Source organism: Puniceicoccus vermicola (genome assembly GCF_014230055.1).
GTDB lineage: Bacteria > Verrucomicrobiota > Verrucomicrobiia > Opitutales > Puniceicoccaceae > Puniceicoccus > Puniceicoccus vermicola.
In genome coordinates this window covers 1-41647 of sequence record NZ_JACHVA010000038.1, presented here as the reverse complement: position 1 = coordinate 41647, position 41647 = coordinate 1, and the positions used below count along the sequence as shown (strand labels likewise).

The 41647-nt window shown below is 55.2% G+C and carries 37 protein-coding genes, 1 tRNA gene and 2 pseudogenes; 17 read left to right on the top strand and 23 right to left on the bottom strand.

Translation table 11 applies throughout. The annotated features are described in order from the left end of the window. A partial coding sequence (locus H5P30_RS03535) for a transposase (protein WP_185691582.1) occupies nucleotides 1-472 on the top strand: 472 nt, incomplete at its 5' end. A 101-nt stretch (nucleotides 473-573) separates the two neighbouring features. Here H5P30_RS03535 and H5P30_RS03530 read toward each other — a convergent pair. From H5P30_RS03530 to lptC, 7 genes are all read right to left on the bottom strand, one after another. Then, nucleotides 574-647, bottom strand: a tRNA-Gly gene (locus tag H5P30_RS03530). Between the two features lie 67 nt (nucleotides 648-714). After that, on the bottom strand, nucleotides 715-1203 hold the full coding sequence (locus H5P30_RS03525) for a hypothetical protein (RefSeq protein WP_185691581.1): 489 nt from the start codon (nucleotides 1201-1203) through the stop codon (nucleotides 715-717). 2 nt (nucleotides 1204-1205) lie between these two features. Next, entirely contained in the window at nucleotides 1206-2606 is a 1401-nt protein-coding gene (dnaA, locus tag H5P30_RS03520) for a chromosomal replication initiator protein DnaA (RefSeq protein WP_185691580.1), read from the bottom strand. Between the two features lie 539 nt (nucleotides 2607-3145). Continuing rightward, complete coding sequence (gene hprK / locus H5P30_RS03515; RefSeq protein WP_185691579.1) at nucleotides 3146-4105, bottom strand: HPr(Ser) kinase/phosphatase; 960 nt, start codon at nucleotides 4103-4105, stop codon at nucleotides 3146-3148. Between the two features lie 707 nt (nucleotides 4106-4812). Continuing rightward, complete coding sequence (gene lptB / locus H5P30_RS03510; RefSeq protein WP_185691578.1) at nucleotides 4813-5553, bottom strand: LPS export ABC transporter ATP-binding protein; 741 nt, start codon at nucleotides 5551-5553, stop codon at nucleotides 4813-4815. Next, nucleotides 5546-6115 (bottom strand): LptA/OstA family protein, encoded by a 570-nt coding sequence (locus H5P30_RS03505; protein WP_185691577.1) that lies wholly within the window; start codon nucleotides 6113-6115, stop codon nucleotides 5546-5548. The genes lptB and H5P30_RS03505 overlap by 8 nt, the downstream gene beginning before the upstream one ends. 21 nt (nucleotides 6116-6136) lie before the next feature. Then, nucleotides 6137-6580 (bottom strand): LPS export ABC transporter periplasmic protein LptC, encoded by a 444-nt coding sequence (gene lptC / locus H5P30_RS03500; RefSeq protein ID WP_185691576.1) that lies wholly within the window; start codon nucleotides 6578-6580, stop codon nucleotides 6137-6139. Nucleotides 6581-6658: 78 nt separating this feature from the next. On the opposite strand from lptC, the gene pdxH reads away from it, so the two are divergent. Then, nucleotides 6659-7300: a pyridoxamine 5'-phosphate oxidase gene (gene pdxH, locus H5P30_RS03495; protein WP_185691584.1), complete on the top strand. Its 642-nt coding sequence runs from the start codon at nucleotides 6659-6661 to the stop codon at nucleotides 7298-7300. On the opposite strand, the gene H5P30_RS03490 is transcribed toward pdxH, so the two are convergent. From H5P30_RS03490 to coxB, 10 genes are all read right to left on the bottom strand, one after another. Then, a complete protein-coding gene (locus H5P30_RS03490) occupies nucleotides 7290-7772 on the bottom strand; it encodes a tRNA (cytidine(34)-2'-O)-methyltransferase (RefSeq protein WP_185691575.1) in 483 nt (160 codons plus the stop codon). The two genes, pdxH and H5P30_RS03490, sit on opposite strands and share 11 nt — an antisense overlap. Further along, complete coding sequence (gene thrB / locus H5P30_RS03485; protein ID WP_185691574.1) at nucleotides 7765-8676, bottom strand: homoserine kinase; 912 nt, start codon at nucleotides 8674-8676, stop codon at nucleotides 7765-7767. The genes H5P30_RS03490 and thrB overlap by 8 nt, the downstream gene beginning before the upstream one ends. A 4-nt stretch (nucleotides 8677-8680) precedes the next feature. After that, nucleotides 8681-9160, bottom strand: coding sequence for an SsrA-binding protein SmpB (gene smpB / locus H5P30_RS03480; RefSeq protein ID WP_185691573.1), 480 nt, complete (start codon nucleotides 9158-9160; stop codon nucleotides 8681-8683). 95 nt (nucleotides 9161-9255) lie between these two features. After that, entirely contained in the window at nucleotides 9256-9471 is a 216-nt protein-coding gene (locus H5P30_RS03475; RefSeq protein WP_185691572.1) for a DNA-directed RNA polymerase subunit omega, read from the bottom strand. Nucleotides 9472-9592: 121 nt separating this feature from the next. Further along, entirely contained in the window at nucleotides 9593-10549 is a 957-nt protein-coding gene (locus H5P30_RS03470; protein ID WP_185691571.1) for a transposase, read from the bottom strand. Between the two features lie 93 nt (nucleotides 10550-10642). Beyond that, entirely contained in the window at nucleotides 10643-12373 is a 1731-nt protein-coding gene (locus H5P30_RS03465) for an ABC transporter ATP-binding protein (protein ID WP_185691570.1), read from the bottom strand. A 128-nt stretch (nucleotides 12374-12501) separates the two neighbouring features. Then, entirely contained in the window at nucleotides 12502-12891 is a 390-nt protein-coding gene (locus H5P30_RS03460) for a cytochrome C oxidase subunit IV family protein (RefSeq protein ID WP_185691569.1), read from the bottom strand. Between the two features lie 11 nt (nucleotides 12892-12902). Next, a complete protein-coding gene (locus tag H5P30_RS03455; RefSeq protein ID WP_185691568.1) occupies nucleotides 12903-13514 on the bottom strand; it encodes a cytochrome c oxidase subunit 3 in 612 nt (203 codons plus the stop codon). Continuing rightward, nucleotides 13511-15490 carry a cytochrome c oxidase subunit I gene (gene ctaD, locus H5P30_RS03450; RefSeq protein WP_185691567.1) on the bottom strand — a complete coding sequence of 660 codons (1980 nt, stop codon included), beginning with the start codon at nucleotides 15488-15490 and terminating at the stop codon, nucleotides 13511-13513. Before ctaD ends, H5P30_RS03455 begins: the two co-directional genes overlap by 4 nt. 9 nt (nucleotides 15491-15499) lie before the next feature. After that, complete coding sequence (gene coxB / locus H5P30_RS03445) at nucleotides 15500-16642, bottom strand: cytochrome c oxidase subunit II (protein WP_185691566.1); 1143 nt, start codon at nucleotides 16640-16642, stop codon at nucleotides 15500-15502. A gap of 176 nt (nucleotides 16643-16818) precedes the next feature. Between coxB and H5P30_RS03440 the strand changes: the two genes are divergently transcribed. Both H5P30_RS03440 and H5P30_RS03435 read left to right on the top strand, forming a co-directional pair. Beyond that, entirely contained in the window at nucleotides 16819-17676 is an 858-nt protein-coding gene (locus tag H5P30_RS03440; RefSeq protein WP_185691565.1) for a c-type cytochrome, read from the top strand. A gap of 7 nt (nucleotides 17677-17683) precedes the next feature. After that, the gene (locus H5P30_RS03435; RefSeq protein WP_185691564.1) at nucleotides 17684-18115 is read left to right on the top strand and encodes a hypothetical protein; all 432 of its coding nucleotides are present in this window, start codon (nucleotides 17684-17686) and stop codon (nucleotides 18113-18115) included. 80 nt (nucleotides 18116-18195) lie between these two features. Here the strand turns inward: H5P30_RS03435 and H5P30_RS03430 are convergent, their stop codons facing one another. After that, nucleotides 18196-18630, bottom strand: a complete 435-nt coding sequence (locus tag H5P30_RS03430) for an EF-hand domain-containing protein (RefSeq protein WP_185691563.1) — start codon at nucleotides 18628-18630, stop codon at nucleotides 18196-18198. 164 nt (nucleotides 18631-18794) lie between these two features. Here H5P30_RS03430 and H5P30_RS03425 point away from each other — a divergent pair, with 164 nt between their 5' ends. Then, entirely contained in the window at nucleotides 18795-19460 is a 666-nt protein-coding gene (locus H5P30_RS03425) for a winged helix-turn-helix domain-containing protein (protein ID WP_185691562.1), read from the top strand. Then, a complete protein-coding gene (locus H5P30_RS03420; protein WP_185691561.1) occupies nucleotides 19457-20950 on the top strand; it encodes an ATP-binding protein in 1494 nt (497 codons plus the stop codon). The genes H5P30_RS03425 and H5P30_RS03420 overlap by 4 nt, the downstream gene beginning before the upstream one ends. Here the strand turns inward: H5P30_RS03420 and H5P30_RS03415 are convergent. Next, on the bottom strand, nucleotides 20942-21739 hold the full coding sequence (locus H5P30_RS03415) for a helix-turn-helix transcriptional regulator (RefSeq protein ID WP_185691560.1): 798 nt from the start codon (nucleotides 21737-21739) through the stop codon (nucleotides 20942-20944). The two genes, H5P30_RS03420 and H5P30_RS03415, sit on opposite strands and share 9 nt — an antisense overlap. Nucleotides 21740-21829: 90 nt before the next feature. Here H5P30_RS03415 and H5P30_RS03410 point away from each other — a divergent pair, with 90 nt between their 5' ends. From H5P30_RS03410 to H5P30_RS03385, 6 genes are all read left to right on the top strand, one after another. Beyond that, nucleotides 21830-23869: an alpha-amylase family protein gene (locus tag H5P30_RS03410; RefSeq protein WP_185691559.1), complete on the top strand. Its 2040-nt coding sequence runs from the start codon at nucleotides 21830-21832 to the stop codon at nucleotides 23867-23869. Nucleotides 23870-24038: 169 nt separating this feature from the next. Beyond that, a complete protein-coding gene (locus H5P30_RS03405; protein ID WP_185691558.1) occupies nucleotides 24039-24728 on the top strand; it encodes a hypothetical protein in 690 nt (229 codons plus the stop codon). Between the two features lie 270 nt (nucleotides 24729-24998). Beyond that, nucleotides 24999-26351 carry a DEAD/DEAH box helicase gene (locus H5P30_RS03400; RefSeq protein ID WP_185691557.1) on the top strand — a complete coding sequence of 451 codons (1353 nt, stop codon included), beginning with the start codon at nucleotides 24999-25001 and terminating at the stop codon, nucleotides 26349-26351. Continuing rightward, nucleotides 26348-27406, top strand: a complete 1059-nt coding sequence (locus H5P30_RS03395; RefSeq protein WP_246459269.1) for a fatty acid desaturase family protein — start codon at nucleotides 26348-26350, stop codon at nucleotides 27404-27406. Before H5P30_RS03400 ends, H5P30_RS03395 begins: the two co-directional genes overlap by 4 nt. Before the next feature lie 332 nt (nucleotides 27407-27738). After that, entirely contained in the window at nucleotides 27739-29049 is a 1311-nt protein-coding gene (locus tag H5P30_RS03390) for an extracellular solute-binding protein (protein WP_185691556.1), read from the top strand. Continuing rightward, nucleotides 29046-30635, top strand: coding sequence for an ATP-binding protein (locus H5P30_RS03385; RefSeq protein ID WP_185691555.1), 1590 nt, complete (start codon nucleotides 29046-29048; stop codon nucleotides 30633-30635). Before H5P30_RS03390 ends, H5P30_RS03385 begins: the two co-directional genes overlap by 4 nt. Before the next feature lie 11 nt (nucleotides 30636-30646). On the opposite strand, the gene H5P30_RS03380 is transcribed toward H5P30_RS03385, so the two are convergent. After that, entirely contained in the window at nucleotides 30647-32020 is a 1374-nt protein-coding gene (locus H5P30_RS03380; RefSeq protein WP_185691554.1) for a M20/M25/M40 family metallo-hydrolase, read from the bottom strand. Between the two features lie 186 nt (nucleotides 32021-32206). Between H5P30_RS03380 and H5P30_RS03375 the strand changes: the two genes are divergently transcribed. Beyond that, nucleotides 32207-32617, top strand: coding sequence for a Fur family transcriptional regulator (locus tag H5P30_RS03375; protein ID WP_185691553.1), 411 nt, complete (start codon nucleotides 32207-32209; stop codon nucleotides 32615-32617). Between the two features lie 148 nt (nucleotides 32618-32765). On the opposite strand, the gene H5P30_RS03370 is transcribed toward H5P30_RS03375, so the two are convergent. Further along, complete coding sequence (locus H5P30_RS03370) at nucleotides 32766-33653, bottom strand: nucleotidyltransferase family protein (RefSeq protein ID WP_185691552.1); 888 nt, start codon at nucleotides 33651-33653, stop codon at nucleotides 32766-32768. On the opposite strand from H5P30_RS03370, the gene H5P30_RS03365 reads away from it, so the two are divergent. The 3 genes and pseudogenes from H5P30_RS03365 to H5P30_RS03355 all read left to right on the top strand — a co-directional run. Continuing rightward, entirely contained in the window at nucleotides 33652-33789 is a 138-nt protein-coding gene (locus H5P30_RS03365) for a hypothetical protein (RefSeq protein WP_185691551.1), read from the top strand. The genes H5P30_RS03370 and H5P30_RS03365 overlap by 2 nt on opposite strands. A gap of 79 nt (nucleotides 33790-33868) precedes the next feature. Continuing rightward, entirely contained in the window at nucleotides 33869-34309 is a 441-nt protein-coding gene (locus H5P30_RS03360) for a hypothetical protein (RefSeq protein ID WP_185691550.1), read from the top strand. Nucleotides 34310-34472: 163 nt separating this feature from the next. Then, nucleotides 34473-34940 (top strand): annotated as a pseudogene (locus H5P30_RS03355) (GNAT family N-acetyltransferase); the annotation flags it as partial. Here H5P30_RS03355 and H5P30_RS03350 read toward each other — a convergent pair. Both H5P30_RS03350 and H5P30_RS03345 read right to left on the bottom strand, forming a co-directional pair. Beyond that, entirely contained in the window at nucleotides 34894-35412 is a 519-nt protein-coding gene (locus H5P30_RS03350) for a hypothetical protein (protein WP_185691548.1), read from the bottom strand. The pseudogene H5P30_RS03355 and the gene H5P30_RS03350 overlap by 47 nt on opposite strands. A gap of 320 nt (nucleotides 35413-35732) precedes the next feature. Continuing rightward, complete coding sequence (locus tag H5P30_RS03345) at nucleotides 35733-40199, bottom strand: autotransporter domain-containing protein (RefSeq protein WP_185691547.1); 4467 nt, start codon at nucleotides 40197-40199, stop codon at nucleotides 35733-35735. A 282-nt stretch (nucleotides 40200-40481) separates the two neighbouring features. Here H5P30_RS03345 and H5P30_RS03340 point away from each other — a divergent pair. Further along, nucleotides 40482-41647 (top strand): annotated as a pseudogene (locus H5P30_RS03340) (IS4 family transposase); the annotation flags it as partial.

Genomic DNA, 41647 nt, shown 5'->3' with positions numbered 1-41647 from the left:
ACTCGCTCATCACTTCACGGGCCTTTGCCGTGAGATTGCTCCCGAGATTACCCGCAACAGCGGACTCCTGGCGATCCTGCGAACCCGACCCGGGCGCCTCTCGCAAAAACAGATCCGACGCCGTCAGGAACTCTTCGACAAGCACCCAACCCTCGAGCCCCTCTATCTCAAACGATGGCAAATCCACTCCCTTCTCTGCCAGAAGTCCTGCACAGCAAAGAAGTGTCGATCAAATGCCAAAGAGCTCTATCGACATATCGAAGAACTACAACAACAGGGCTTTGCACAACTCAAAACCCTCGCCAAGACCCTCCAACAATGGATCGAGCCCATCGCCACCATGTGGCGATTTACCAAAAACAATGCCATCACCGAAGGCTTCCACAGAAAAATGAAACTCATCCAAAGAAGAGCCTTCGGCTTCAGAAACTTTGAAAATTACCGACTGCGCGTCCTCGCTCAGTGCCAATGAACACACACAATAATCCTAAAGAAAAATAATCACAAATTATGCCCGGTCCCCAAACTTTGGAGTAGACCCTGGAATCCGAAACCCATCGTTTCGGATTAGGATGGTGCGGGTAGACGGAATCGAACCGACATCATCAGCTTGGAAGGCTGAGGTTTTACCACTAAACTATACCCGCGGCAAAACAGATGATCCTTATGGGATTCTGAGTTATGTCAAGCCGGGAACTTTATCCCGGAAAATTTTTAGAAACCTTGCTTTTGAAGCTCGGCTTGAAGGGCTGTTTGGAACGCTTGGATGTCGTCCTGACCCGGCTGATACCCTTCTTCTGCGGGGATGAGGCGGAGCTGTCCCATCTGGTCGAGCATCCAGGTCGCACTCTTCCCGTCGGAGAAATTGACGCTTCCACTCACCACGGCACCGGGGCGAGTGATTTTGTCGACATCTACAGAAACACGCCCGGATCCAGCTTCGCCGTCAAATCCTGCGTCTTCGAGGTCCACCGCTTCGGCTTCACCTTCTGCTGGAGAAGTTTCTTTCTCTTCTTCCGCTTCGGGTTCCTCGGGCTCGCCGTCGGAAAGATCCACTTCGAGATCTTCGACGAGGAAACGAGTTTCCATGTAGGTCAGTTTAACGCCAAATTCTGACGAAATCTTTTCCTGAATTGCGGAGAGAGTATCTCCGTCGGAAGCCCATTGGGCGACCTGGTCTTTTTGAGAAGAATCGAGTTCCATGGTCAGGATCTATTCTCGGAAAGCTGTTTCGTCAAATAGTCAATGCTTCGGCGCATCGTCTGATCCTGTTCCATGAGGTTCTCAACGGCCCGGATTGCGTTGATCACCGTACCGTGGTCGCGGCCGCCGAAAGCATCGCCAATCTGGACCAGAGAGTGGTCTGTCAGCTGGCGGCTCAGGTACATCGAAACCTGACGCGGGACGACGATCTTGGCCGGACGACGTCGGCTGAGGAGGTCAGCCACCCGGAGGTGGTAATACTCGGCCGTCTTTTTCTGAATTTTCTCAATGGTGACTTGGTTGAAGAGCTCTTCCTGGAGGACGTCCGAGAGAAGTCGCTCTACGACCTCAACCGAGAGGGGGTCGCGAATCAAGGCGGCGTAGCCGGCGACGCGGGTGAGCGCTCCCTCCATGCGGCGAACGTTTCGCGAAACCTTTTCTGCGAGGAATTCCATGACGTCCGCAGGGATGTCGACGCTCATCGCCTTGGCCTTCTTGGAGAGAATGGCGAGGCGGGTATCCAGATCCGGGCATTGGATGTCGGCAACCAAACCCCACTGGAAACGGGAGACCAAGCGACTTTCCAGTCGGGCGATCTCGCTGGCAGGGCGGTCACTGGTCAAAACGATCTGCTTTTGGTTTTCAAAAAGCTCGTTGAAGGTGTGGAAAAATTCTTCCTGGATGCGCTCACGCCCCGAGAGGAAGTGGATATCGTCGATGAGGAGAATGTCCGCTTTACGGAAGCGGCGGCGGAAAGCCGTAAGTTTGTTCTCCTGGATCGCCGTGATGAACTTGTTGGTGAACTTCTCGGTGGAAATGTAGGCAATCTTTGCGTTTGTCTTGGCAGAGAGGACCTGGTGAGCGATCGCGTGCATCAGGTGGGTCTTGCCGAGACCGGTGTCGCCGTAGATGAAGAGCGGGTTGTACGCTCTTGCCGGAGAATTGGCCACCGCGATCGAAGCTGCGTGGGCGAGCTGGTTTCCGGAGCCCACGACAAAATTTTTAAAGGTGTTCTTCGGATTGATCCCGGAGTAGGAGGCAGCCGGAGCGGTTTCCGGAACCGAAGTGCGGTCGATCGTGCGCTTCTTCGTCTCGGGTTTAGGGGCCTCTTTGGTGCGGTTATTGCGAACAGGGGCCTCGGTGCTGTCTTCCGACACCGAAATGACGACTTCGCGGGGACCTCCAAATACTTCCGAAATTTCGGCACGGATGATCTCAAGATAGTTATCCTGAAGCCAAATCGAGACAAAATCGTTGGGAGCGAGGATCTGGACGCGTTCGTCCGAGGCTTCACCAAAGGTCAGCGGCTTGAACCACATCTCAAAGATGTCGGGATTCAGGCGGCTGCGAAACCGTTCACAGGTTTCGTTCCAGAGGTGAGACAATTGGGTGGTGGATGGCATTAGAAACGGAATCGACGAAAATTATTAACAGTAGTAGCTGCGGTTAAGACTTGGTTTATCGAAGACTGTAACCCGCTGAAAACGAGTAGGATCGAAGGAACCGAGTAAAGATGGCGCAGTTTTCTGTAGAGGAGCTTTTCAAAAGGGTGAATAAGATTTAGGTTATTGATTACCAGGTTCTTATGAAAGTTTAAGGATAGTTCGATTGGTGAAGAAATTGAAAAAACGCATCACTCCGAAGGACCTTTGAGCGGTCATCGGCCCACCGAATGGATGCGAGATGGAATCATCATTCGCGAGCCGGGATGTGAAGCAAGATGAACTTACGCACAAGTTATTCACAATGTCTTTGCGCATAAGTTCCGGTACTTTTCGGTTGAATTTTAGGGGGGCGGGCTGGCAACGCACTACCTTCGGGGGAAGGATGGATTTCGGACCCCAAAAAACGGTCTCTGCAGAGGGGGGAATCGGGCGGATTTGGGCCTCTTTTGCGCCCGAAAAAAACTTTTTATTCCCGAAAAATTTTTGGAATCTCTTCTTCAACTGATTTGCCCCGACATTTTCCGAATCAGTCTCTCGTTGAATTCTTTGGCCGCATCGTGACCGAGCAGTCGTAGAGCCTGCACCATGGCGGCCACTTCGACGAGCCGGGCCATATCGCGCCCCGGGCGGATGGGGATCGTACTATGCGGGATCTTTTGCCCGAAGATTTCCATGTGGTCCTGGTCGAGTCCGGTGCGGTCTTCGTCGATGTCTGGGCTCCAGGTGACAAAAGTGATGACCAGATCGAGGCGCTTCTCGACGCGCACTGAGTGGACCCCGAAGAGTTTTGCGACGTCAATGATGCCGATTCCCCGGCACTCCATGTAGCCCCGGCTCAATTCCGAGCTGTTCCCCACGACTTCATGGTCGCGGAGGAGGCGGAGGTGGGTGAGATCGTCGGCGACGAGGCTGAATCCTCGCTCAATGAGGGCGAGAGCGCACTCACTCTTCCCAATGCCGCTTTCCCCGCGGAGGAGGGTCCCGATGCCGCGGATGTCCATCAGAGTACCGTGAATGGTCTTTCGCGGGGCAAACCGTTCTTCCAGGATGAGGGTGGCCTCGGTGGTGAGAGTCTTTGACTTCAGGGTCGAGCGGAAAAGGGGGATTTTGAAACGCTTGGCGACCTTGAGGAGAACCGGGGTCGGGGCGAGATTGCGGCTGATGAGGATGCAGGGGATGTTCTTCTTCGCGATCTGGCAGAGAACTTTCTCGATGACCTCCGGATCACTGTCGCGGATGTGACCCATTTCTCCCGCGCCAAAGAGCTGGATGCGGCGGTTGGCAAAGAAGCGGAAGTAGCCCGTGAGGGCGAGAGCCGGGCGGTTGAGGCTTTTCTCTCGAATGATGCGGTCGAGGCTTTCTTCCCCGCAGATCAGTTCCAGTTGTAAGGGGTCGCGACAAGCCTCGTAGAATTCGCGAACCGAGATGCTTTCAATGATTTTCTCCGTGGGTTTCATCTGCTGTAAGCATTGCGGGGATCCGCCGCTTAGACGAGTCCAAACCAAACCGGAAAAGCAAAAGTAGTGAGAGCTTCCAGCTCTCTCCCGCTTCCCCCGAGGAAAGGTTTCAGCTGTTGGATGCCTGCAAGACATTCTCTGTGAAATGAAGAAAGTCTTTCAAAGTAGCACAGGCTTCCAGCCTGTGAATTTCTTCGCGGTTCGGCAGCGAAAGGCTGGGCAACTGATAGTCGGAAGTGTTTTGGCGAAAGTGCTTCCAACTGCATCTCTTTCCGTGGCAGGTGAACACCCTCCTCCAAAAGTAGTGAGAGCTTCCAGCTCTCTCCCGCGTCCCAGAGGAGAGATCTTATACCACTTCTAAAAAATTCTGGCATTATTGGCGGGATGGTTCTTCTCCCTGAGCAAGGCGGCCTGTGCGGAGGCGGGTCTGTGACCCGTGCCGCACGGGGCAACGCGGCTCAGGGGGAAGAACCGCCCGTCCTCTTAGGGGATGCGCCCGAATGGAGGATCGCGGCGTTCCCGCCGGGGAAACGTATCTCGATACGCCTTACCCGGCGGAGCCTTGCGCTGCCTCCATTCGGATCAGCACCAATAACGTCAGAATTTTTCAGAAGTGGTATTAGCCGTCGAATGCTCAAAAACTCAGCTTCGAAAAGACATACGCTGTGGCCAACATCTCCGACGCGTGCTTTCCCACGCACTGAGTTTCAGGCCTTAAAGCCTTCGCCGAGATAAAATTTGCGGGCGGACGGATCGTTCAGGAGAGTGTCGCGGTCTCCTTCGCAGAGAACCTTACCTTCGTAGAGAAGGTAGGATCGATCCGTGATTTCGAGAGTCTCGCGGACGTTGTGGTCGGTAATGAGGATTCCAATACCGATCTTCTTGAGGTCGCGGATGATGGATTGCACGTCGTCGACGCTGATCGGGTCCACGCCGCTGAAGGGCTCGTCCATGAGCAGAAAGTCGGGGCGGGTGGCGAGAGCCCGAGCGATCTCCACGCGCCGGCGTTCTCCACCGCTGAGAGTGTAGGCTTTCTGGTGGGCGATCTTTTCCAGACCGAACTGGGCCAACTTCTCGTCGGCTGACTCTTCCCGTTCCTTTCTGGGGATCTTGAGAGTCTCGAGCACCGAGATGATGTTGTTGCGCACCGTCATCTTTCGGAAAACCGATGCTTCCTGGGGAAGATATCCTATGCCTTGGCGGGCCCGGCGATACATGGGGAGCTTAGTGACGTTTTGCTCGCGCAGGTGGATTCTTCCCCGGGTGGGCTCAATAAGTCCGACAATCATGTAGAAGGTCGTGGTCTTGCCCGCCCCATTGGGTCCGAGGAGGCCGACAATTTCTCCGGCATTGACGGATAGGGCCACGTCATTGACGACGCGCCGTTTTCCAAAGTCCCGAGTTAGGCCCTCCGTGCGAATCGAAGGAATAGAGGGTGATTCATTCATCGTTGCTGATATCACGAATGGATTCGAGAGAGGGGAGTTCCACGCGAGGTTGCTCCCCGTCTGGCCCGGGCTCGACGGAGATTTTACGATCGGCTCCGTGGAGGATCATCCGGTATCCGGAGACGGCTCCTCGACCGTCTTTCACCTTCGGGTTATCCTCAAGGATGACTTCGTCCGAAGTGGGGTGAATCAGGGCCCGCCCTGCGGAGGCGATTCGGTCCCCCTGCTGGATGACGACGTTCCCGGTTGCCTCGATCACCGAGATGGCTCCGAAATCGTTCTTGCCGGAGGAATCGGTGCGGACCTCCATGCGGTCACATTCGGCGATAAAGTCTTCGCCATGGATGACGACGGATCCGGAGAATATGAACTGATTGCCTTTTTCGGTATTGATCACGTCGAGGCGATCACTGGTGATCACCGTTTTTTGAGCAGCCGCGGCGGAGGTTGCTTCGACACTTTCGGATTCGTTCGCCGAGGGGACGGGCTCTGTTGCCGCCGTATTGGAAAAGAGAGTCGGTGAGAAGGAGAGGAGAGGGATGAGGACGAGGAAGAGTCGCATGAGCGGAGGATTGGTTTCCGATTATTTAAGGATCCGTCGAATCGCGTCGTCAAACGTAACCTTGGCCCCGTCGTTGATCTCGATTCTCCGTTCCCTTCCGCGCCATTCCCAATCCTTTCCTTCGGCGTTGAAGCCGTTCCCTTGAACATAGAGGAAACCGTCGCCGGTTGCCATATTGTCTTCGACGTAAATTTGGGCGTTGGGACTTCTCAACCTCGTCTCTTCCTGATCTTTGGTTGAGGTGATGTCGAGCTGCATCTCGATGATGCGAAGGACATTGTCATTGACGAAAACCGCTTCCTGTCCGGAAAGGTCCCAGATCCGGAGGCCTTGATCGTTAAATTTCCGAAACGTGAACGATTTTACCTCCGCATCCGGCTTCACCTCGGCCTGAAGACTCCCGCAGGAAAGGATCGTGATTGCGGTGAGAATGGATGCCGCGAGGAATCGGGAGTGGAAACGCATGAAATGAAGCTACTCGAAAATGGGGATATGGCAACGGTGGGTTTGATCATTCGGTGGGATTCTGCCACGATCTGCAGAATGGAAGATATTGGATCTTTGCGTCGCGAATATTCCCGTGCGGGTCTTAATCGGGAGGATCTATGCCCGAAGCCGATCGATCAGTTTCGCCTCTGGTTTGAGCAGGCTCGAGAGGCCGGAGTCGACGAGCCGAACGCTCTCTCGCTCGCGACGGTGGATGAAAGGGGGCGCCCCTCGCAGCGGATGGTTCTGCTCAAGGCCTTTGACGAGAAAGGGCTGGTCTTTTTCACCAATTACCGCAGTCGGAAGGCGAAGCATCTCGCCGAAAATGCAGCGGCCTCGATTCTGTTTCCTTGGATCCAGCTCGAAAGGCAGCTGATCGTCGAAGGCGATTGCGAGAAGATCTCGACGCTGCAGTCGTTGAAATATTTCTCCAGTCGCCCACGGGGAAGTCGCTTGGGCGCGTGGGTCTCGGACCAGAGTTCGGTCATTTCCTCCCGCAAGATTCTGGAAATGAAGTTGGAGGAGATGAAACGGAAGTTCGGCGAAGGGGAGATTCCGTTGCCGGATTTCTGGGGAGGTTTTCGCCTGAAGCCGCGTCGGTTCGAATTTTGGCAGGGTCGGCCCAGTCGGCTACACGATCGTTTTGAGTATGTGAAGGACGAGAAGGGCGATTGGACGACTGCCCGACTCAGTCCGTAGGGTTGTCCGTTCGCAGCTGGCGCAGAGCTTCGTAGACGGCAATGCCCACGCTGGTGGCGAGGTTGATCGAGCGCAGCCCTTTCCGCGGGTGGGGGATGCGGATGCGGTGCTCGTCTCCGATCGCCTCGTGAACCTCTTCCGGGCAGCCGTGTCCCTCGTTGCCAAAAAGGAGAATATCCCCTGCGGCAAACGAGACATCCCAGAAGGTGCGGGTTGCCTTGGTCGTAAACAACCAAGTGCGTCGATGGCTTTCGGCATTCCGGAAGGCCTGCCAATTTTCATGCTCGTGGAGGTCGAGCGAATGCCAGTAGTCCATGCCACTGCGCTTGAGGTGGCGATCCGTAATGGTGAAGCCGAGAGGGTGGATTAGATGAAGGCGGGAGCCCGTGATCGCGCAGAGCCTACCGACGTTTCCAGTGTTTTGCGGGATTTCCGGGCAACGGAGAGCTACTTGCACAAGAGGATTACTCATTTTCCAACACAGCTGCGCCTTCGTTGTCGGCGGAGAGGTTGTGCATGCGGCAGGGGATCCCATTCGCCTGGTAAATCGACTCCATCGCCTCGCGGACCGGAAGTGCATGCTCCACCGAAGAAGCGCAGACGACACTGGAACCGCTTCCGCTCAGCCATCCAGCATACGCTCCTGCCTCGACTCCGGCGGCAATCGCTTCGTCGACGAAGGGATTCAACGTCCGGCGGAAAGGTTGATGGATGCGGTCTGCGGTCGTCCCGCGGAGGCGTTCGTAATCGCCCTTGGCGAACGCTGCCACCAAGTAGGCGAGACCATTGATGCTCGAAATGACTTCGGAGAAAGGAAGGGAGTCGGGGAGGACGGCGCGGGCGTCGGGGGTGCGGACCCGGATCTCCGGCGAAGCGACTACTAGGCTGAGGTCCTTTTCAATGGGAAAGCGAAAGGAGTCGGCGTAATCGTTCGTGTTCGGATCGACGCGGGAGATGCAGAATCCTCCGCGGACTAGGGCGCAAACATTGTCCGGGGCGTTGTCCAAGTGGGCCAGTGCGCGAACGCAGGCGTGGATGTCGAGAGGGTCTTCGTGGAGGTGGTTTAGCGCGAGGAATACACCTCCCACGACCGTTGAACTAGAGCCGAGTCCGCGTTCGGGAGGAATCTCGCCCCAGATATCGAAATCGAAGCCGAACGGAGGATTTTGAGTAGTGCGGAAGAAGTAGTCCGCCGCTTTCTGCACCATCTGCTCGATCCCGCTAGCGTCTCCTCCGGTCGCGTGGATTTGATCATCCTCCCGCCGGGTCAAACGGCAGAAGTTGTAAAGTTTAAGACCGATGCTGAGTGTATCGAATCCCGGCCCGCAATTGGAAGTGGAGGCCGGGAGTCGGAGTTCGACCGAGTTCTTGTTCATGGATTTATCCGTAACGCTGAAAGTCGCGAACGGCCCGGTTGGCCTCACGATCCGCTTCCTTCTTTTTGAGAGTTTCCCGTTTGTCGTGGAGTTTCTTCCCCGAAGCGATGGCGATCTGCGCCTTCAAATTGCCTCGGAGAAAGTAGAGTTTGAGGGGAACGACCGTTTTTCCTCCCATCTGGATCGCGTCGTGGAGCTTGCGAATCTCCTTCTGGTGGAGGAGGAGCTTCCGCGGACGACGGGGAGCGTGGTTGTTCTCATTGCCGAATTTGTACTCGTCAATGTAGGCGTGATAAAGGAACGGTTCCCCCTTGTCGAAGCGGACAAAGGCTTCCTGAATTTGGGCTTTGCCGAGGCGAACCGATTTGACCTCGGTCCCCTGCAGTACCAATCCCGCCTCAAATTTGTCGTGGATATGGTAGTCGTGAAAAGCGCGTCGATTGCGGATTTCTACGGGTTCTGTATTTTTCTTGCTGCGGGCCACGGTTCGTTCATGCGCTCGACCCGGGAAGAAAAAAAGCGGGGCTACCCCGCTTGTGAGAAACTAGACCTCTCGGAAGAGCTCGGGTTTAAAATTCCTCAGACCTTTTCTTCTTCTGGATCGAAAAGTTGATAGGTGATCTTCTCGTCGATGATTTCGCGCAGGGCGATATCTTCTGGGTCCAGTCGCTCAAGCGACTCCACCAAGGGTTTGAATCCGCTCTTCAACTGTTTCACGCGGCGGGAAACCACGTTAACGAGGATGTTCGGATCGGGAATTTTCTTGCGTGCAGCTTTTAGGTAGTCGTCTCTCACGGCTTAATCGTTGTTTGGAATCGGGAAAAACAGAGGACAATGAAGGGTTTTCCCGTGGATGCAAGAGCGGATTTACCAATCCAGAACGAAGAGATTGGGTCAATGGGAGACGCGTCACAGACTATTGGAACAGGTTTTTCTTCAATCCGGCGAGAACCGAGAGATTTCCGAAGTCGGCTCCATGAATCGAGTGGGGGCGGGCTTTCCGCTTTCGGTTCCGATTCAATGACGAGGCCGCTTCTTCCAGAAACTCCGGCGAGCCGAGAGCGAGACCATCGGTAAAATAGCGCACCCGGCACCGGAGAAGGTCAGGGAGGGGGAGTGAACCTTTCTCCTTCTCGAGAATGCGGAGTGCGGTTTTGCGGTCAAAGCTACGTTTACCCTCTTTGGCAGCGGCCCCGGATCCATACAAGGTCTGTCGATATCCAGCCAAATCCCGATCCAGAATCGCGAGTCCCTCCCGAGCCACACGGCTCCCTCCGAGGGCTTCCCCATATCCGCTAAATCGATAATCTTTAGGATCTTCAACAATCCCTGACCGAACTGGATTGAGGTCGATGTAAGCCGCGACAGTGCGCAGAGCCTTCAAATCTCCTTCAATCAGCACGCTCTTATATCGCTCCGCCCAAACCGGCCCAAACCTTTCCCGGCTGCGGTTGAACCAAAGCGAAAACCGCTGTTTCAGGGTTTTCATCAGCCAAGATACATCGTGCATCCGCCGGGTAAGACTTCTCCGAAGAGGCTCCGCCTCAACAGGATCTTCCCGCAAAATTTTCTCAAGAACCTCAGCCCGCATCGGCTGCCAAGGGGTGGGTTTCGGGTATAGAGCGCGATATCGACGAACGATTTCAGCATCCGTAACCTCAGCTTCTCCAGGAACTTCCACCATCAGATGAAAGTGATTTTTCATCACCGCATAAGTAATCACCCGAATTCCCGAAAATTCAGCAACCTGATGAATCATTTTCCGCAGCTGCTCTTTCTCTCGATCCCCAAACCAAGCCTCCCCATTCACCGTTCGGCTCATCAAGTGGTGGTAAGTCGTGCGATCTTTGAAGACTAGGCGTTTACGTCTCATACCTAGAATAACATACGGAAATTATATTCGTGTAAATAAAACTAACCAGGTTTAATTAAAGGATTCTTGGGACGGAAAAGGTGGATTTTCTTATTAGGAGGGGATGAGTTCGGTTTGGTGACGCCAGAGGTTGGAGTAGTGACCGTCGTTTTGGATGAGGTCGTCGTGGGTGCCTTTTTCGAGGATTCTCCCGTGTTCGACTACGACGATTTGGTCGGCGCGGCGGACTGTGGAGAGGCGGTGGGCGATGACGAGGACCGTTCGGTGCTGGACCAGGTGGTCGAGGGCTTCCTGAATTTGCTTTTCGGTGATGGTATCGACGCTGGAGGTGGCTTCGTCGAGGATGACTAGAGGAGGGTTGCGGAGGAGGACGCGGGCGATGGTGAGGCGTTGCTTTTCTCCCATGCTGAGGCGGATTCCTCTTTCGCCGATGAGGGTTTCCAGACCGTCGGGGAGGCGGCGGACGAAATCGGCGGCTGAGGCGCCTTCGAGGGCTTCCCAGATTTCGGTTTCGGTGGCTTCGATTCGGGCTAGGAGGAGATTGTCGCGGACGGTGGCATCGAAGAGGAAGGGGTCTTGAGCGACTACTCCGATTTGGCTGCGAAGGGATCCCAGTTCGATGTTGCGGACATCGGTATCATTCAGGCGGACGCTTCCGGCGGAAACGTCGTAGTAGCGGAGAATGAGGTTGGCGATGGTGCTCTTCCCGGCTCCGGTGTGGCCGACAATGGCGGTCACTTTGCCGGAGGGGAGGGTGAGTTCGAAATCGTGGAGAACCGGGCTGCGGTCGGCGTAGGAAAACTCGACGTGATCGAAGGTCACCGAAACTGGAGGGCTCGGGAAGGAGACTGGGTTGGGGGAGTTCTCAATGTCGACGGGGTGGTCGAGGACTTCGAAGACGCGTTCACCCGCTGCTTTTCCGGCCGAGATCATGTGATTCAGCGAATTGAGCTGGAAAATCGGCTGGTAGAGCATGGTGCAGTAGACGTTGAAGGCGATGAACTGCCCCATGGTGAGTTTTTCCTGAATCACCATCCAGCCGCCGATTCCGACGACGGCAATGACGCCCAAGCTGGAGATGAATTGGACGGAGGAAATGTAGCGCGAATAGCGAAACATGGCCTTCAGGGTCTTTTTTCGGAGGTCGAGGGATTGATCCCGAAAGCGTTCGGTTTCGCGCTGGGTGAGATTGAAACTCTGGATGAGGCGGTTTCCTTGGATGTCTTCGACGAGGAGGCTGTTGAGGAGGCCGGAGCTGTCTCGCACTTGGCGCCAGTTTTTCCGGGTGTATTTGGCGTGGCGGTAGGCGAGGATGAAGAGAATAGGGATGGGAACCAACACCAGCGCTGCAAGCAGGGGTTGCATGGTGAAGAGGAAAATGGTGATTCCGAAGATGGTCAGCACGGCGACGGATCCCTGTTCCGTGCCATCGAGCAGGGCGCGTTCGACTTCGGTGACGTCGTCGATGACTCTTGAAGCGACGTCGCCGCTCTTCCGCTGGTCGAAGAAGCTGATGGGGAGGGCGAGCAGTTTGTTGTGGAGGTCCTGGCGGAGGTCGAGGAGGACTTTTTGCTCGAGGATGTTGTTGAGCCGGATGCGGAAACAGTTGAGGAGTTCCCGAAATATATAGACCACCATGATGACGCCGACCCCGAGAAGGAGCATGTTGGACTCCTTGGCGGCGATGTAGTTATCGACAATGTATTGGATGATCTTCGGAACCGAGATCGCCAAAACGGCGGTTCCGATAGCGAGGCCGAGGGTGGCCGCAAATAGCCACGGGTAACGAAAGAGATAGTTTGAGACTCGAAAGATGATATTCATGGATCCGCACGCAGGTTCGCAATGGTCCTACGCATTGGCAAGGCCAGCAGTCGAAAATAAGTGAGCGAAATGGGCGTCTGGGTCCCCTTCGTTCGATCCTGGGAGCGGATTTTCGGTCTTCTTTCGAATCAGTGCCCGGACGCGCCTTCCTCATGGGCAATTTTCCCGTCCTCATAGAAAGGGAGGGATTTGTCGATGCGGTCTTCGCTGAATATAAGGAGAAGGGCGGCGGAGGTGCCGGCGGCCAAGGCCATGCCAAAGAGGAAGATGACGGTCAGCAGTTTGCCGTCATAGATCAGGTGCATGAACCAGAAAATGACGCCGACAAATTTGATCAGGGAGAGGAAAACAAGTGATCCGAAGATGAGGACGGAGCCCGGAAAGGGCAGGAAGATGATCACGAGCTCGATTCCCGTCAGGGCGGTCATCAAGAACGCGAGGTTCATGAAGGTGAAGTACTTCTTCTGTTCCGAGAGGAGGAACTCTTGGTCAATACTGGGATCTGCGGGATGAGACATGGTCGTTTGGATCAGACGTATTCGATGAGGTAGACCGCGGTGAAGATCACGATCCAGATGATGTCGACGAAGTGCCAGTAGAGTCCGGCTGTTTCGACGTCGATGGCATTCTCGTGGGCGTTGAATCGTGGCGAGAACGAATAAAAGAACCAGGAAATCAACCAGAGAACCCCCATGGCGACGTGAACCCCGTGGGTCCCGGTCATCAGGTAGAAGGTCGAGCCGAAGGTGCCCGAGGAGAGGGTGAGTCCCGAATGGTGGACGAAGTGGTTAAATTCGTAGACTTGTCCGCAGAGGAAGAGAGATCCAAAGATGATCACACCGATGAGGTTCCAGCGGAAGGATTTGATCTCTCCTTTGTGAATCGCCGAGACGGCGAGGGCCATAAAGAGGGAGCTCATCAGGAGGATGAAGCTGCTGGCAGTGGTGAGCTCAATGTCGAAGATCTTAATCGGATCGACCCCGATGTTCTCGTAGATTTTGCGATAGACGAGGTGAGTGGTGATCAGGGTGCCAAAGAACATGCAGTCCGAGGCCAGAAAAAGCCACATGATGAGCTTTTTGCTGTTGAGGCCGGTCGGAATGTGTTCCACCGGGAGGGTTGTGTCTGAAGCGTGACTCATTTGGCTGCCTCCGGTTTGACGTGATAGCCGCCTGGACCTTCAAGGGCCCAGAGATAGATTCCCAGGATGGTGATGCCTAGCCCTCCAATTGCGATATAGCCACAGAACGGAACGCCCGCCTGTCTAAGGGCCATGCTCAGACCGAGAATGAGGAAGCCCGACGAGGCTAAGAGGGGGAACCACGATTGGCTGGGCATGTGAATCCCGTGAGGATCCGCTTCGACCGATCCAATCCGGAGATTGGCCCGCCCGTGCTTGTGGGCCCAGAGCGCATCCCGTGAGTGAACGATAGGCGTGCGGGCAAAATTGTAAGAAGGTGGAGGAGAAGAAATCGTCCATTCCAAGGTGCGCCCATCCCACGGATCGTCGCCTGCGGGTTTTCCGTTGCGGAGGGTGCGAATAACATCCCAGAGGAAGAGAAAAATTCCGATAGCCAGAGTGAAGGCGCCGATTGTGCAGACCAGATTCATGGGCTGCCAGCCAGTCCCCTCCAGGTAGGTATGGGTGCGGCGAGGCATTCCGATCATCCCGAGGAAGTGCATGGGGAAGAAGGTTACGTTGAGCCCGACGATGACGATCCCCGAGACCCAGTAGCCCAATTTGCCATACCACATCTTGCCGCTCATCTTAGGCAGCCAGAAGTAGATCCCGGCGAGAAGGGAGAGGATGCTCCCACCAATGAGAACGTAGTGGAAGTGGGCGACGACGAAGTAGGAATCCTGCTGTTGGGCGTCCGAGGGCGCCGAGGAGTGCATGATCCCGGAGAATCCACCCATCATAAACATCCAGATGAACCCGAGTGACAGGATCATGGGAACGGAGAATTTGATGCGTCCTCCCCAGAGAGTGCCGATCCAGTTGAAAATCTTGACCCCGGTAGGGACGGCAATGGCCATGGTTAGGAGGGAGAAGGCGGCGGTGGCGACCTTACCCAGCCCAGTGGTAAACATGTGGTGGCTCCAGACCGCAAAGCCGAGGAAGCCGATGACGGCACCGGAGAAAACGATCAGCGAGTAACCGAAGAGGGGTTTTCGGGAGAAAACGGGAAGAATTTCCGAGATGATACCCATCGCCGGTAGGATCAAAATGTAGACCTCCGGATGACCGAAAACCCAGAAGAGGTGCTGCCAGAGAATCGGCTGACCGCCTTCTTCGACCCGGAAAAAGTTGGCACCGAAGGTTCGGTCAAACATCAGCTCTCCCAGAGCGACGGTGATCGGAGGGAACGCGAAGATGATGAGGATCGAGGTGATCAGGGTCATCCAAATGAAGACCGGGAGGCGCATCATTTTCATTCCGGGGGCTCGGAAGTTGATGATGGTGACGATGAAGTTCAGGGCGGCGGCGATGGAAGCGATCCCGAGAACCTGGAGTCCGAAGATCCAGAAGTCGGTTCCGATCCCGGTGTATTGGTCGCCTGTGAGCGGGGCGTATCCGAACCACCCTGCGGAAGGGACGATATCGCTCATCCCGTTGGCGGGGGTGAACCATCCAAAGGCATGGGCCGCCTGGAAGAGCCAGCTCAGATTGACCACGAGGGCCCCGGCGACGAAGGTCCAGAGACTGAACGCATTCAATCGGGGAAAGGCGACATCGCGGGCACCAATTTGCAGAGGAACCAGGAAATTAAAGAATGCGGAACTCAGGGGCATGACGGCGAGGAAGACCATCGTCGTGCCGTGCATGGTGAAGAGTTGATTATAGGTTTCGGCGGAGACGAGGTTGTTCTCCGAGACAGCCAGTTGGGCGCGAATGAAGAGGGCCTCGATTCCTCCGAAGACCAGGAAGGCCAGTGCGAAGATGGCATACATGGCCCCAATCTTTTTGTGATCGACGGTGGTCAACCAGTCTTTCAACCCGGTCGAATGGTCGGGCCGCACGAGGCCGAGGTGGCTGCGCGCGGGTGCATCCGAATCGGACGAGTGGGGATCGGCTTTGTCGGGAGGTGTGTGAGTAGTGGTAGTGGAGAGAGCCATGGAGAGAGATCAGCGGAGAGTTTGGAGGAAGGTGGCGATTTGGTGCACCTCTTCGTCGGTGAGATCCACGTTTTGGAGGCCGTTGGGATCGTGGTACATGAGGTTCCCGGGTTTGATGTCCTCGGAGCGGCGAACCCATTCATAAAAATTCTGCAATTGCTCTTCCCGGTTGATGGAGCCGTCCGGATTGATGTTTTCCAGCCAGCCGGCGGCGATGGAGCCATTGTCGGCGACGTGGGTCAGGTTGGGGCCGAGTTTCCCCGCGGCAAAAGTCCCGTCGATGGAGTGGCACTGAACACAGGTGCCTTTTCCGAAGAAGAGGCGGGCGCCTTTGACGGTGTCGGTATCCGGCAGGGCCTCGGGGTCATTGGCCGAGAGGGTGACGAACTCTTCCCAGCTTTCAGTCGCAGGGGGAGGAGGCGTTTGGCGGCGCTGAGCGACCCACTCTTCGAATTCCTTCTCCGGGAGAACCCTGGCGCGGAACTGCATGTAGGCGTGGGATTCCCCGCAATATTCCGCGCATTGCCCATAATAGTACCCGGGCTCGTCTGCGCGGACCCACATGAAATTGTTGCGGCCGGGGATCATATCGACCTTGCCAGCGATTTTCGGCAACCAGAATGAGTGGATGACATCCTCGCCGCGGAGCTCAATGCGGACGGTCTTGCCTTCGGGGATTGCGAACTCGTTTCCGGTAACGATCCCGAGTTGCGGGTAATCGAAGGAGAACCACCACTGCCAGCCGCGGGCTTCGATGATGAGCGGTTCATCGTCGGTGTCTTCCGCGGTCTCTCCATCGAACCAAGCTCCGAGATTGCTTTCCGGGTCTTCGGGCATCTCGTTGGTGTACCAGATCTGCTGGAGGGTCGGGACCGCGATTACGACGAGGAGCGCGACCGAGACGCCAATCAACCCAATCTCAATGAGAGGATTCCCATGAGACTGCGAAGGGAGGCTGTTCAGATCGTCGGTCTTCTTCTCGCGGTAGCGCCAGACCGTCCAGAGGAGGGCGCCGCCGACGAGGGCGAAGATCAATCCAGTGACCCATACCGTAAGGAGGAACAGATCGTATTGGTTTTGAGCGACGACCCCTTTGGGATCGATAAAAGATTGACGCGCATCAAAATTGCACCCGAAAAGGAGCAGTGTCATGCAAATCAGCATCAACCGTAGAAACGGAAGTCCTATCATAAGACTGAGTTGAGAGAGTGGAGTTGAGAAGAATTGAGGAGGGTAGAAGATTTTATGGTGGGCATAATTGATTTGATTGTCCTATCTTGGCAACTTTCTATTCTTAAAAGACTAATCGATTTTATTTGTCATCCGGCATGGAAGACCTCCCATCTCCACTCAGCAATCATCCACGTTCCGATCAGAGCCCTCTTTCTGACCCGGAAGTTCAGAAGGTCCACGCCCAGTTAATGCGTGAAAAGGAGGAGCCGCAGGAGGGTTTTCCCCCGTTGCCGATTGCTCTCCTTTTTCTTTTCGCGATCGTGGTTTTCATCTCCGGACTGTATCTTGGGAAGCACTCCGCTGGATTCAGTGCGTTCGTTTACGATCCGAATTATGATCCGGCTACGGCAGCACAAGCCTCTTCGAAGCCAGCGTTTGACCCGATTGCACGGGGAGAGCGGGTATTTTCGCAAAAATGTGCCCAGTGCCACCAGTCGAATGGGGAAGGCCTGCCGGGCACTTATCCTCCGTTGGCAGGTTCATCCTGGGTCACCGACACCCGTGTGATCCCTGCTTCCATCTTGCTGAACGGCTTGAGTGGTCCGATCGAGGTCAAGGGGAACGTATATGACGGGAATGTGATGCCAGCCTTTGGCGATCTTTTGAGCGACCGTGATATCGGCGCCGTGCTGACGTATGTTCGTCAGGCTTGGGGTAACCAAGCAGAACCGATCTCCGAGGAGCAAGTTGCCGAGGCCCGTTCCTTGCACGGTGGACGCGGTTCTCCTTGGACAGCGGATGAGCTCCTGGCATTGGCACCTCTGGAAACAGTATCGGCCGCCCCGGAAGCTGAAGCGACAGGCGAGGCGACTGAGGCTCAGGAAGAAGATAGTGGCGAAGGATCTGCAGACGCGGCCGCGGAATCCACTGAAAATTCTGAATCATCGAACGAAACGGGAACTTCTGAATCGTCCGAGCCTTCCCAGGATCAAGGCACTGCGAACGCCATCTGATCCTTGGATGAATGACGAGAGCCAAGGGGCGGACACCAAACTGAAGATCCTGCGCTGGCTCCGCTGGCTCGCGATCCCGTTGGTGGGGATTCTTCTCTTCGGGGCGATTCGCGATCTGAACTCGCCCCCCTTTGATCCTCCGTGGTTTTTTCGGGTGAGAGCGGGTCTTGAGATTTTGCTCGGGCTGATCCTGTTATTGCCGTTTCAGAAGATCGGGCAAAAGTTTCCGCGGCTCTGGACCAAGGCTTTCCTGGTTTTGTTGATCGTCTGTGTGGCTTTCGTTTTTCTTCGGGTCATTGGCGTCCTCTTCGAAGCCCGTGCCGTCGAGGCCCTTGGTGGCGAACTGGGGCTTCCGGCGTGGTCCGGCACCTTGATCTTTCTTGTTCTCGCGCAGGTTCCGGTCGTTCTCTTCCAACGGTTCCCGGATCAGATGGATTAACTTTCTCTCTGATCGTTCGAGAAAAAAAAGATCCGGCCCTGAAAGGACCGGATCCCGGATAGACTCGAGAGAGGCTGGATTTATTCCTGCGGACCTCGGGGTCCATTCTGACCGCCCATGCGTTTTTGGTGGGATTTGACCAAGAACTTTTGCAGCTCTTCGGCGCTGAGGAGTCCATCTCCGTCGGAATCAAACTTTTCGACGATGACCACGGCCATCTTGGAGCCGTCGCGCTTCTGTCCTTTGGAATTGGCGTCCGCGGAGCCTTGCGTATTTCGCTTTTCCTGCCGCTTTTGCATACGATCCTGCTTTTCGGCAAATACTACCTCAATTTCCTCCAAGTCGATAACGCCATCTTCATTCGCGTCGAAGTGCTCGAGCATTTGTTCCGGACTCGGGGGACCGGATCTTCCTTTCTGCCCAGGCCCTCCGCCTGGTTGTGGGCCCTGTTGGGCGAAAAGAGTTCCGATGAGTGAGGCAGAGAGGATGGGGATGAGAAGCAATTTGGATTTCATGGTTTTCCTTTTGGTTGATGGATTTCGGCGGATCATCCGCTGAATTCGGAGATCATTAAATCATGACTCCATGAACATTCCGGGCATGGTTGGATGAATAAATTGTCATGAAGAAGGAGATGCCTTGGATTGCCGAAGCACCGGGCGCGTGATAGGAATTGTTCGTGAAAATTCTACTGGTGGAAGATGAGATCAAGATCCGGGAATGGGTAACCAAGGCTCTCCGGGAAAATGGTTTTGTCGTGGATCCAGTCGGGGAAGGGAATGAGGCCTACCAACTTCTGCAGACGCGCAGTTATGATGGGGCGATTCTCGATATCATGCTGCCGGGCCGTGATGGACTGAGCCTGTTGAAATCCTTGCGGCGCGAAGGGAACAACCTTTCGGTTGTCGTTCTCTCGGCTAGAGGCGAGTGGGGTGAACGGGTGGAAGGGCTGAACCTCGGCGCTGACGATTATCTTCCCAAGCCTTTTCATATTGATGAACTCATCGCCCGGCTGCGAGCGGTGTGTCGGCGTTCGCAGGGGGACCATCTAAATGTCGTCGAGGCGGGACCCGTCCGCATCAATGTGGCGACGCGGGAAGTTTTGGTCTTAGGAGAGAAGCTTGAGTTGACGGCTCGTGAGTTCTCTTTGCTGGAAATGCTCGTCCGATCACCGGGTCGAGTTTTCACCCGGACCCAGATCCTTGATCGAGTCTGGGATTACGATTTCGACCCGCAGACGAACCTCGTTGATGTATACGTGAAGCGATTACGACAGCATCTCGGCGAGCCCTCTCGTGACTTTATCGAAACCGTGCGCGGCGTGGGATACCGTTTCAGGGAATGAGCGGGAGGCGACAGAGCCGAGGTTCGTTCCGGACGCGGATGGTCCTTTTTTCGACTGTGGTTGCTGCGGTGGGCTTGCTCGGGTTCGCTCTGGTTGCGTTGGGATTCTATCAACGGGAGCTCAGGAGGAATTTAGAGCGTGATCTTCGCGGGGCCTTGATGCGGACGGCTCCTGTCATCATGCGGTTTTCTGGTTCGGATTTGACGCCGAGGGAGAGTCGTTTCGCCGGAAAAGTGCTGGGGCGTTTGGAAGAGTTCGGTGCGGAGTATGCGGTTTATCGACCGGGGGGAGGCTGGAATCTGGGCCCGGACTGGCCCATTGAGGATACTGAGATTTTGGATCGTCTAATCCCCCTCTTGGCGAAGGGCCCGGCTAGGCCCGGGGGGAACAATAGGTTTGAAGAGGGGCCTGGAAGGCTTGGGCGCCGGGATCAAGATCCCTCGATTGAGCGAAATCGAGTTCCTGTTTTTCGAGGCGGAGAGCTGCCAAGAGGCTGGTTGTTTGCCGGTGTTGCTGCCGATCACGGTGCAGTGGTGCTTGCCGTGCCGGATGCCATTCACCGACCGCAGATGAGGCGTCTATTCGTGGTCTTCGGACTAGCATCTCCGGTGGCTTTGGGGTTGGTTGCTCTCTGTGCGTGGTTCTTTTCGTCGAGGGCCATCGCTCCGATTCGCAAGCTGACACGGGTAGCTGCTTCGACGACCGCAGATGATCTGTCCCACCGGATCTCGGGTGAGGGGATGGAGCGGGAGTTTCGGGAGTTGATCGAGGTGTTCAACGGAATGTTGGAGCGTCTTGAGAAGAGTTTCGGGCAGGCTCGCCGATTTGGGCAGGACGCGGCGCACGAGCTGAATACCCCCTTGACCATTCTGACCGCCAAAGTCGATGACGCTGTCGCGGAGGCCGAGGATGGTTCTGAGGATCAGCAACGGCTCGGAGAGGTATCCGACGAATTGGGGCGATTGGGAGAGATCGTGCGCAAGCTCCATCTCTTGGCGAGAATTGATGGCGGCGGCTTGCGGCCGGACCGTATCGAAACGGATCTCTCTGAGGTAGTGAGGGCCTTGATCGAAGAAATGATCGAGGCCTTTCCGAGCATCCGCTTCGAATGGGAAGCCGGACAATCGATCCGGGCTTTGTGTGATCCCTCGCTTGTGCGCCAGATCGTCTTGAATTTGTTGAGTAACGCCGTGAACTACAATCATGCTGGAGGAACGGTTGACGTCCGTCTGGACTGCGGGGCAGGGAAGGTAGAACTGCGTGTCAGGAATACAGGACCCGCGATTGAGGAAAGTTTACGGGCCGAAATCTTTGATCGATTTACCCGGGGGGATTCTTCCCGCTCCGGCCAAAATGGGAGTGCGGGCTTAGGACTCGGACTCAGTCTCTCCCGCGAGTTTGCCCGGGCTCAGGGAGGAGACCTTGTTCTGGAAAGCGGAGAAGAGGATTCGGTTACCTTCCTCCTGACTCTTCCGCAAACTTCACTGTGAAAAAATAAGCGGGCCTTCCGGATCGGCGCGATATTGACGCGGGCTGACTCCTCGGCTCTTGCGAAAGGTTTTATTGAAGGCCTGCAAATCGGGGATTCCGACGCTGCAGGCAATCGCTTTCACCGGAAGATCCGAGTGACGTAAGAGGAGGCAGGCCCGGTCCATCTTGAGTTCGCGGCGATAGCTGACCGGAGTGCAGCCCAGTTCCGAGCGAAAAAGCCGGGTGAGTTGATTTTGGGAGAGACCGACTTCGTCCGCCAGTTCGGCGATGGGGAGAGTGGTCGAGGTCGTCGCGTTCATCAGCCGGAGACATTCGTCGAGCTTTTCCTGGGACTGGGAGTCGGCCGATCCGCCGTCGAGTAGTGAGGAGAGGCCTAGAAGTACCTCCCAGAGCCGGGCGGCGGCTCGGCGGGAATGGGTCCGATGGAACGTAAGGGCTCCCTCCAGTAGGTCTTCGAGGGCGGAGACTCGAGGGTCCGCTGGCCAATAATAGGGGGCGGGATCGGATCCGGGGGGAAGGTAAAAATGAGAGTAGAGATGGGGCGATTCTCCCTCGTAGCAGAATACGATTTGCGTCGCTGGGGGAATGAGAGTTGCGCACCCTGGATGGAGAGAGAACTCATGGTCGCGGATGCGCACCCGCCCAGAATAGTGGTAGAAATGCAGCATCCACTGATCAGGTAGAAGAAACGTCTCCGTGGTCACCCCTCCGAGTCCGTGAATTGCACGGGAAATGGTGCTCGGTTGGGGTGGGGTGAGTAGGAGGGAGTTGAGGGAATCGCGAGTCATGGTCTGGTTGGTGAAAAATTACCAGTAAAGTCCGGTTTATGACAACCGAATCCGCTTTCCTCGGGGAAATTGACCACTAAGAATTCGGGTATGTCTAATCCACTCCGCTACCGTCAGATTCACCTCGATTTTCACACCTCTGGAGCGATTCCCGGCATCGGATCACGATTCGATAAGAAAAAGTATCAGGAAACCCTGAAGCGGGCGGAGGTGGACAGCGTGACGACCTTTGCAGTCTGCCACCACGGCTGGGCCTACTACGACGGGAAGGTGGGAAAGCGTCATCCAGGGCTCAATTTTGACCTCTTAAGGGCTCAGTTCGATGCCTGTAAGGAAATCGGAATCAATGTGCCCATCTACCTGACAGCTGGGGTGAATAACCTGGCTGCGGACGAAAATCCCGGTTGGCGGGAGATCGGCCCCGACGGACAGTTCACCGGTTGGTCGAAGAGTAATATCGTGGCGGGTTTCAAAATGCTCAGTTTCCATTCCCCCTACCTGGATTACCTCTGTGAACTGACGGAGGAGGTCGTGGAGCTGTTCCCGGATGCGGATGGTATTTTTTACGACATCATCAACCAAGGAGAGGACTGCTCGATGTGGGCTCTCCAGCACATGCAGGAGAAAGGGCTCGATCCGAAGAATCCCGAAGATCGCCTGCAGTCCCGGTACGATGCGCTGATGAAGTATTACCAGCGGACGACGGAGACGGTCCGACGTCTCCAGCCCGAGATGCCCGTTTTTCACAACAGTGGGAATATCACTCCGGGATTCCGAGAGATTCTTCCCTTTTTCAGCCATTTGGAGTTGGAAAGTCTCCCTACCGGAGGCTGGGGCTATGACCATTTCCCCTTCCTCGCGAAATATGCTCACCAGTTGGATTTCGACTATTTGGGGATGACGGGAAAATTCCATTCTACTTGGGGCGAGTTTGGTGGATATAAGCATCCAAACGCCTTGCGATACGAGTGTTGTGCCATGTTGGCCTATGGCGCCCGTTGCAGCGTCGGGGACCAGTTGCACCCGACGGGGGAAATTGACGAATCCACCTACGAGATCGTCGGCGAGGCTTATCGCGAAGTGGCTGAGAAAGAGTCCTACGCCCGAGGTGCCCGCAATGTGGCTGACATCGCCTTGCTCTCGAGCCTTTCAGTCCGAGGCAAGGAGGCTTTCCTCAATTCGGAACGGGAGACCGCATCCGATATCGGGGCTGCCCGTGTTTTATTGGAGGAACACCAGCTCTTCGACGTGATCGACGTCGATATGGATTTTTCTCCCTACCAAATGCTTGTGTTGCCCGATGACGTGTCGGTCGACGAAGCGCTCGAGAGAAAGCTCCGCTCCTATCTGGAGGCGGGCGGGAAACTCTTCTTGTCGCACGATAGCGCCGTGGATTCTGAATCGGGATGTTTGTTTGATATCGGTGCCTCGGTTTCGGAGATCTCTCCCTTCCAGCCGGATTATTCGCTACCCCGAAAAGATTTGCGGGCGGATTTCGTCAACCAGCCTATGGTGATGTACGGGCAATCCCGTCGTCTGAAAATGACCGATGGCGAATCCCTCGGCGAAGTTTACGAGCCGTATTTCAATCGCGAGTGGGACCACTTTTGCAGTCACCAGCACACCCCACCGAAGCCGGAGCCGTCGGAATTCTCCACCGGATCGAAGAAAGGCAATATCCTCTACATGGCGCACCCGGTTTTCTCGATCTACCGCGGAACCGGCCAGGTCGCCCTGCGGCAGCTTATTGGAAAGCATCTGGATCTTCTCTTGGACGGAGGCCGAAGCGTGTCCGTCGAGAATTTCCCCTCGACCGCACGCGTTGTCCTTACTCATCAAGAGACGGAAAATCGCTATATCCTTCACCTTCTCAATGGCTGCACCATCAATCGGGGAGGGGCTGTCACTCTCCATGGAGGCACCTTGGGGGGGAAACTGAATGGCTATGAAGTAATTGAAGACGTCCGACCCCTTCACAATCTTGGAGTCACCGTGCGCCTTCCCAAGTCAGTGAAGCGAGTGATTTCGGTCCCCGAAGGAAGAGACATTGAGGCAGGAATCAGTCCCGAGACCGTGACCTTCCGGCTCGACTCGATGGATCATCACGCGATGTTCGCGCTCGAATACTGATTGGCGTCTCAGGACTGAACCTAAGCGAGAATAGGTTTGATGATGTCAATTAATAAGTAACCTGGTTTCTTAATTCGGCCACTGGGGAGCTTACCAGTGGGGTAGGGCTTGGCTCGGCGGACATTGGATTCCGATTTACCGGACGCAAAATTTCTGAAACATTTTGTCGATGGCGATTCGACTATCTCCGGGGGACCGGATCTTTCTTGCGATTCTGGCGGTTCTGTTGGGCTTCTTGGTGATTGCTCCGATTGTGTTGTCGGCAGATGCCTTCCAGCGGATGTTTGCGGAGGATGGGTTCTTTGAGACCCTTTCGTTCTACGGATGGATTGCGGGGGCGGTTTTGATTTTTGTTCGCGTGCGTCCTTTGGGTTTCCGGGCTGTTTCGTTTGCTTTGTTGAGTCTGGCTTTGGCGGCACGGGAAGCGGACTGGCACAAGAAATTTACCACGCAAGGGGCGCTGAAGATCAATTTCTATCTGGATTCTTCGGCCCCGTTGATGGAACGTCTGATCGCAGGACTGATTGTTCTGATTCTCATCGCCGGGATGGTTTACGCCTTCTACGCGGCAATCCGGTTTTTGTTTTTTGAAGGCGGGTGGAGTTCCCGGTCAGCTCTATGGCTTTTCGCCACCGGCGTTCTTCTTGTTGCGAGCAAGTGTCTTGATCGGCTTCCGGCTGAGTTGAACAACCTCTTTGACATCACGCTCAGTCAAGGTTGGGTCGATCACCTGCAAGCTTTGGAGGAGGGGTTGGAGACGGTGGCGCCGCTGGTTTTCCTCTGGTCCATATGGCTCAGTGGGATCGGGCGTAGTTATCTCGCTCGTAAGCCGTTCGAGAGAGGGGAGAGCATCTCCTGAATTTTTGAGGGCGAACCTCTCGGGAGCGGTTGAATGCCACCCTGAGAGGGCGGAGTCGGGTCATTGAGACTGTGTATCGATTTTCGTGCGATTGCCCTTGCCTTTGACAGAACCACTGTCATTTTCCGAGTTTCTGATGGGACACTCGTCCCGCTCGAATGTTGTCATTCGGGTTCCCCTGACCGGTCTTGATCGATGAGAGATTGCTGAGGGTTTTACAACCAAATCTCATCGAATCTCAGGAGGCCCCTTCGAGGCCCCACCCAAGACATGACTACTACACCATTCTCGGCTTTGCCATTGGCGGAGCCGATTCAACGTGCATTGCGCGATCTCAGCTACGACACTCCTTCTCCGATCCAGGAACAGGCGCTTCCGCCGCAACTGGAAGGCCGGGACATTATTGGATGTGCCCAGACGGGGACGGGGAAAACGGCCGCTTTTGCGCTGCCGATTCTTCACCACATGTCCCAAAGTCCGGACCGTCCGGTGGCCAATTGCGCCCGCGCTCTGGTCCTGACCCCGACTCGCGAGTTGGCGGTTCAAGTAGGCGAGAGCTTCTCGAAGTACGGGAAATACCTGAAATTGCGTCACTGCCTGATATATGGAGGCGTGAGCCAGAAACCACAGGTCAACGCCATGCGCCGCGGGGTCGACATTCTCGTCGCCACTCCTGGTCGATTGCTCGACCTGATCAATCAAGGCCACGTCGATCTGCAGCGGGTTGAATTCCTCGTCCTCGACGAAGTGGATCGGATGCTCGACATGGGATTTGTCCACGACGTGAAGAAAATCGCGGCAATGATGCCCAGTGAGCGCCAGACGGCTCTTTTCACGGCAACCCTGAATGGCCAAGTCCGCTCGGTTGCCGATCGCTTCATCAATGATCCTGTGGAAATCCGCATTGATCCCGGTAAGCCGGTTGTCGAACGGATCGACCAGAAGGTCTGCCACGTGCGGGTCGAGGATAAGCTTCCACTCTTGCAGTATTACCTGACAGAGCAAGACGGCTCTCCCTCGGATCTGCGGACTCTCGTTTTTAGCCGGACCAAGCACGGGTGCGACAAACTTTCCAAGAAGCTCAAAGGCTTCGGAATCGTCAGTGAGGCGATTCACGGGAACAAGACCCAAGCGGCCCGTCAAAAGGCGTTGGATCGTTTCCGCGATGGCCGCGTATCGGTCCTGGTCGCCACCGATGTGGCTGCCCGGGGAATCGATGTGAAAGACATCGGTCTGGTCGTGAATTTTGATTTGCCGAATGAAGCTGACACCTACGTGCACCGGATTGGACGGACCGCCCGTGCGGAGACCTCAGGTCGCGCAATCAGCTTCTGCGATGAAGGAACGACCTCAGAGTTGTTCCAGATCGAACGACACCTCGGTAAGGAAATCGATTTGGAGCGGGATCAACCTTTCCATTACGAAGGAATGCCGAAGAGTAAATCCGGTGGCGGTAAAGGCCGCGGACAGGGTGGCGGTGGTCGCCGCAAGCGCCCTTACGGACGTGGCGGACGCGGTGATCGTTCGGGTGGTGGTGGTTTCCCCGGAGGCGGCCGAGGCCGCAGCGGGGCAGCTCAAGGAAGTCGTGGACCGGCAGGAGCCAAACGGAAGGCGAGAGGATGAGTGGATCTTCAATTCAGATGCCAATCCCCGCCCCGGAGGGTCACATCGAAACTCCGCTCGTTCAGGAAGCCGGTAAGACGGCGCCCACAGGCGGGAAGAAGATCTCACGGGCTACTGCTCAGTTTGCGAGGGACATTCCTTCGAAGAGTTGGTTTGCCGTAATTTCCTCTCTACTCATTCTGGCACTGGCGGTAGTCGGGACGTTTCCGTTCTGGGCCATCCCGTTTCGGATCGCTTTCAGCGTCTTGACGGCGTTGATGATTGTCCGGGTGTTCGTGATTTTTCATGACCATCAGCACCGGGCGATTCTGGCCAAGTCGAAGCTCGCCGACCGTCTGATGACGGTGGTGGGGATTCTTACCCTGACGCCCAGTAGTGTCTGGAAGCACTCACACGATTCGCATCACGCGAATAATTCGAAGCTTCACGGAAATGATTTGGGTTCGTTCCCGACCATGACGGTGGAACGCTATCGTTCTTCGCCATTGCTGGTTCGGATTCGCTACCGAGTCAGCCGTCATCCATTGACGATTCTGGCCGGATATTTGACCTCGTTCGTGTTTTCGATGTGCCTCGAACCGATCTTCGAGAATCCACGAAAGCATTTCGATTGTGCCATCGCTTTGGTGGTTCACGCGGCGTTGATTGTCTTGCTCGCAGTGACTTTCGGCTGGGCAGGAGTCTTCTTCTCCCTCGTCCTTCCGTTCATTATCGCGGCATGTCTCGGTTCTTACCTCTTTTATGCCCAGCACAATTTCCCCGGGGTTCTCCTCAAGGATGAAGATGGCTGGACTTATGAAGGGGCTGCTCTCGAATCTTCGAGTTTCATGAAGATGCCTCGCATTCTTCATTGGTTCACCGGGAACATTGGGTATCACCATATCCATCACCTGAATGCTCGGATTCCATTCTATCGTTTGCCGGAAGCCTTCAAGGCGATCCCGGAACTGCAGAATGCCAAGACGACCAGCTTGTCTCCAGTAGAAGTCTTCCGCTGTTTCCGGCTGAAGATTTGGAATGTGGAAAAAGCTCGCCTCGTCGGCTACCGCGGTTGATCAGAGTTATTTGCTAATTTCTCGGGGTTGGTGGCCAAGACCGCTGCTCACCTCCGATTTTTGAGAGACCTTCTTCCGGATTTCCGGAGGGAGGTCTTTTTTTGGATCGAATCGCGATCGGCGATTGATGTGAAGAAATTCCCTCGAAAGGGGGAGTTGAGGATGGATTTTCCAAAAGCTGAGAGGGAGATAGAGCCGAGCGAGTCTTCAATCGGTGGATGAGAGACTGTATTCTTGCCTTTCGGTGGTTTTGCGATTTACTCTATTTTTAGAGTTTGCCGCTTGCGGGGACTCATCTCATTTAACTCCTGAAATCTTTCCATTTGGGCTTTGTGAACCCCTTTCTCATCCTCACTCGAATACGCCTGACTGGAGTCGGTTTGGCAATGGTTGCCTTTTTTCTTGGGAATCTGGTTTTCGGGCAAGAGGAGAGCCCACAAAAAGAGTCTGAGGTCATCAAGGTTCTGACCTTTCACGATCCTCAATCCCAAGCGCTTTTTGAGATCACCCGGAAGTTTGAGGATACTACGGGGATCCTTGTAGAGATGACTCAATTACATCGGTCGGAGATGTTAAATGAGCTGAACTTGACGGATTATCTTTCCCAGTTCGACTTGGTTACGGTGGATGAGCCCTTCTTGGCGTTGATGAGTGATGTTCTGCTGCCCTTCGACGATTGGCCAAGTCCGCAGAAGTTTGACCCCATTCAGTTGGAAGGGTGGACCAACGAGCAAATGATCGAGGCATCCTCAATTGATGGAGTCCTCTATGGAGTTCCCGTTAACCCAAACGTTTATCTTTATGTTTATAGGAAGGATCTCTGGGACTCGCCGAAAGAACAGCAGGCCTTTGAAGAGCGCTACGGCTATGAACTCGCTCCGCCGCGCGATGCCCAACAATTTCGAGATATGGCCGAGTTCTTCCATCGGCCGCCGGATTTATATGGGTTCTCTCCTGTCGATCAAGTCTCCGAGGCTCTGACGATCGCACTTATTTGGTCACTCGAGCTTTTTGGGCAGACTCTCTCGGACGATGAGCTTCAAACAAACTTCGATAAGGAGGCTGCGGAGGATGCTCTTGAATGGTATCGGTCTCTATCAGCCTTCGGACCCAAGAAGCGAGGGGCGTGGCACTACGATCAGAGAGCAGATCTAATGAGGGTGGGTAAACTGGCGCAAGGGATGCTATGGCCTGCATATATTCCCAATATTATGGATCCGAAGGAGACGTTTGTTCAGGATGATCTTGGCTTTTCGGTCGGTCCGAGAGCGCCAGACGGTTCTCCCGTCTGCATCAGTGGAATGTGGACGATGGGAATACCCCGGCGCAGTGAAAAAGCGGATCTTGCTGTGGAATTTGCGGCCTTTTGGTCGGAGCCTGAGACGAATCTTTTGCTGGTGAGAAGAGGGGCATCCCCGACACGGACGATATCTTTGGATCATCAGAAGATCGCTGCAGCCTTGCCTTGGTTAGATGCTTATGAGGAGGCTATTCAGGACACCATCTCCCGTGCGCAGAATCGGGGATATCCAGCATTTTCCGAGGCGGCCGCAGAAATTTTTGCTGCGTATTTGTCCGGGAAAGAATCTGCGTCGGAAGCGGTTGAGGAATTGCTTCAGCTGGGAACGGAGGAGACTGAGTGAAGTTTTTGCCCGCGGTATTCTTTCTCATTCTATCAACGCTTGCGAGTCGCGGCGAAGAGATTGATGTCGTTCTCTATGACAACCCCCCATTGATCATTCTTGAGGAAGGAAAGAAGCCTTCAGGGATTGTTCCGGATTTTTTTCGCGCTCTGCAAAAAGAGACGAATCTCGATTTTCGGTTCCACGAAGCGAGTTTCGTGGATGCCAAGGAGATGACCGCAAATGGGAAGATGGATGTTATGCCCGCGCTCGCTCAGACCTACGAGCGTCAGCAATTGCTCAAATTCTCAAAAGTCTTTTTGTTGAGAAATCGAGCGGTCCTCTTTCGACGTCAGAACTTTGTTTTTCACGAGATGGAAGACCTCGCTGGGAAGAAAGTCGCTCTTATCCGTGATGACGTTCATGCAGAGGCCTTCCAAGAGCTATGCGAGATCTATGGAATCACGAGCGATATTCGGTGGGTTGATTCTTACGACGAAGCGCTTGAGTCGTTGCTGAGCGGCAAGGTCGATCTCGCAGTGCTCAATGAGATTTACTCCAGCCAGCTGAAGAGGGAGGACGCAATCGTCTCGACCTATGTTAGCTTCAATCCAGTCGAGATTCGAATCGGCTACAACAAGGAGGTTTCGCCGGAGTTGATCAGCCAGATTGATGAAGTTCTCAGTCGGCAGCAGAATGAGACCGATTCCGTCTTGAATCGAGCAATCGTGAAATACCTTTCTCCCCAGGTGGAGACACAGATTCCGCTGATTTTGTGGGCTCTTCTTGGGGCCGTTTTGATTGTGGTATTTGTCGTAATCGGGCTGAATCGAATTTTGCGAAAGCTGGTCGAGCAAAGAACGGAGGAGCTGCGCTTGGAACGTGACCGAGCGGCGGCTGCGGATCGGGCAAAGGCTCACTTTCTTGGGAACGTGAGCCATGAGATCCGAACGCCTCTGAACGGGATCCTCGGTTTTTGCCAACTTCTGGAGTCAAGTGAAGACCTTGGCTCGTCCGAGAAGGAAAGCGTTGAGGCTATCGTAGAGTCAGGTCGTCGGCTGGAGTCACTTCTCACCGCGATCCTACGCTATTCTGATATGGCCAGCGAAGTTCAACAATCGGTTCGTGAGCCGATCGTTGTCGAAACCGTGGCTCTGGAAGTGATTGAAATTTTGGGCGTCCGTTTTGAGGAGGCGAAGGATCTCATTCAGGTCGATTTCACAGGGGTCGAAGCCCGTTCGTACCTGACCGATCCGAACGCTTGGTATGTGATTCTCGAGAACCTGATCGGGAATGCGATCAAGTTTGGGAACGGCTCTCCGATTAGCGTCAAAATGTCTGAAGGCAAATCGAATAAGGGAGTTCGGGTGCTGAGGCTGGAAGTGGAGGACGGTGGCGAAGGGATATCGAGCGATGATCGCGAACGGGTATTCCTGCCCTTTGAGCAGGTCGATGGGACTTTAACCCGGCGCCACGAAGGAGTTGGGCTCGGCCTCAGTCTCGTGAGGTCCAACGTGAACCTCTTAGGAGGCACGGTTGTTTTGAGTCAGGCGAAGGCCGGAGGGTTGCGGGTTTTGATCGAGGTGCCCGTTTTATTGGCTCAGTAGATTTCGCAAAACTACTTTCTCGCCAGCTCGGCAAAAACTTTGGCAAAGGCGGAAATGCCATTGTTCAAAATGTCGAGGTGGAAGCTCTCGTCCGGAGCATGGAGGTTGTCGGATGGGGTAAAGAGGCCGACCATAATTGTGTCGAGCCCGACAATGTCTTTGAGATCGGCGATGATGGGAACACTTCCGCCTTCCCGGAGGTAGAGAGGTCTTTTCCCAAATGATTCGGTGATGGCACTTTCGAGGACGGAAAACCCTTTTTGGATTTCCGGACTTTGGTCGGCCGGTGTGTTGGAGCGATTGGGCGGTACGATGAAGTAGGGATCGCCGCCGCCGTGGGTTTCTATGGAAATGCGGACGCCGGAAGGGCAGCGCTCTTGTAAGGCTTTGACGAGGAGAGATTCGATTCGATCGGCACTCTGGCCGGCCACCAGTCGGCAAGTGAGCTTGGCGAAGGCTTGGCTGGGGATGACTGTCTTCTGGCCTTCTCCCTGAAAACCGCCGCCGATCCCGTTGATTTCCAGAGTCGGTCCAAAGCGAACCGCCTCGAGCGCATTGTATCCGGGGGCGGTGAAAAATTCATCCACATCGAGGAACTTGGCGTATTCCTCTTCGGTCCATGGGAGACGCGAGAGTTCCTCACGTTCCCAATCCTCGGGGAGCGAGACTCCGTCGTAAAATCCGGGGAGGTTCACCGAGCCATCCTCATTGTGGAGAGTGGCCAAGAGTGTGGAGAGAGCCTGAATCGGATTGCGGACAGCGCCTCCGTGAATGCCCGAGTGCAGATCCATCTTCGGCCCGGTCAGCTTGACTTCCATGGAAACGAGTCCGCGCAAGGCCGTGGTCACGACCAATTGATCGGCGGATGGGCTTCCGGTATCGGAGAGAAGAACGAAATCCGCTGCACTGAGCCGGTCCTTATAAGTCTTGAGAAATCCTCGGAAGCTCGGGCTCCCGATTTCCTCTTCACCCTCAATGAACCAGGTGATGTTCAGGGCCAGATCTGGATTCTCTTCCAGCGCCTTGGCCAGCGCCGCCATATGGACGATCTGAGGGCCTTTATTATCGGCGGAGCCCCGGCCGTAGATTCGCTTGCCGCGGATCTCGGCTTGATAGGGAGGTGTGGTCCAGAGTTTGTCCGGATCCGAAGGCTGCACGTCGTAATGCCCGTAAATGAGAACGTGCGGGTCTTCAGGGCTGGTCAGACGTTCGGCCAAAAGAATAGGGTGGAGTGGGGTCGGCACTTCTTCGACAGTGAAGCCCAGCTCTTTCAGTCTCTCCGTGGCGAATCCGATGGCTCCGCGCATTCCCTCCTTCGCATTCGGGTCCGTGGAAACACTGGCGTGAGCGATGTATTCACTGAGAAGTTCAACCGGGTCTTTCATGGCTTCGACCTTGATGAACTCGCCGAAGGTTGGCAACGACGGAGGAGAAAAATACCGCGCTCGGAAGCGCTTTGCTAAAGAGGGGCCTTCTTCGGAGAAAGCTGACCATAGAGGGCGATCGATCGGCTCCGGTCTCTTTACGACTCGCCACGTCAGCTCTGATACTTGTAGGCTTCTAGTTACTCCATGCCTACCGCACGTAAACGATCGACCCGCCAGCGCAAAGCAATTCTTGAAGTTCTGGAAAAGGAGAGGCGTCCTCTTACCTTTGATCAGATCTTCGCAGGTGCCCGGGAGCTATGCCCCGGATTGGGTGAGCGCACTGTCTTTCGCAACCTTTCTGAAATGGTGCAGGAATTTGAGCTCGCCCGAGTGCACTACCCAGGTCAGCCGAATCGATACGAGTTGCCCTCGCCCGATGGGGAACATCACCCGCATTTCATTTGCCGGGAGTGCAATCAGGTCTTCACCCTTCCTTTCGAAACGCCAGATGTCATGGATCGTATTCCCCAGCATCCGGATTTCGTCTACGAAGGAGAAGAAGTTGTCATCTTTGGCCGGTGTCGCGACTGTCGCAGCACCGGTGGGGCGCAGTAGGGCAACCCGACACTCCGATCAGGAAAAGAGGTTGCTTTCCGTGGCGGGAAATGGCGAGGGCCGTTTCGGCCGCGTTCGCGGGGATTTTTCGTTGTTTCGACGAAATTGGCTGAGATCCGACGCGGGGTGCGGTTTGGGCCAAACCGCGCTACCGTTCGACTGTCAGACCCATCTCTTTCAACGCAGCGGTGACCTTCTCACGGTCTTCCGGATAAGTGACGCCAAACCATTGGCTGTCTGTTTCGAGGACTGGGCATTGGAGCAATCCTGAGGCGATCCATTCATCGACCACGGCCGGGAGATACCATTCCGACTTCGATTCGTGGATCCGCTTGCGCAAGAAAATGTCGAAGGCTTGCTCGAGAAGGGGGAACACCGCCGGGGTGAAGCCCCAGAAATTCATCGAAACCGGCGTCTGGGCGGCAACCTCACGGCGGAATCCACTGGGAGGAGTTCCGCGGACCATCCCATCTTTCTCGAGGCGGAGTTTTTCCACCTCCTCGATTCGCCGGAGCAAATGATTCTCGACGACGCAAATACCTCGATTGACCGAACCATGCTCGGACAGTGTGTTTTCCAGCCGATAGCCGACCATGGCCACGGCAGGCCGTTCCGGATCCTGTTCCCTGAGCCACGAACCGATCGAGGAGAATGCTTCCTGACCGTAAAAATCATCGGCGTTGATCACCGCAAACGGCTCGTTCACGACCTTTCGGGCCGCCCGCACCGCGTGGGCGGTGCCCCAGGGTTTCTCCCGGCCTTCGGGAACCACAAAAGAGGGCGGCAAGTCGGCCAATTCCTGAAAGGCGTAATCGACCTCAATAGAGCTCGGGATTCGCGTTCCCACGGTTTCGCGGAAAGCCTCTTCGATGTCCCGTCGAATCACGAAGACTACCCGACCGAATCCCGCTTTCACGGCATCCGAGACCGCATAGTCGAGCATCGTCTCCCCGTTGGGACCCATGGGGTCGATCTGTTTCAAGCCGCCATAGCGGCTACCCATTCCGGCGGCGAGGACGAGGAGTGTCGGCTTCATGAATCGAGTATTCAAAGGAGAAGAGGGGAATGGCAAGGCGGGAGAGTTGTCTCTCTCTGATCGGTTCAGTTCCACGATTGCAATGGCTCCCATCGACGATAGTAATATGCCAGAGGGGTGTTTTGATTTGGCCTGATAAAGTGGACCGGGTTCCCAGGAAGTCAGTTCGCCCAAATCAGATTTAATTACGGCTCAAAAAAAATTGCATGGGATATATGAAGCGATTGATTGGATTCTTTTTGGGCATCTCCATGGTCATTTTCGGGGCATGGTTAGGTCTTTCGTTTTTATCGCTTCACTTTTGCAATCCACCGCCATCGACCGGTTTGGTGTCGGTTTTTATTCATGTACTCGTCTTCTCCATTGCCTTAAGCCTCCTCGTTATTGGACTCTGGATTGGCATCGGCGCCATTACGGGAAAGGAACAGACTCGGCGAATGACCGGAGTTCAGTTGCTGGTGTTGGCGATCATCGTTTTCGTTGTCCTCAATGGGAGCATTGTCCTTTCCTTTTACGAGGATAGGCTCTCGATCGTAGATTCTGTCGTGGCTTTACTCGTTTTGATTCCCGCTTGGGGATTGCCTCTTCTGTTGGCGTTCAAGCGGAAGCCCCAATTGAAGGAGGACTCACAGTTAGAGGACGGTGAATCGGTGTAGAGCCGGGGCGCAGTTCTGTCGTTGATAAGGCGGAGGAAGAACAACGGAGCCGCGTTTCCTGTGGATGGGTCTTGTTCGGTTTGGGGCCGACGTAAAATCGGATCAGAGCGATCTGCGATGACTTCGTGATCCTCACTGGCGGAAGAATTCGAATCGGCATAGGAGATGCACCGCGTTTGTTATGAAAATTCGAATTGCGACAAGGCGGGATATCCCTGCGCTGTGTCGATTACTCGGGGTTTTGTTCCAGCAGGAGGTAGAGTTTGGTCCTGACTCAAGGAAGCAGGAAGCTGGTTTGCGGAAGATCCTTGAGGAACCGCAGCGGGGGGAGGTTTTGGTGGCTGAAAGGGACGGTGTGATTGTCGGGATGGTGAATCTACTCTCTACGATCAGCACCTTTATGGGACAAGAGGTGGTCATCCTCGAAGACATGGTCGTAGATCCGGAATACCGGAATCTGGGAATCGGTGAGAGAATTCTCGTGGCCGCCATTGATCGGGCGAAGGAAAAGGGGGCCGGAAGAATCACTTTGCTGACGGACGGGACCAACGAAGGAGCGATCCGATTTTACGAAAAGGCGGGGTTCAGCCCATCCCCGATGATTCCGTTTCGGTTGAATTTGGAGAAGTAGCCGAATCCGACTCATTTTCGTTTGAAGAAGGGGGCCGAAGTTCTTCGGGAATGAATCGTTCATAGGCTCCCTCTTCAATACGGGGGAAAATATACTGACAGGGGACCGTTTCCCAGGAACATCCTTGTGCCCACATAAGGGTCGGGGCGGGGTCACGATTGATGTGATTCGCTTTGATGTGTTCGTAGAGATCTCGATCCAAATAGTAGAAAGCGACCATCGAATACATTTTGGACTGATTGTTTCCCTTGGCGTAGATTTGAAGGAACTGCTCGAGGTTGTCGTTCCGGCTGATGATCTGCTCGAAGACGATCTCGCCGTCGCTGGACTGCCCACCGAAGCCCACTCCGCCCAGCGCGAATTCTTCGACGGTGAGGATCGCCTGGGGGGCGGGGACCGCCGGACTCGGAGCGCTCTGGGTGATGAACGGACCGAAGATGAGGGTGATGAAAAAAATGATTAGGGACTTCACGGAGAGCAGAGGATCGGGGCGTCTACGGTAGACCGTAGTTGGAAATTTAGGATTGTTCGGTTTTCGGGTTAAGACTTCCTGAATTCGGTATATGAGAGGGATTCTTCGATGATTGGAGTCGTGCGCTCCTTGTGAGGATAGCGCTTGATGCCATTTTCCGGAGAGGTATCTCTGCCTCATCGTGCCGACTGACCGAAGTCGATCGGGAACCCCTCCATTGGGAGAATTCTGCAAGCTGTAGAGCGAAAGAGCGGTTTGCAGAAAAAGAGCGGACTCGCTTTCGCGGGCCCGCCCTTTGGCGAAAGCAATGGATCTTCGAACTAGAGGTCCCAGCTGAAGCCGAGGTTGATCTGGTTGGAGGTGCTGTCGTCCCCGGAGAATCCGGTGTAGCCGAGATTGACGTTCCAGCCAGTTTGCATCGCGGAGAGGCGAATGCCGCCGCCGTATTCGAATCCGTCACCGTTGATCTCATCCGGGGTGTAGGCGAAGGAGGGGCCTTGGCCAGCGAGGAGGGAGGAGTTGAGGCTGTCGTCGTTCTGGTCGAAGGTTTCCCGGAGGGTCAGACGCACGTAGGGCTGGAGGACATACTGACCGGAGAGGGGGATCGGGCGGGAAAGATCGCCTCCGAGGTAACCTTCGAAGCGGTCCGATCCCCAGTCTTCGATTTCGAGGGCGTAGACGCTTTCACCCGATTCGGTGAGTCCGTCGAAATCAGCCGTGGAAAACTGGAGTCCGGCGAAGGGCGTCAATTGGAAACCGCCCGGCTTGAAGGTGTAGCCACTCTCAATGCGGGTAAACCAGTCGGTGCCATCGGTGTCGCCGCTGGCGCTGCCACCGAAGGCGATCGGACGGGTGGCGCTAATATCCGAAGTGCCGCCGCCGACTACGGCGCTGATGTAGGCGTTTTGGAGGAAGGTCACGAGGCCGTAGGCTCCGAAGCGAGGCCCGTCGGACTGGTAGTCGGGACTGGATCCGCGGGATTCGCGGGTTTGGCCTCCGACGTAAATCCCGGCGAGGAAGTTCTCGGCGAGGAGGATGTCCGCTCCGGCGAGGACGGTTCCGCCTTTGCTGTCGAGGTTGAGTGGATCGTCGTCGGAGTAGAGTCCTCGTGCGTCGGCCCAGACACGCCAGCCGTGGTCGTCTGGTTGAGGCTGAGCGTTCGTCGCACCCGATTCGTCGGCGGCTTTCTCACTCGGCGAAGTTTCGTCGGCTGCCGCCTCGGCGGCAGCGAGGGCCATCAAGCGCTGGCGTCCGAAGAGAGCCTGCTGGTTTACGGAGCGACCATCGCTGTAGGAGTCGGTGAAGGTCGTGGCTGAGAGGGTGCCGTAGATGCTCGGAAGGATCGATTCGAAGACGACCGGATAAGCATCGGCAGAGAGGAGATCCAGTTGCAGGGTCGCGGAAGAGATCTGCGGATCGCTGACACCGATCCATTGGTCGAGAGCTCTGGCGAGCGCGGTCTGATTGGCTCCTTGGGCAACTTGGGTGTAGCTGCTGGGGGCGAAAATCAGGTTGTAGACGCTGTTGTTGCCCACGGTCCATGGACGGGCGCGGAAGCCTCCTGGAACCCCGGAGATCTGCTCAAAGGCACCGTTGATACCACCCTGTGCTGTCAAAAGGGTAACGACGTCGCCGAAGGAGATCTCATTGCTGATGAAGTCCAATGCAAGAGTTCCGGCGAGGTAGGCGGCTCCGGTGATGTTGATCCGGTCGGAGACGGAGGCGTTGCGGATCTCCATCGAGAGGGTGCCGCCCGAGGTCTGGGTGTAGTCCCCGTTGACGGTCAGGGTTCCAATTGAGTTCCCTGGGGCCACGGTGCCATTATTGATCAGGTTGCCAATGAGCCGACCATTCCCTCCGAGGAGGGCGTTGGGGCCGACGTTGAAGCCGAATCCGGAGAAGAAGCTCCCGTTGACGTAGAGGCTACCCTGATCGACATAGGTGGCGCCCTGAACGTTTACGTCACTGTTGACGACGAGGGACCCGCCGCCCGTCTTGTTGAAGGTTTGCGGAACGAAAATGAGCCCGCCATTCAATGTCCCGGTTCCTTCGTCGACGCTGAATCTTCCGTCGGTCATCGAGAGAGTGTTGTTGACCTGGAGGGTGCCGCCCGGGCGGAAAATGAGGCTTCGGATGGTGTTGCTCTCGTTGGGTCCGCCGGTATGGGCCTCTCCTGCGACGATAAACTCGGCGAAGGATGGAGTGCCGACGGGAGCGCTGTTTTGCAGAACATTACCCCCGGCGTAAACCGATCCGAGATAGTTCACGTAGAGTTTGTCCCCGACGACCTTGAACTGGGCGGTCAGGCCGAAGAGGTCGTTGGCGATGAAGTCACTGCTGGTGGCCGAGGTGATCGGGTCATTGGCGGTGAGGATCAGGTAGTCCGTGTTGTTCGAGAATCCTGCATCGGGCGTGAACTCGTATTCACCGATGCCCGTCAGGTTGAGCGAACCGTCGATATTCACGAGGGAAGTGTTTGTCCCGAGGATCGAATTGATGGAGCCTCCGCTCCAGTTGAAGTCATCGCCGAGGTTCAGGTTCCCGGGAAGGGTGAGGTTGCCTGACTGCAAATCGAGTCTACCAGTTCCGAGCGACTGGGCATTCCGAGCGACGAGAGTGCCACCGTCGAGAACGGTTCCACCTTTGTACGTGTTGGCAGAGTACAAATCCAAGGTGCCGTTTCCGATCTTGCTCAGTGAGCCGGGACCGCGGAGAAGTCCGGAGTGAAAAAGGGTGGCGCCTTTCCGAACACTGATCTCGCCTCCCGAGCCGCGAAGACGGGTCGTGCGGGTGGTTGCAAAAGAGTCGGTAACCCGGAGGCGACCGCCTTCGAGAATGAGATCACCGCTAGCATTTCCCAGATTCTCGTCTTTCGAGACGCGGACGGCTCCATTCTGAATGATGGTGCCTCCGGTATAGGTGTTGTTGCCTTCGAGCTGAAGGTTGCCACCGCCGGTTTTGATGAGGGCCCCGTCTCCGGAGATGGTGCCGGTGTGGGTCAGCTTGGTGCCATTGTTGGTGCGGAATGTTCCGTCTCCCGATTCCAGAGTGGTTTCCCGATCGGTCGTGAAGCTCTCGGTCGTACGGAGTGTGCCCCCGTCAAGAATGAGTTCTCCCGAGGCATCGCCGAGATTTTCGTCGGCACTGACTTGGAGGGTGCCCCCCGAGACAAGGGTGCCGCCTTGATAGGTATTGGTACCCGAAAGCACGAGGGTTCCGGGACCGTATTTTTCGAGACTGGGCTCACGGGGGGCTCCACTAATTGTCCCTGAAAATTCTCCGGAGGAAACCCGTAGAGTTGAATAACCAAGATCGATTTCGGCATCTCCGCTTCCGTCATCGGAAAGAGATCCGATGGTCTCCTCCCCCAAAAGAATGCCAGTGCCAATAGTCATCCTGCTGTTTCCGGAAAAATGAACGTTAGCAGTGGATGCGATTTGTTCGCTTTTGTTCGTTGTGAGGGATCCGTTATCGTCGATAAAAATGTCGCCGGCAATCGCGGTAACGTTTTCGTCTTTCCGTAGCTTGAGTATCACATTGCTCCCGATCGTGGTCGGACCCGTATAGGTATTGGCTTCGGAGCCTTCTAGATAGAAATAAACTTCATTGGCTCCGGGGACACCGCTGGAGGCAAAATTGATTCCACCGTTGGAGATTACCCCCGAGAAAAGAGCGGCCGCTAGGTGGTTATCGAACAGGTTGATGGAATTAGTAATGGTGCGAGTTTCTCCACCGAGGTTGACTTTTCCACTGGTCCCGAAGGTCGTCGATGTGAAAGTGGAAGGTGCACCTTCCGGGGCGATGTTGAAATCTCCGTTTACGAAGAAATCGTTGGAAACGGTGAAATTATTATTCGAACCGAGGGTAGTGCCCGCTTCGATCGTGAGGGGAGAAGTGCCCAAGGCATTTTCATGGCCTACAACGAGAGTTCCGGAGGAGAGAAGGGTGCCCCCCGAGTAGGTGTTGTCTCCTTTGAGGATCAAGCTCCCGTTGCCGGTTTTGGTCAAAGTGCCGTTGCCGGAGATGGTGCCGGTGTGGGTCAGCTTGGTCCCGTTGTTGGTACGAATGGTCCCGTTGCCGGAATCGATCGTAGTGTCCCGGGAAGTGCTCATGTCCTCGCGGGTGCGGAGGGTGCCGCCATCAAAAGAAAGATTTCCGGATGAGCCTCCAAGCTGAGTATCGCTGGAAACCGAGAGCGTTCCTTCGTTGACTTCGGTTCCTCCCGAATAGCTGTTGCCCGCATTGTCCATGATCAGCTCGCCTTCACCCTGTTTAATGAGTGCAGCCGAACCAATGATTGAGGAGGACTCGGCGAAGGTTAAATCGCTGTCGGCGGCTCCGTTGAAAACCGTGTCGTCTGAGAGCTCCACCGAGGCTAAGCTCTCGAAGGTATTCCCGGTCGACTCATAGTTCAACTGGGCTTGTCCGGATGGATCGTTGGTCGCAAACTCAAGCGTTCCTCCTGTGAATCGGAAAGAGCCGAGATCGGTCGGGCCGCCTTGTTGAATCGTGAGATTCTCAATCGTATACGGACCTGCGACCAGACCCCCGGACAGTCGAACGAGTTCGTTCGCGTTTCCGGCAATGGTAAAGATTGCCGAGTCGTCGGGTGAATTGGGGACGGCAGAGGGAATCCAGTTGGAATCATCCCCCCAGAGCTCCCCTGAAGATCCTTCCCACTGGAATTCCGTGGCAGCGGCATCAGGAAGAAATAGGCTCGATCCAATGAACAGCCCCGTCAGAAGCGTCTTCGTCGTAGAACGATCAAATTGATTGTGTTTTCGCATAGAAATAATTGGTGAAAGTCGAAAAAGAGAAACTTCCGGATGCTCATTCCTAAAAGAATGGAGCCAGAAGTGCTTCCTCTTATGGGGCATATTGAATGCCTAGACTTTTTCTTAGATCAGAATCGGAGTGAGTGGGAAGTCATTAGTTTGTATCACTAGTGTCCAGTTAAGAGGGGTTTCGATTTTTCCAAGTGATTCATTTGAAGAGTCTTACACAGGATAAAGGTTGTCACGCATTTGAATCGGCTGGCGACCTTCCGTCGCATTCGTTCTCAATAACGGATGAACGCTGGCAGGCTCGTTTTTACTCAGATTACCGATGGCTTGGACCGGAAGGAGTTCGACCGATGCATCAAGCTTTACCCGATGCCCAAGAGCAGTCGCGGATTTACCGCACGCGACCAATTCCTTGCCATGGTCTTTGCCCAGTTGACTTACCGGGAGGGGTTGCGCGAGATCGAGGCTTGTTTGCGCGGGAATCAAAACGCTTACGCGATGGGGTTTCGCGGCAACATTACCCGCACCAATTTGGCATATGCCAACCAATGGAGGGACTGGCGCGTCTACGAAGCCATGGCTCATATCCTCATTCGAAGGACGCGGAGACTTTAGGCAGGCGAGACGAACCCGATGGGTCTCGATGGCATGGTCGTCGCGGTCGATTCGAGCACCATCGATCTTTGCCTGACTCTCTTCCCTTGGGCGGACTTTCGTTCCACGAAAGCGGCGGTAAAGATCCACACGCAGTTCGAACTTCAAGGCTCTATCCCGCTGTTCATCGACGTTACGAAGGGACGGGAACACGATGTGTCTTTCCTCGACCGAATGCCAGTCTCTCCCGGAACGATCTATGTAATGGATCGTGGATACCTCGACTTCGGTCGACTCTTCGGCCTCAGCCAGGCCGGAGCGTTCTTCGTTATCCGTGCCAAACGCAACCTCGACTGCTATGTCCGGGAGTCCCGCAGAGTTGCCAAAATCACAGGTCTGCGCAGCGATCAAACAATCGGTCTGAGCGGAGCCCTGTCCAAGGAACGATATCCCATTGCTTTGCGTCGAGTTCGTTTCTTCGACGAGGAGACTGGCAAGGACTTGGTATTCCTTTCCAACAATTTTTCCATCCCAGCATTGACCGTCGCCTTGGTCTACAAGAGCCGCTGGCAGATCGAACTTTTCTTCAAATGGATCAAACAGAACCTGCGGATCAAGTCCTTCTTCGGAACCTCGGACAATGCCGTCAGAACCCAAATTTGGATCGCCATCTGCACCTATCTTCTCGTCGCCAGTCTCAAAAAGACTCTCTGCCTCGACCACAGTTTGACCCGGATTCTGCAAGTTCTGAGTGTTAACGCTTTTCAGAAAGTTCATATCAATCAGCTATTTACAGAATCCTTCACAAATTTTGACGAAACTCAATTATCTAACCAACTCAACTTCAACGACTTCCT

What these genes read in the sequence shown, in the direction of transcription:
- H5P30_RS03525 (WP_185691581.1), bottom strand. Translation starts at nt 1,203, where the DNA reads ATGGAACTCGATTCTTCTCAAAAAGACCAGGTCGCCCAATGGGCTTCC.
- dnaA (WP_185691580.1), bottom strand. Translation starts at nt 2,606, where the DNA reads ATGCCATCCACCACCCAATTGTCTCACCTCTGGAACGAAACCTGTGAA.
- hprK (WP_185691579.1), bottom strand. Translation starts at nt 4,105, where the DNA reads ATGAAACCCACGGAGAAAATCATTGAAAGCATCTCGGTTCGCGAATTC.
- lptB (WP_185691578.1), bottom strand. Translation starts at nt 5,553, where the DNA reads ATGAATGAATCACCCTCTATTCCTTCGATTCGCACGGAGGGCCTAACT.
- H5P30_RS03505 (WP_185691577.1), bottom strand. Translation starts at nt 6,115, where the DNA reads ATGCGACTCTTCCTCGTCCTCATCCCTCTCCTCTCCTTCTCACCGACT.
- lptC (WP_185691576.1), bottom strand. Translation starts at nt 6,580, where the DNA reads ATGCGTTTCCACTCCCGATTCCTCGCGGCATCCATTCTCACCGCAATC.
- pdxH (WP_185691584.1), top strand. Translation starts at nt 6,659, where the DNA reads ATGGAAGATATTGGATCTTTGCGTCGCGAATATTCCCGTGCGGGTCTT.
- H5P30_RS03490 (WP_185691575.1), bottom strand. Translation starts at nt 7,772, where the DNA reads ATGAGTAATCCTCTTGTGCAAGTAGCTCTCCGTTGCCCGGAAATCCCG.
- thrB (WP_185691574.1), bottom strand. Translation starts at nt 8,676, where the DNA reads ATGAACAAGAACTCGGTCGAACTCCGACTCCCGGCCTCCACTTCCAAT.
- H5P30_RS03470 (WP_185691571.1), bottom strand. Translation starts at nt 10,549, where the DNA reads ATGAGACGTAAACGCCTAGTCTTCAAAGATCGCACGACTTACCACCAC.
- H5P30_RS03465 (WP_185691570.1), bottom strand. Translation starts at nt 12,373, where the DNA reads ATGAATATCATCTTTCGAGTCTCAAACTATCTCTTTCGTTACCCGTGG.
- H5P30_RS03460 (WP_185691569.1), bottom strand. Translation starts at nt 12,891, where the DNA reads ATGTCTCATCCCGCAGATCCCAGTATTGACCAAGAGTTCCTCCTCTCG.
- H5P30_RS03455 (WP_185691568.1), bottom strand. Translation starts at nt 13,514, where the DNA reads ATGAGTCACGCTTCAGACACAACCCTCCCGGTGGAACACATTCCGACC.
- ctaD (WP_185691567.1), bottom strand. Translation starts at nt 15,490, where the DNA reads ATGGCTCTCTCCACTACCACTACTCACACACCTCCCGACAAAGCCGAT.
- coxB (WP_185691566.1), bottom strand. Translation starts at nt 16,642, where the DNA reads ATGACACTGCTCCTTTTCGGGTGCAATTTTGATGCGCGTCAATCTTTT.
- H5P30_RS03440 (WP_185691565.1), top strand. Translation starts at nt 16,819, where the DNA reads ATGGAAGACCTCCCATCTCCACTCAGCAATCATCCACGTTCCGATCAG.
- H5P30_RS03435 (WP_185691564.1), top strand. Translation starts at nt 17,684, where the DNA reads ATGAATGACGAGAGCCAAGGGGCGGACACCAAACTGAAGATCCTGCGC.
- H5P30_RS03430 (WP_185691563.1), bottom strand. Translation starts at nt 18,630, where the DNA reads ATGAAATCCAAATTGCTTCTCATCCCCATCCTCTCTGCCTCACTCATC.
- H5P30_RS03420 (WP_185691561.1), top strand. Translation starts at nt 19,457, where the DNA reads ATGAGCGGGAGGCGACAGAGCCGAGGTTCGTTCCGGACGCGGATGGTC.
- H5P30_RS03415 (WP_185691560.1), bottom strand. Translation starts at nt 21,739, where the DNA reads ATGACTCGCGATTCCCTCAACTCCCTCCTACTCACCCCACCCCAACCG.
- H5P30_RS03410 (WP_185691559.1), top strand. Translation starts at nt 21,830, where the DNA reads ATGTCTAATCCACTCCGCTACCGTCAGATTCACCTCGATTTTCACACC.
- H5P30_RS03405 (WP_185691558.1), top strand. Translation starts at nt 24,039, where the DNA reads ATGGCGATTCGACTATCTCCGGGGGACCGGATCTTTCTTGCGATTCTG.
- H5P30_RS03400 (WP_185691557.1), top strand. Translation starts at nt 24,999, where the DNA reads ATGACTACTACACCATTCTCGGCTTTGCCATTGGCGGAGCCGATTCAA.
- H5P30_RS03395 (WP_246459269.1), top strand. Translation starts at nt 26,348, where the DNA reads ATGAGTGGATCTTCAATTCAGATGCCAATCCCCGCCCCGGAGGGTCAC.
- H5P30_RS03380 (WP_185691554.1), bottom strand. Translation starts at nt 32,020, where the DNA reads ATGAAAGACCCGGTTGAACTTCTCAGTGAATACATCGCTCACGCCAGT.
- H5P30_RS03375 (WP_185691553.1), top strand. Translation starts at nt 32,207, where the DNA reads ATGCCTACCGCACGTAAACGATCGACCCGCCAGCGCAAAGCAATTCTT.
- H5P30_RS03365 (WP_185691551.1), top strand. Translation starts at nt 33,652, where the DNA reads ATGAATCGAGTATTCAAAGGAGAAGAGGGGAATGGCAAGGCGGGAGAG.
- H5P30_RS03370 (WP_185691552.1), bottom strand. Translation starts at nt 33,653, where the DNA reads ATGAAGCCGACACTCCTCGTCCTCGCCGCCGGAATGGGTAGCCGCTAT.
- H5P30_RS03360 (WP_185691550.1), top strand. Translation starts at nt 33,869, where the DNA reads ATGAAGCGATTGATTGGATTCTTTTTGGGCATCTCCATGGTCATTTTC.
- H5P30_RS03345 (WP_185691547.1), bottom strand. Translation starts at nt 40,199, where the DNA reads ATGCGAAAACACAATCAATTTGATCGTTCTACGACGAAGACGCTTCTG.